The sequence below is a fragment of the Candidatus Hydrogenedentota bacterium genome (assembly GCA_035450225.1).
In the GTDB taxonomy this organism is placed as follows: domain Bacteria; phylum Hydrogenedentota; class Hydrogenedentia; order Hydrogenedentales; family SLHB01; genus DSVR01.
Genome location: DAOTMJ010000032.1, coordinates 1 through 57,500 on the forward strand (window position 1 = coordinate 1; position 57,500 = coordinate 57,500).

Consider the following 57,500-nt stretch of genomic DNA (forward strand, 5'->3'; position numbering starts at 1 on the left):
GCTATTTTCAAGGCGTCCCTCCGGGACTTCGTGTCGAACACCGTCTCATTCGACCGATCTGAAAATATAGAAACTCCAGGAAGAGGCTTCCAGTCTCTTGTTGAACGCGGCAGGGATGCCGCGTTTGCGTTGAACGCGGATTGCGGCGTGTGCAACTGTGTTGATTTCGCAAGACCGAACCCCTAGACTTTCCGGCGATGTTCACACCTTTCTTACGAATCTGCCTGGGAGCGTTTCTTGTTGATTTCGCGGTGATGATCTTCATCACGGCGATGCCGTTCTATGTTTATAGCCAACTGGGCGGGGGCGCGGCGATGTCGGGCGGGATCGGGGCGGCGCAGGCGGTATGTTATGCGCTGGCGTCCTTCGGGTCGGCGTGGCTGGTCTCGCGCGCGAAGAACGGCATGATCTTCGCCGTCGCGGGCGCGATCCTGTTCGGATTTTTTTCGTGCCTGTTTCCGATGTCGCGGAACCCGCACGTGTGCATGGCGACTGCGACGATCGCCATGGCCTCGATGGCGTTGGTGTGGCCCGCGCTGCACGCATGGGTCGGCGGCGAGCCGGACGTTCATCTGCGCGCGAAACGCATGGGGTGGTTCAACATCTCATGGAGCTGCGGCTTTGCGTTGAGTCCGCTGGCGGCGGGTCCGCTGTTCGATCACGATTACCGCCTGCCTTTCTTCGCGCTCACGGGGCTTTGCGCGGTCTGCGCCGTGCTTCTTCGAAGCCTTCCCCATGAAAAAGATCATTACCATCCTGCCAGCGAGGAACTGCTGGCGGCGCGGGCCGGGCATGATCGCGCGAGCGAGGCGCACTTGTACAGCGCGTGGTGCGCGACCTTCGCCGGCAGTGTTCTTGCAACGGTCACGCGCAACGTGTTTCCAAAACGGATTGACGAACTCGTGGCGTCAGGCGAACTGCGTTTTTTCTGGGAGGATGCTCCGGCCGCTATCCTTACAGCCGATGCCGCCACAAAATATTCCTGGCTTGCGTTCGCGCTCGGCGCGACGACCGTCCTCTCCTTTTTCATCCTTGGCCGGACGCGGCGCTGGCATCATAACGCGGCGTTTGTGCTGGGACTCGAGGCGCTGGTGGCGGCGGCGTTTTGGGCGTTGGGAACGACCCGCAGTCTCGCCGTCATGTCGCTTTGTTTTATTGTCACGGGCGCCTTTGCCGGCGTGACGTTTTTTCAGGGCGTTTATTACAGTATGGCCGACACCGGGCAAAAACACCGCCGGGCCGCCATCAATGAAGGCGCCGTCGGGCTGGGCGGTTTTGCCGGCAGCTTGGTTTTCGGCTACCTGGCCGGACGCCACGGTATGGCCATGCCCTTTCACTACACGCCCGTGTTCGTCGCCGCGATGATGGCGCTTCAGATGGCGCTTTTGCGTCACGGCCGGCGAAGGGAAGATTGAAAAGCCGCCATCGGGATTTCCTGGAAAATTCGATGCCCCTGCACGGATGCGATCTTTCCGGACTGGCAATGCCAAGGAGGGGTTGATACACTTGGGGACAAGGGCCGCCTGCCCATGGCCGCATGATCCTGTCGAACGGCGCATGGGACAGGTCGCGCCATGGTTGGATTGACTGCGAAACGATGCCGGCAAACGAGGAAACAGAACGGAACGACGCGAGCCGCGAAGACGATTTTCTTCTGGATCCTTCCCTGCTCGATGCACTGGTTCAAGAGGCCCAGGCCAAGGAGCCCGGCACCGGCGATGCCGCCGAAACGGGCTTGTCCTTGTCCAAGGACGATATCGAAGCGCTTCTGAACAACGAGGAACTCGGGCGTACCGGGGCAGAAAAATCCTTGGAGTCGGAAATGCCCCTTGCCCCGCGTTCATCTGCGGTTGGCGCGGAACGTGGCAATATAGACACTGTTATCCCGGACGCGCCGGAGGCTTCGGCGTCCGCCGACCCGGACAACGCGGTGTCGCAGGAGATGATAGACGCGCTGATTATGGCCGCCTCGCGCGATGAAAATGCACCGCCTCCGAAGATGGTCGAGCCGTTGCAGGAACCGGCAACACCCGCCAGACCCCGTAAAATGGAAAAGGAACCGGAAGCGGCGCGGGAGCGTCAAGGCCATGGCGCCGGAACGCAAGAAGCCGGACCGGAATCCCTGCCGGAGCAAGCGTCGATTACCCAGAGGCAGGGCAAATTGCATCGCGGCGTGAAACGTCCCCGTATGCCGCGCATGCCGCACATGCCGCGTATGCCGCGCATTTCGATCCGGGGAAATCTGATACGGGCCGTTGCGTCCTTAGTGGTAACGGTATTGGTTTCGGCCGCAACCTTTGCCTATTTGCAGGCTCACCGGGAGCGCACACCGGCGTTCGAGCCTATCGAACGGATTGCCGCGCTGATTCCCGAACCGGAAGCCTTGACTGAATCCCCAAAGGAAAGGACAAGCGCCGTTCCTCCGGGATCGCCGGGCGGGCTTGCGCCATCGCTTACGGGCACGCAGGCCGACAAGGCCTTCGAGTCGCTTCGCACGGCCTTTTTATCATTGGGATCCGATGCCGTGCCGTCGTCCATCGAGGCAATGCACGCGCGCATGACCGATTTCATTCTCGGCGCCCCCAATCACCCGAGGCTGGCCGAGATTTATCAATGGAAAGCCCAACTCTACGAGCGCGAGCAACGGATTGCCATGGCGCGTGAAATGTACAAAATCATCCTGGCGCGGTTTCAGGATATCCCCAATCCCGACGCCGTTTTTCTGGGCGCCGCCAAAGCCGCCGTCGCATTGAACCAGCCGGCGGACGCCATGCGTTTTGCACGGCGGCTGCTCGACGAGCACCCCGAATCGCCATTGGTTCCGGAGGCGGAATTGGTCCTTGCGGATGCCTACGCCGCCTTGAACCGCACCGGCGACGCCTGCATGATCTGGTCACGCATCGCACAGGCCGATCCCTCTTCGCAAGCCGGAAAACAGGCCGCCGAACGCCTGGGCCAATCGCTCGTCGAACAGGGCCGCTTCGCCGACGCCGTCCATCTGTTGGAGCCGCTCGTAAATGCGGCGGAAAGCGCCGAAGGCCATGAAAAACGGTATTGGCTGCTGGCGCGGGCGTACCGGGGCGTTGGGCGTCTGGAGGACGCGCGGCGCCGGCTGAACGACATTCTGGCGTTCTTCGGGCAATCGGACGTCGTTCCGGACGCCATGATCGAATTGAGCCAGACGTTGGACGAGTTGGGGCTGCGATCCGACGCCGTTCAGATCGCGTTGGACGCCGCGCAGCGGTACCCGCGGAACGCGGCCGTATTGCGCAACCAGGGAAATTTGCTGGCCGCCAACGGACAAAAGCGCGAAGCCGCGGAGGTGCTCCTGGCCGCGCGATCCGCCGGCATGAAGGATCCGAATCTTTTATTGGATGCGGCGCGCCATTTCCGCGCCGCGGAGGATTTGCCCAAGGCGGAAGAAACCTACGCGCGGCTGCTGCTGGAATTTCCCCGCGCGCCCATGGCCCTCGACGCGGAAATCGAGTTGGCCGAGGTTTTGTGCGCGCGCGGCCAAACGGCGAAGGGCATTCGTAGGCTCGAAACCCTGCTGTCCACGGTGTCCGAGGGTCCGAAACGGCTGCCCGTCTTGTTTTCCATGGCCAACATGTATCAAGGTCTTGGATTGAAGACGCGCACTGCGGAAATCTATCGCCGGATAGCGGGTCTCTCAAACGAGCCGGAAATTCTGGCGCGGGCGGCGGCGGCTTTGTTCGATGCGGGCGCCATTGACGAGGGTCTTGCGGTGGCAGACCGCGTGGATCGCGGCAAGATTTCCGAAAAGACCGCCTGCGAACTCCTCATGAAGCAGGCCTCGGCGATCGAACCCGCCAATCCCCAGCGGGCATTCGACTGCATCGAGAAAGCCTATACGGATTATCCCGGCCAGCGGACGCCGGCCATCGAGCGCAAACTGATGGCCGGATATGCCGCCCGCGACGATGCCATCCGCGCGGGCGCACTGTTGGCGGCCATCGAGGCGCAAGTCCGGGAGACGCCCGCCGATGCCCCCCATTTTCGTCATCTGGCGGTAATTTGGGCCGACCATCTTTACGACCAGAAAGACTATCGAGGGGCCGCGGATTGGTATGCGCGGGCGTCCGGAGAAGAAACCGCCAACGATCCGACGACGGCATGGGCGGCCTATCAACTGGGAAATTCGTTGCTGAAACTGGGCGATCTGGCCGGCGGGGCCGCGGCCTTCGACCGGGTGGCCGCATCGGGCGGGGAATGGGTTCGGGACGCGCAAATCAAGGCCGCTCACGCCCGCATCGCACTGCGTACACGCGGACAACCCGTTCCGCCGATGGCGTCGGCCCCCGGAGGACGTCGCTGATGGCGGACACATCCCTTGTCGAGCGGGTTCGCCGCCATTTGGCGCGGCAGGCGGCATGGTTCGAGGACGTTCTCAGGGAACTGGAACACATTCGATTGGATGACGACGACTTGGCGGACGCCATGCAGACGCTCGCCCGCCGAATGGAAGAACAGGCGCAATGGGAATCGGCGCAGGCACGGCTCATGGAGGAATGGCGCGGCGCGGCCGCTTCGGTTTCCGAGGCGGTTCGCGCGGATATTCGCGCACAATCGAATCATGTGCGGACGTTGGCGGAACGTGCGAGCGACGCGTACCGGCGCATGGCCGCGGAAGCCGAAACGAAAAAAGAGCGCGTCGGCCGGCAACTGGCCGAACTGGGCCGCGGGCGCGAATTTCTGCGGCGGCAGTATGTCGAGGATACCGGCGGATGGCTGGTGGATAGAAGAGCGTAGTACACCGAATAACAACACTGGAAATGATCTCGCGAAACAAAGAATCGGATCGCTTTGGCCATGGTTGATCCCGGCGAAGACGTGAAGGCGCTCAAAGAAGCCTTCGACATGTTCACGCGATCGACGCAGACGCTCGAGGACGCCTATCGGCGCCTCGAGGCGCGGGCGCGCGAACTCGGCCTCGAATTGGCTGCGAAGAACCAGGAACTCGCGCTGACCATTGATTACCTCAACTACATCCTCGAAAGCATGTCCGACGGCGTCATCGCAATTGACACCAAAGGCGTCATCACCACCTTCAACCGAGCCGCGAGCGACGTGTTGGGCTTCACGGCCGCCGAGGCCGTTGGACGCGCCTTCCATGAACTCCTAGGCCGCGAGTTTTCGGCGGCGCCCACGGCCCTGTCGGGCCGTTTGCGGGCCAAAAGCGGCCGGGGCGTGCCGGTCGCCGAACGCGACGAACCCATCGCCGACCGCAACCACACATGCATCGGATATGTGAAGGTGTTCCAAGATTTGACCGAGATTGAAGCACTGCGGGAACAGGTCCGGCAAAATGAGCGCCTGGCCGCCATCGGCGAAATGGCCGCGACGGTCGCCCATGAAATCCGAAACCCGCTTGGCGGGATACGAGGCTTCGCCGCGTTGCTCGCGCGCGACATTCCCGCCGACGATCCGCGATCGCGATTGGTTGAAAAAATTCTGGCGGGCGCGGCCAACCTCAATCGGGTTGTGGACGAATTGCTCGAATATACGCGGCCGGTCGAAATCCGGCTGCGGACCGTGGATTGCGCCGAACTGGTGTCCGCCGCGCTGGCCTACCTCAATCTCGACGGACGCCCCGTCACCCTCCACAACAATGTCGCGCCGGGACTGTGTGTTCGCGCGGATCCCGACAAGATGCGGCAGGTGTTGCTCAACGTGCTGATCAACGCCGTGCAGAGCATCGAAGGCGCCGGATCGGTATGGATAGATGCGGTCATGGAGGCGGATTGGGTGGCGCTGTGCATCCGCGATTCGGGCTGCGGCATTGATGCCGGGCATATCGGCAGGATATTTTCCCCCTTCTTCACGACAAAGGAAAAAGGCACGGGACTCGGCCTCGCCGTCGCGGCCAAGATCGTCGAGGGCCACCTCGGCGCGATTGAAGCCGAAAGTTCCCCCGGCAAGGGCACCCTCATGCGTATCCGGCTGCCGCGGGTGGCGTAACCGGAAATCCGGCCCTTATATCTCGTCGTAAAAAAAGTCGCCTGTCCGCGCGATTGATCGGTATAATCGCGGCACAAGACATTGGGTCCGGGCAGATGGACATCGTACAACAACCGGCATGGTTTAAAATCAGGAAGACGCTGCGCTATGCGCGCCTGTACGGTCCGGGACGGACCTATATCAAGGTGCGCAGCGAACTGCACATGAAGAGGCGTTTTGCGGTGTTGCCGGCCAAACGATCCGACTGGCTTCCGGGCCAATCCGTCGGGCTGATCGGGTGCGGACGGTACGGTTACTCGACCATCGCATACTACCTGCAACGCCGGTTCGGGGCCGTCATCGGCGCGTGCATGGACATTGACGCCCACCGGGCCGCGTCGCTTGCACAATTTTTCCGAATCCCGCATCACACGGACGACGCCGAAGAACTCATCGCGGACGGCCGGTTGAAAATGATTTATATCGCGTCGAACCACGCGACCCATGCCGAATATGCGATTCGCGCGCTCGATGCGGGCAAGCACGTCTATATCGAAAAACCGCATGTGGTAAGCGAAGATCAGTTGGCCCGGCTGTATAAGGCCATGAAACGTTCCGGGGGACGGGTTTTTCTCGGCTTCAACCGACCCGTGGGACGGCTCGGTCGGCGCGCTATCGAGTTTCTTGCGCGCGAACCGGGTTCGGGCGTCTACAACTGGTTTGTCGTGGGCATGCTGCTCGACGAGGATCATTGGTATCACGACGAAGGTGAAGGCGGGCGCGTTCTTGGCAATATCTGCCATTGGACGGATTACGTCCTGCATCTCGTGCCGCGCGACGCATTCCCGATAGCCATCCATCCGGTGCGTGACCGGAAGCCGGACGAGGATATCGCGATCTCGTATCGCTTCAACGAGGGATCCATCGCCGTGATTACCTATTCGGCAAAAGGCTATCCCTTCGAAGGCGTCCGCGAGCGTTTTTCGGCGCAAAAGGGCAATTGCATCCTTTCGTTGGATGACTTCGAGCGCCTGCGCGCGGACGTGCTTGACCGGAAGCATATCGTGCGCAATTTTTACCGGCACCACGGACACCGCGAGAATATCTGCGGAGCCTATGAAAGCGTGTTTCAGGGACGTCCCTACGATTTCGCCGCGCAATACACGCACATCGTGAACACGGCATGGCTGTTCCTCAAAACCAAGGAAGCGCTCGACCGCGATCGCCCATTGATCATCGGGGCGTGCCCGTTGCTGGACGGGGACTCATGAAAATCTGCATTCTCCAAACCATTCACGAACCCTACGACAAGCGCGTGTTCCACAAGGAAGCCAAAAGCCTTGTGGCGGCAGGCTATGAAGTCATATCCATCGTTCCAAGCGATCAGCCGCTGCCGGACTCCGCCGACGGCGTTCAATTCCGGCGCATCCCCGTATCGAAGAACTTCCTCGACCGGTTTGTCTCTTCGCTGCGTCTGGCATGGATGGGCCGGCGCGAACGCGCGGACGTGTACATGAGCGTCGAGCCGGAATCGTGGGTATCGGCGCTGCTCATCAAGTTGGCGACCGGACGGAAGATTGTTTTCGACGTCCACGAATACTTTCCCACACTTTTCGCGCGGCTGTTTCCCAAGGCGATGGAACGCGCGGTCGTATGGGCGACGCTGAAAGCCATGCGCGGCATGGCGCGCATGACCGACGCGCTGATTCTGACCAAGGAGTGCCTGCGCGCGGATTTCGCCGGGCTGCCCACGCCGGCCACGGTCGTCCTGAACACCAACCATCTCCAACCGCCCTGCGCGGAAATTCCCGAAGGCATCCGCTCGCGCTATGCGAATCGCACGGTTATCATCCACCAGGGCATATTCGGCGACGCGCGCGGATCGTACCAGTTGCTCGATGCGATGAAACTCGTGGCAGGAAAGATTCCGGACATCGTGTGCATTTGTCTTGGCGATTACCTGTACGGGGACGAGGCCGCCTACCGGGAAGCGCTGCGGGCCAGCGGCATGGATCGCCACATCGAACTGCTCCCGCCCGTTCCGTTTCAGCAGGTGCCGGCCTATATCGCCGCGTCGCGCATCGGCCTGATCCTGTTCCAGCCGGTCGGACTGCAACACACGCTGGGCATGCCGCACAAGATGTTCGATTATATGCGCGAGGGCGTGCCCGTCATCGCTCCCGATTACGCCGTCGAGATCCGGCATGTCGTCGAGGAAGCCCAATGCGGGCTGCTGATTGACGTCACCAATCCCGGGGCCATCGCGGAAGCCATCATCCGCCTGATCGAAAATCCCGAGGAAGCCCGGCGACTCGGCGCCAACGGACGGCGCAGCGTCGAAACGCGCTACAACTGGGAAACCGAGGAGAAAAAACTCCTCGCCGTCTTTGAAAACCTCCGCACGAAACCGTGAGGTGTTCCGCTGGAGGTCAATCGGCCGTTTTCGCGGAAGGCGGAGCAGGGCTATATTGAAACTATGGGAGACGTTCAATGGACACCTTCTTGCTGATGTTTATGATTGTGGCGACTGGCGTCTTGTTGATTCCATGCGCATGTGCAGCGGCGGCGTTGCCGGAAGAGATGGCGGCGATGCGCGACTGGACCGCGAATCTTCTCGGCGGCGATCCGAGCCGGGTGTTGTCGTTCCAGTACGGGGGGCGTCCCATCGGCGAAGTCGCGATTGCCTGGAAAACGGAAAGGACGAACGATGAGAGTGCGCCGGATCGCATCGAACGCGTTCTGACGATCTCCGCCCCGGTATCGGGGCTGGTCATTCGATGCTGCGTGACGGAATACAAGGATTTCCCGGCCGTCGAATGGGTCCTGTACCTCAAAAACGCCGGAGACGCCGACACGCCGATCATTTCGGACATTCTGCCGATAGACGCCGGCTTCGTTTCCCTGCGGGCGGAGGAGGTGCGCCTTCATCATGCGAAAGGCAGCGATTGCCGCATGGACGATTTCGCGCCGCTGCTTACCCCGCTCGGTCCGACGGGCGATCAACCGCAAGCACCGTGGATCGGCGAGGGCAATCCGTTTCGCATCGAATCGCAAGGCGGACGGTCTTCCTGCGGCGCGTTGCCGTTCTTCAATCTCGACATGGGCGCGCACGGCGTCATCGGGGCCATCGGTTGGACGGGCGACTGGGCGGCGTCGTTCCATCGAACCGATGCGGAGGTCCGCGTGCGCGCGGGCATGAAGCGGACGCATCTGAAACTCCTGCCCGGCGAGGAAATCCGCACGCCCCGCATTATGCTTCTGTTCTGGAACGGCGATCGGATGCGCGGCCACAACCTGCTGCGGCAATTCATCCTCACCCACCACTCGCCGACGGTCGGCGGCAAGCCGGCGCAGGCGCCGATATGCAATGCGACGTGGGGCGGCAATTTCATCAAGAAACACATCGAACACGGGCAGTGGTGGGTCGAAAACAAGTTGCCGATGGAGTACCTTTGGGTGGATGCGGGCTGGTTCGGCGACGACGAGGCGAAAGAGGGCGCGAATGTCTTCAACAGCGGTTGGGGACGTTTCGTGGGCGATTGGCATGCGAATCCCGGGTACTTTCCGGAAGGGTTGAAGCCGCTTGGACAGGCGTTGAACGACATGGGCCTCGGCTTTCTGCTGTGGCTTGAACCGGAACGTGTGTTCAAGGGCACGAAATGGCAGCGTGAACATCCCGAACTCATGCTGGGGCCGATCGGGGACAACAGTCTGCTCGACCTCGGCAATCCCGAGGCACGCAAGATGTTGACGGAGCATCTCGCCGCGCTTATCACCGAAGGCCGGATCGGCTGCTACCGGCAGGACTTCAACATGGACCCGCGCCCGTTCTGGGATGCGGCCGACGCGCCCGACCGCGTTGGCATGAGCGAGATCAAGCATATTACCGGTTTGTATGCGATGTGGGACGAATTGCGGCAACGCTTTCCGGACCTGCTCATTGACAACTGTTCGAGCGGCGGCCGCCGAATCGATCTGGAAATGATTTCGCGCAGCATGCCGCTCTGGCGCAGCGACGTGCAGTGCTGGCCGGGTTTCGGCATTACGGGCGTGCAAGCGCAAACGCAGGCGCTCGGCCTCTGGGTTCCGTTGAGCCTCGGTTGCTGCGATCGCGAAGACACCTACACATTCCGCAGCGCGCTCGGCCCCGGCATTGTCATGATTATGTACGATTTCGAACAGGACGTGCGGAAGCATTTCTCAACGGATTGGCTGCGCAAAATGCTCGGCGATCTGCAAACCGTCCGCAAGTACTTCTTGGGCGACTTCTATCCGCTGCTGTCCTTCTCGCTCGCGCAGGACACGTGGTCGGCGTGGCAATTCCACCGATCCGACCTTGAAGAGGGCATGGTGCTTGCCCTCAGAAGAAGCGAAAGCCCGTTCTCGGTCATGATGCCCACGCTTCATGGCCTGGATGAGAGCGCCGAATACGAGTTCCGGGATCTCGACACCGGGGAAACGGTCCGACATGCCGGCAAGGACCTCGCCGAAAACGGAATCGAACTGCGCGTCGCCCAGAAGCCGGGATCGCGGCTGCTGGTCTATCGGAAAATGTAAGTTGTGTGTCGGCGGGCAAAATGCGCCGGCGGTCTTGCCGTTGATTGGCCGCGGCCACGATTGACCCTTAGGACAGATTGCACGGACTTCTTTGACGATGTTCGTGGATTATCGGTATAGTCATGGCAGAGTGAAAAATGGAATGGCGCCTGCTGACGGCTTTGGGCTGGGGCGTTGATGTACAGGAAGGAGAGAAGGACTTCATGATCAAACTGGGCGTGAACACCGTGCTGTTCGGCAAGCACGATTTCCGTACGGCCATGCAACACATCAAATGGGCCGGATACGACGCGGCGGAGATCTCGGCGTTGAAGGGCATGTGCGAGCATCTGTGCCTGGACACGTGGAAGAAGGACGCGGCGGACATCAAGGCCATTTCACAGGACCTCGAATTGCCGATTACGGCGATGGAAGAGGGCGGATTGGATGAAAACCGGTTGATGCTGGCATACGAAGCGGGCGCCGAGATTGGCATTCCGGTCGTGAACGTCGGCCCGGGCGGATCCAAGGACAACCCGGAAGACTTGTCGAAAACCATTGATATCCTTGCCAAAATGGCGGAGAAGGCCGAACCGTTCGGCGTGAAACTGTGCGTGAAAGCGCACGTGGGCGCGGCTATCTGGAACACGCCGACGACGATCGTGGCGATGGCGAAAATCGCCTCGCCCGCCTTCGGCATAGACATGGATCCGAGCCACATCCATCGCGGCGGCGAAGTGCCGAAGGACGCGCTCCGGCAAGTCATCTCGCGCGTCAAACACGTCCATATCCGCGACTGCAAGGGACCGGGGCCGAGTCCGGGCGCGCCGGAAATGCAGGCCTGCGGACGCGGCGAGATTGATTTGATGGGGTATTGCAAGGTGCTCGTCGAATCGAAATTCGACGGGCCGGTCAACCTCGAAATCATCGGCGCGGGCGAATACGAACTGAGCCGCTGCGCCATTATCGCCGCGGAAAGTTACGGCTATTTGAACGCCTGCCTCAAGGCGTGTGGCGGAAGATAACAACAGGTTCAAGGAGCAAAGCTCAAGGCACGAGAATCGAAAGGCGGTCAGAGGCCCGAAAAAACGCTCCGGCAATCGCGGGATGCGGAACACGCGAATCCATAAACCTCGACACGCTATTTGAAACGGGTGGCCTTGCGCCTCGCGCCTATAGCCTAAAGCCTAATGAAGGAGAAATTGCATGGCCGCTAGACATCCAAACATTGTTATTTTCGCGATTGACAGCATCCGGCGGGATCACATGAGTTGCTACGGATACCCGCGCCTGACGACGCCGTATCTGGACCAACTGGCCGCGAAAGGCACGCTGGTCGAAAATGCGTTCAGCGCGTACATCCCGACGACGCCGGCGTATTCGAGCATCCTGACGGGTCGGGACGTGTTCTCGACGCGCATGGTTTCGCTCAGCCCAAAGGGTCCGCTTGACAAGAAACAGCCGACGTTGCCCGAAATCCTGCGCAAGGCGGGGTATATTTCGACCTGCGTCGGATTCGACGGCGGATTTTATCGGGGCTTCGATCAATACCTGACCTTCGAGGGCTGGCCGGCGTGGGAGGATCGTCCCGCGCGCAAGGCCGAGAACCTGAACGCCGTGGCTATCCCCGCGCTGGAAAAGATGCACAAGAGCGGCAAACCCTATCTGCTCTTCCTGCGCCACATGGATCCGCACGCGCCGTATCTGCCGCCCGCGCCGTACGATCAGATATTCTACTCGAAGGATCCCTGCGACAAGCGCGTCAACACGATGAAACCGGTCTTCGAGTTCAAGCCGTTCCGCGACTTCCATCGCTCGTGGATGCCGCCCGGCTGCACGGACAAGGACTATGTCATCGCGCAGTACGACGGCGAAATCGCCTATATGGACGCCTGTTGCCAGCGCATCATCACGCGGCTGGAAGAACTCGGCCGGATGGATGAAACGCTGATCGTCATCACGGGCGACCACGGCGAAACGCTTTACGATCACGATATCCACTTCGATCACCACGGCCTGTACGAGCCGACGCTGGTCGTTCCGCTGGTTTACTACTGGCCGGGCCGCGTCCCGCAGGGCGTCCGCAGCAAGACCTATTCGCTCCACGAAGACCTCATGCCGACCGTGCTCGAAGTCTGCGGCCTTCAGAAATTCGCCAAGGGCGTGAAATTCGACGGCGTTTCGACGGTCCCGTACTTCACAAAGACCGCGAATAGCCCGCGATCGGAGTTTTACATCACCGAATGCACGTGGATGCGCAAGCACGGCTGGCGCACGCCGCATTGGAAATTCTTTCAGGCGCTGGAACCCGACTTCCATCACAAACCGAAGATCGAATTGTACAACCTTATCGAGGATCCGGAAGAGAACGTCAATTTGGCCGAGAAAGAGAAAGACGTGGTCCGGTTCATGCGCAACCGCATGAACGCCTGGATCAAGAAACGCGAGAAGGAAACCGGCAAGCCGAACCCGATCCTCGAATACAAAATCGGAATGAACAAGTACATCGGATCGATCGCCGCCGCCAAAAAATTGCAGGCACGATGACCGCCCTGGCGATTTCGTGACGATTTGGCCGCATGGCGTGGCGCATGGCCGTTTTTTGCGCTTCCATCGGCCCATCCGCCGCCGTGCATGGATGCGGGCGCGCTCAAGCTCGAACCGTATCCGGATACGCCGGACAAGTCTCGTTTGCGGATTCCGTGTTTTCACTTGAATTGGGCCGGCGGGGGGGGTATTGTAGCCGTTCACGCGCGTGCCCGGAACGGGTGAAGCGTCGAAACCGATAGATGACATACTGTCGAGGACCGGTGATGGTTGGTTGTGTTTGGATGGCATGGGCATGTGCCAGCCTTTTGGGTGCGCCGGAGGCATCGGTGTCGGGCGCCGCGCATGAAAGCGTCTCGTTTCGCATGCACCGCGTGGGAACGTACCGGGGCGAGGCGTGCGGGGTGGGCGACTTCAACAACGACAGTAAACTGGATATCGTGGCATTGCCGTATCTCTATCTCGCGCCGGAATTCAAAGCACATCGGATTTGCGATATGCAGGGGGATGTGGACGAAAGCGGCAAAGGCTACCGCGACGATTTCATGAACCTCCCGCTCGACGTGGATGGCGATGGCCGGCTGGACGTGGCCCGCTGCACGTGGTTTGCCAAGAAGGCGGAATGGCTCCGGAATCCGGGACCGGACGGCGGGCCGTGGGAACGCGTTCTCATCGAGGAAAACGGCCATTACGAGTCCGGCGAACTCTGCGACGTGGACGGCGACGGGAAAACGCTCGAAATACTGCCCACTGTGGCCGCCACGATCTGGTATGAAGCATGCCTTTTGCCCGACGGCAAGCGCGGGACCGTCAAGCACGTGATTTCGGAGAAGGCGATGACGTGGGGCGCGGGCTGCGGCGACATCAACGGCGACGGCCGCCCGGACGTCCTGCGGCCCGATGCATGGTTCGAGGCGCCGGCCGACCCGCGCGCGGGCGATTGGAAGGAACATCCGCTCGACCTCGGTAGGCAGAAAGACGGCAAGCCGTGCGACACCGCGCAGATCCTTGTCTACGACGTGAACGCCGACGGTCTGGCCGACCTCATCTGCAGCGCGGCGCACGATTACGGCATCTTCTGGTACGAACAGGCGAAGAAAGACGGGGAAACCGCCTGGACGCAGCATCTCATTGACGATTCATGGTCGCAGGCCCACAGTCTCGCGCTGGCCGATTTCGACGGCGATGGCGACCTCGATTTGGTGACCGGAAAGCGCTTCATGGCGCATAACGGCGGCGATCCCGGCGCATTCGAGCCGCTGGGCGTTTACTGGTACGAATTGACGCGGCAACCCGCCCCGATTTGGAATAAGCACGTGGTTTCGTACGATCAAGGCATCGGTTCCGGCGTGAATATCCTGGCGCCGGATCTCGACGGCGACGGCGACGCGGACATCGTCGTGACCGGCAAATGGGGCGGCCCCGTTTGGTTTGAAAACAGGAGGGAATAACCTTCTAGTTCGTGCGCGTGCATGCACGAACGGAGAGACAGTCCCAACATATCGCATGAGGAGGAAAAGCACGTGAGCAGGAAAATGTCCCGTAGGAGTTTTTTGTCGGGCGCGGCGGCGGCCGTGGCGGCGCCGATGATTGTGCCGGCGTCGGTGCTGGGCCGCGGCGGCGCGACGGCGCCGTCGGAACGCATCACGGCGGCGGGCATCGGCATTCACGGCCGGGGCTTCGGCGACCTGAAGTGGATGATCAGCAACGAGGATGTGCAGGTTCTCGCCATCTGCGACATCTGGAAGCAGCAGCGTCTCGCCGTAAAGGAGTTTGTGGACAATTATTACGGCAACAAGGATTGCGCGATGTACCGCGACATCCGCGAGTTTCTTGTGGAACGCCCCGACATTGACGCGGTGTTGATTGCCACGGGCGACCATTGGCACGCCCAGGCCTCGATTCGCGCCATGCGCGCCGGCAAGGATGTTTTTACCGAGAAACCCTCGACCATGACGATCGCGGAAGGCCAGGCGGTCGTCGAAACCGCAAAACGGTACGGGCGCGTCTATCAGACCGGCACGCAGCGTCTCAGCGAAGCCAACCATGTATTCGCCATCGAAATGGCGCGCACGGGCCGTCTCGGCAAGGTGCATACCGCGTACGCCCACATCGCCCCGTGGGACGCCGCCAAAATGCACAACGACTGGAAGCCGGCCCAAGAACAGCCGTCTCCCGACGATGTGGACTGGGATATCTGGCTGGGACCGTGCCCGTGGCGGCCGTTCAACATGGAATACGTCAAGGGCGGCTGGCGCGGCTACTACGATTTTCACACGAGTTGCATCGGCGAGTGGGGCGCCCACACGTTCGCCCAGGCGCAGGCGGGGCTCAATGCCGGCGACACCTCGCCCATCAAGTACGAATACGTGGACAACGATTCGGGCGACGGCATGGTCTGCACCTTCGCGAACGGCCAGAAGATGGTCCTTTCGCGCGGCGACAAGTACTGGCATGGATCGTGCGGCGAACGCTTCGACGGCGAAGCCGGATGGGTGGCCGCCGCGGACGGCTATTCGATGGCCGAGGCATCCTCGCCCGAATTGTTGGCGGACTACAAGAAAGTGGTGGGCGAATATGTGGCGCGCACAGGGCGATCCCTCGACCACATGCGCAATTTCCTCGATTGCGTGAAATCCCGCGAACAACCGGTTGCCAATCCCTCCGTCATGCACCGATCGATGAGCACGGTGCATGCCGCGAACATTTGCATGTGGCTTGGCCGCGACCTTGAATACGATCCCGTGGCCGAGGCGTTCATCAACGATGACGAGGCCAACCGCCTGCGCGCACGCGCCCAGCGCGAACCGTGGGTTATCTAAATCCCCCATTGAAGGAAGGAGCACATTACGTCATGCGGAAGTCCATTGCGCTTGTTGTACTGGCGGGCCTGTCCATCCTGTCCGTCGCCTGTACGGCCCAAGAGGCCGATCCGATAACCGTTCTGAAATCCGATGCGTCGCTCGAACAGAAAGCGGAGGCATGTCGTGTGCTTTCGTACAAGGGCGGTCCGGATTGCGTGCCTATTCTCGCGCCCATGCTGACCGACGAGAAACTCTCGCACATCGCCCGGTATGCCCTTGAAGGGATGCCGTTTCCCGAAGCCGGCGCCGCGCTGCGGGATGCTTTGGGAAAAACCGCCGGCAAACTCCGGGTGGGCGTCATCAGTTCGTTGGGCATCCGTAAGGACGAACAGGCTGTGCCGGCGCTGATCGCGTTGCTCGCCGACACCGATGCTTCGGTGGCTCAGGCGGCGGCCGGGTCGCTCGCGGCTATTGCCACGCCCGAAGCCGTCAAGGGCATCGAGGAGGCGGTCGCGCAGGCCGGCCTTCCTCCCAATAACCTGCTGCCGTTTTGCGACGCCCTGTGCGGTTGCGCTGAAAAACTGGCGGCCAAGGGCGATCGCGACCGTGCCGCGGCCCTCTACGAACGGATGGCCAACGTTCAAAACGCCCCGGCGCCGGTTTACGCGGCGGCGCTTCGGGGTCTGGTGCTTGTCCGTGGCGCCGAACAGGGACTTCCGTTGCTGCTCGAGGCGTTGCGCGGCGAAGACGTAAAACGGTTCGAGGCGGCCTTGCGTGTTGCGCGGGAGATGGGCCGGGACGACGGCGTGACGCTTGCGCTGGCCGGTCTCTTGCCGGCTCTGCCTCCGGAGAGGAAATTGCCCTTCCTTGACCTGCTTGGCGAGCGCGGCGGCATGGCGGCAGGTCCGGCGGCGATGACCGAAGCCAAGGACGGCCCTGTCGAGGTACGAGCGGCCGCGATCCGCGCCTTGACGCGCATGGGTTACACGCCCGCACTTGCCTTGATGGAACAATTGGCTTCCGGCGAGGACGCCGAATTGGCCAAGGTGGCCCGCAACTCGCTAAGTTATTTTCCAGGCCAGGAAGCCGACGCCGCACTGCAGGCGATGGTTGACAACGCCGATCCCGCCATTCGCCGCGCGGCCATTGAATTGATTGGCGGCGGCGGACTCGACAATCCCGTTCCCCTCTTGGCAAAGGCGGCCAAGACCGATGCCGATGAAAGCGTCCGCGTGGCGGCCCTAAAGGCATTGAAGGATCGCGGCGGCATAGGAGAAATGGATTTTCTGCTGGCAATCCTGCTGGAAGGACGTTCCGCGCCGGAGATGCAGGCCGCCGAATCGGCGCTGGGGTCGCTCTGTGAAAGACAGAAACGCATGCCCGGCGCCGTCAGCGTGCAAAAGGCGATCTATGGCGTACTGCCCGACGGCCCCTTGGCGGACGTGACGGACAAGGTGAAAGCGCTCGTTGATTCGGGAATGCCTTCGATTGTCGCGTCAAACGACCTTGCGGGCGATCCCGCGCCGGGCCGCGTGAAGGCGCTCCGGGTCGAATACCTCGAAAACGAGATCCCTCTTTCCAAGACTGTTTCCGAGGGCGAAACGCTGAAATTGACGGTTGCGTCCGCGCCGGCTTCCATTGTGGATGCGTACTGTTCCGCGTTCGACAAGGCTCAGGGCATGGCAAAATTGGCTGCGTTGCGTCTGTTGGGGATAACGGGCAGCCCCAAAGCTCTCGCAATCGTGCGAGCCGCCGCCACAGCGGACGACGAGGCCATCAAGGAAACCGCATTGCGCACCTTGTGCGCGTGGCCGTCGGCCGATGCCCTCGACGCGGTGATGGAATTGGCCAAGACTTCTCCCGATGCGACGATAAAAGTGCTCGCGTTGCGCGGCGCCGTTCGTTTGCTGGGACAAAGCAATGCAACAGCCGCCGAATTGCATGCCCACTGCGAAGCGTTATTGAGTTACGCGGGGTCGGCCGACGAGAAAAAGACCGTGCTCGGCGGCTTGGCGGAAGTGTCCAGTCCCGATGCGCTGGCTTTGGTGCTCGCGCAACTCGGCGACGAATCGGTGAAAGCGGAGGCGACCCAGGCCGCCATCGCCATCGCCAAGAGCCTCGGCAGGTCCGCGCGGGACGACACGGCCTTTTTCAATGGCAAGGATCTGTCCGGCTGGCAGGGCAATGAAAAATACTGGCGCTGTGAGGATGGCGCCATCGTCGGCCACAGCAGCGAACCCATTCCGCGAAACGAATTCCTTTGGTCCAACATCGAAGTTCGCGACTTCTATCTGGCCCTCGACGTCAAACTTGAACCAAACACGGCCAACGCCGGCATCCAATTCCGTTCGAAGAGGATTGACGAATACGGCCAGGCGCTCGGTTATCAGGCCGACGTCGGCCAGGACGTGTGGGGCCGGCTCTATCATGAACACGGCCGCGGGAAACTGGATTGGACCGATCGCGCCGAGAAGGCTGTCAAGCCCGGCGACTGGAATCGCTACGAAATCCTCGCTGTCGGCCCCGTGATTTGGACGGCCATCAACGGCACGCCCGGCGTGGCGTTTCTGGATCCGGACGGCGAACGGTCGGGACTGATTGCGGTCCAGATTCACGGCGGCCCGCCGCAGACGGTCCATTACCGGATCAACAAACTGGTGCATGATCCGAAGATCCGAATGGAAGGCCTGTCCGCCGATCGGTTGATTGCCGCATTCGTCCCTATTCCGGGCGGGGCGGCCGCCGAAAAATAGCCCGTCCGGCGTACGGACGGGAACATCGCTCCGCATGGGCAAGGCGGCTGGACGGCCTGTCTTGCGGACGTGAGACAAACGCATTCCGGCCACTGGCCGCAAGGCAAAGGGATGGATCGTGCGTGGAATCTGTACATGGGTGTTGGCGGGTATTTCGTGTGTTGGCGCGGCGTGGCTGGCCGCGGGATGCCCGGGCGTCGTAACCGACGATACTCTTGTGCAAATGATCCCGTTTTCAGGGCGGTTCGGGTATGGACTTGAAGGCCCGTACGGATTCAGGGGATCGCTGACAAAGGACCGGCTTACGGACGCGAATTGGCGTCTAGAAGGTGAATTCGCCTTTCCCACGCCGGGGTATTGCGTAAAACGGCCGCGTGTCGCCGTGGCGGAATCGTTTCCGGAGCAGGTTACCGTGAAACTTATCGTCGTTCCGCCGCCGGAAGGAAGCGTCCTGCCTCAAGTCATTACGAACGTTTCCATCGAAACGGACATCCCCGCCTCCAACCAGGCCCGGTTTGTCATTCACGTGGTGACCGTGTCCCAGGGCGGTCTTGCCGCGATGACCCCGTAACCGGCGAGGATTTCCGCCGGTTTTCCAGACGCTTTGCGCATGGATCGGGTGATCGCGGACGCCTACGACCCTATGCGTCCGTTGTATTCGGCGCAGATTTCAGCGACCCTGCGGACGCGTTCAATGTCGCCGACGGGCGAGATCTCGTCGGATATGCCGAGCACCAGATTCGGCGCGAAGTACTCGATACACTTCCGTGTGTTTGAAATGAGGCTTTCGATGGGTTCCGAGGGCAGGAAATCCGTGCAGGGCACCCCGTCAATCATGATCCGATCGCCAAGCGCGTCGCGGATTTCCTCGAGCGTTACGTCGCCTTGCGGAACGGGTGTGATGGCTTCGTAACCGTCGAATCCGCAATCGAGCGCGTACGGCAGCAGTTGCTTGCAGTCGCCATCCCAGTGTGGATAGGTTTTCTTTCCCGCCTTGTGCAGGATTTCGTTGCGGCGAACGTATTCCGGCAGAACGAACCGCTCGAATATCGGTGGCGAACACAGTACCTGATGGACGTTGTCGCCGAAATTGACGATCTCGACGGGGCACGCCGCGATCATTTCGAGCATAGGCGTGTCGGCCTCGTTGATGACGGCGATGAAATGCTCCATTTCGCGGGGATACAAGTACAGCGCGGTCGTTCCGTTCTCGAATCCCATGTATTCGATCATGATGCGCATGATGTTGATGCGGGGAATGAAAATGGCCGGCGCGCCGCGTTCGCCGATAATGTCGCAGGCGCGCGTATACGCCTCCATGTCGAACCGCGCGCCGCGATGCTGGACGATCCATTCCATCACGCGCATGTCGTCCGGCGTCTCGACGGGATACTTGCGCGTGTGATGCGCGATGGAAGTCCGCTCGAATACCGACACCAGTTTGCCCACGGGCGTATGCTCGACCACCGTGGTCAGCGGCCCGTCACTGGTTTCCTCGCGCCGCCATTGTTCCGGCGGATCGTATCGCTGGGCCTCGTTGAACGCCCAGTACGGGCGCACCGAGCAGCCGAGGTCGTCGAAGACTTCGAGCAGCGACATGTCTCGGTACCGTTCCGGCAGCGTGCCCTCGTTGCGCCGCGTGTGGTACCAATGCTCGATCCGCGGCTGCCAAAGCACACGATCCACCGGCTCGCGCCGGAAGATGCGCAAGTTCAACTCGCGAAAGGTCATTCAACATCCTCCCTTCGTCCACGCGATACGCCGCGTCCCTTGCCGTATTGCACGCTGCATCATAGCGGGAACCCAGGGCCATGCGCCAGTAACGGCAAAGGCGTCACCCGGTTGCATCCCCGGCACGCCTTCGGGTCTACTTGATCCATCATGATCGGCATCTATGTGCACATACCGTTCTGCCGGACGCGATGTCCGTACTGCGATTTCCTCCGCTGGACGACGCCGAGCGCCGTGCCGTCCGCGTTTGTGGACGCGTTGTGCCGCGAGATCGCGGCATTCGACGGACCGAAGGCCGCGTGCAGTATCTTCTGCGGCGGCGGCACGCCGTCGCTGCTTGCGATTGACGATTTGCGCCGGATACTTGATGCGATCGGGAACCGTTTTGTGCTCGAAGCGCCGGAAATCACGCTCGAAGTCAACGCGGATGACGTGAACGCCGAACGGGCGCGCGCGTGGCGCGACGCGGGGATCAACCGCCTGAGCATCGGCGTGCAGAGTTTCGACGACGCCGTGCTCCGCTACCTTGGCCGCCGCCACGACGCCGTCCAAGCGCGCAAAGCCTGCGAAGCCGCGGCGGCCGTCTTCGACAACTGGAGCATGGACCTCATCTTCGGCGCACCGCCCTTCAAAGCGTGGACCGCCACGCTCGAAGAAGCGCTGCGCTTCGCGCCGACGCACGTCTCCGCTTACGGCCTCGCGTACGAACAAGGCACACCGTTCGAGGCACGCCGCGCCGATGCCGTGAACGACGAGACCTGGCTGGCGCTATACCGTGAAACCGAGACCATCCTTGCAGACTATGCGCATTACGAAATTTCAAATTATGCCCGCCCCGGCTGTGAATGCCGCCACAACCTCATTTACTGGCACAACGAAGAATACGCCGGATTCGGACCCGGCGCGTATTCGTTTCTCGACGGCGTCCGCTCGCGGAACACGGACGACCTCGATCCCTATCTCGCCGAGCCCGGCCGGCGAATCGAGAACCTGCGATTGACGAATCGCGAAATCCGTCTCGAAACCGTTATCCAATATCTCCGCCTTCGCGAAGGTCTTCCAAAACGAGTTTACGCGGATCGTTTCGGGAATACGGTCGAATCGGACTTCGGCGTTGCTCTGCATGCTCTCGCCGGGCATGGCCTGATCGAGGAAACAGCGACCGCTTGGCGTCCCACCTCGCGCGGCTTTGAACTCAACAACGAAATCGGCCTCGCGCTTGTGAGCGGACGGGGCGCATAGCGTTTTGGGCTCAGCCGGTTCTTGCGATCTTATCGACTCGGTTGAACTGGCGTGTCCGGACCGGTCTGATGACGTGAGACGCTCCCTATTTGTTCAAAGACCTCGATTGGCGACAACATCCCCTCCGGGGAAATGGAATATTCGCAGCGCCCTGCAAAGAACACATCCCTACTCAAGAAGCTGCCGATTCCCGACGCGGGTCTGAAGACCGCAAGAACCGGAAGAACCGCATTTTGAGTCACGCCAGCCCCTGGCGTATGCTTTGTTCAGCGAAGGCGAAATATACCGCGGCAGAGGAACGGACAATGGAGAATGGAAAAATCGCCGGAACCGGCGCGCCGGTCTTGACGTCGAAGCGGCAGATCCTCGACGCGCTACACCGCCATGCCGATACGATTGCCGGATTCGGCGTCGAACGCTTGGGGTTGTTCGGTTCGTTTGTCCGCAATGAACAAAACGCGGACAGCGACGTGGATTTCCTCGTCGTGGTCAAGTCTGGGCGGAAAACCTTCGACAACTTCTACCAACTGGCTGTCTTCCTCGAAGACCTCGTGGGCCGTCCCGTCGAGATCCTGACACTCGAATCGCTCAGCCCATACATCGGCCCGCATATTCTCAAGGAAGTCGAATATGTCGATCTCGCCGCTTGAGTTCCTGCGCCACATGCTCGACGAGGCCCAATACCTCATGCGGGAAACCGCCCGGATCTCGCACGACGATTTTTTAGGCCAATGAAACCATGAAACGCGCTTTCGCGCGAAGTATCGAGATTATCGGTGAAGCGGCAAAGGCTGTTCCTGAAGATCTGCGCGCACGATATCCGGAGATTGAATGGCGTGCCATCGCCGGTATGCGGAACCGGTTGATCCACGGATATTTCAGTGTTGACTATGAGATTGTCTGGGATGTCGCGCTAAACAAAGCGCCGCCATTGTGCAAGCAACTTGAACGCGTGCTGAAACACACAGGTTCCGACTGATTGGTATCGAGCGATTTTGTACAAAGCGGCCACTACACCCATCCAGTGATCTCCGCGAGGCGGAGCGCGTAGGTTTGGAAGTTTGGCCAGGAGATGTCCGGGGGGACGCCGTGGTCGCAGCCGGGGATGTACCCGCCGCTTTGGACGACGGGAAGAATGCGGTGCATCTCGGCGCGGAAAACGTTGCCGCCCGCGGCGATGGCGCGCTTGTCTATGCCGCCTTGGAATGCGAGGCGTTTGCCGTACCGAGCGCGCAAGGCAACGATGTCGTTGCCCGCCGCGACTTCCATCGGATCCACACAGTTGATCCCGAATTCGAGCCACACGGGAATCAGCAAGTCCACGCAGCCGTCGGAATCGATCGCGAACACCCGCGTGCCCGCCGCGCGGGCCTGATCGATCCATTGGCGGTAGCACGGCCCGCATAGGGCGCGCGTCTCGTCCGGGCCGATCATCGGGTGCGATTTGAACGCCATGTCCTCGGAGAAGTGGAGCATGTCGGGCACGACGCGTTCGAGGATCGGTTCGAGCGTCGCGCCGAAGAAATCGCCCCAGAACCGCGCCATCTCATGCACGAGGTCCGGGTCTTCGCGCAACATCATGCACAGGCCTTCCATGCCGCAGAACTCCCGCAACTGCCAGAACGGACCGTTGAACGACACGACCAACGGATAGTCCCGCTCGCGCAGTATCGCGCAACGCGCCTCGAAATCCGCGGGAAACCGCTCCGGATGCCGCGGGTCGAATCGCGGCTTCATCGCCTCCCAGTCGGCGCGGTTCTGAACGGGGAAGCGGTGCCATTTCCGCGTCACGAAGTCGCGCGGCGATCGGATATACGTGTAGTCGTACCGATCGGAGATTTCCGTGATCGCGCCCATCCAGTCCCGCACGATGTAGTGACCATCCTTGTGCTCGAGGACTTCTTCCTCGAAGGTTGGTATCATCTTGAACGAGACACCGAGATCGGTCCATGGCGTCTTCGGACGGAACTCGCCCGGCGGCAATCCTTTTTCCGCACGCCGCGCATCAATCAGATCATGGACCGCGTCCATGTAGTTGCGGCCTTCCGGCAGTCCTTGCGTATGCCACGCGGCCAACGTGGATTCGCGCGCGCCGCCCGGCGAAAAGGGAATCCGGTCGGGCGCGCCGAACAACAACGTTTCAAGAAACCGCTCTCGATGGGTCATAAATACCTCCGGCCAGGCTCAAAGCGTTATAATGCCTTACAGAAAAGGGAAACGCCAGTATGGAACGCACATTCGATCTAAACGTCGCGGCGATGACACCGCTGATCACGCCGCGTGCGTTGAAAGCCAAACTTCCAATGACGGAGGCGGCGAACAGGACGGTCGTCGAGGGCCGCCGGGCCATCCGAAACATTCTCGACGGCGCGGATCGCCGGCTGCTCGTGATCGTCGGTCCCTGCTCGATCCACGATCGCGACGGCGCGCTGGAATATGCCGAACGATTGGCGGTTCTGGCCGAAGAGGTCAAGAACGAGGTGTTAGTGGTCATGCGGACGTATTTTGAAAAACCCCGCACGACCATCGGTTGGAAAGGGCTGATCAACGACCCGAATCTCGACGGCACATACGATATGAAAACGGGCCTCTACCGGGCGCGCGAAATCCTGTTGCGCGTGAACGAAATGGGACTCCCCACCGCCAGCGAGGTGCTCGATCCGATTATCCCGCAATATATCGCCGACCTCGAAAGTTGGGCGGCCATCGGCGCCCGAACGACCGAATCGCAGACGCACCGCGAAATGGCCAGCGGACTCTCGATGCCCGTCGGGTTCAAGAACAGCACCGACGGCAACCTGCGCGTCGCGATCGATGCGTTGCAATCCGCCCGGCGCCCCCATCATTTCCTCGGCATCAACGAGGACGGCCAGACGTGCATTGTCGCCACGCGCGGCAATCCCTATTGCCACATCATCCTGCGCGGCGGACAGGACCGGCCCAATTACGATCCCGTCGGCATTATCATGGCCGAAGAACAACTGCGCGCGATCGGCGTCGAGCCGCGCATCATGGTGGATTGCAGCCACGACAACTCCGGCAAACGCCCTAAACTTCAGGGCCACGTCCTGCGGAGCGTCCTTTTGCAGCGCATAGACGGCAACACCTCCATCATTGGCGCCATGCTCGAGAGTTATCTCCGCGAAGGACGCCAATCCCCCGACAAGAACAACAAAGACCTCAAGTACGGCGTCAGCATCACCGACGGCTGCCTTGGATGGAAAGACACCGAACGCCTGTTGCGCTTCGCCGCCGAAGAATCGGCCTCCGGAGCATCGGGCGGCACGTTGAGAAGGTTATTTTAGCACCATAAACTCCTTTGAGAGTGCCGTGTTCTCGGAGTCGTGAAGGTCTCGGAATGTAACGCCGATTTCCAAATCGGCTTGCTGAAACACGACATGCCGATTTGGAAATCGGCGCTACCAAGCGGCCATTTTCAATTTCAACACAAGAGCTCGTTGCCTGATCCGACATGAAATGGCCCGGAAATGCCGATCTTCGTGGAAATTCTCATCCTTGTGTCTCAAGAACTCGGTACTCTCAAGAAACTCCGGCTTCTATAAAAAACAACCAGAAAGTTTTAGGCAATTTGAGCAACGCTTTCTTATGACTCTGTTTCGTTGCCATACGCGATCTCCGCTGGACTCCGTATGTCGGTTCATAGCCTTGGGCCAGGTTTACGCTGCGAGCGCGCGCCGTCTACCCGCATGTCACGGTAGAATCAACCATGGCGCCCCCCCGGAATGGCTATTCGAATTTGACGGAAACGATTTGCGAGACGCCGCGTTCCTGCATGGTGACGCCGTAGAGGATGTTGGCGCGGGTCATGGTCTGTTTGCTGTGGGTGATGATGATGAACTGGCTTTCGGCGGTGAATTCCTGGACCATGTCGAGGAAACGGCCGATGTTGGCATCGTCGAGGGGGGCGTCCACTTCGTCGAGGACGCAGAAGGGGCTTGGCTTGGCGCGGAAAATGCTGAACAAGAGGGCGATGGCGGTCATGGCCGCCTCGCCGCCGGAGAGCAGGGAGATGCTTTGCGGTTTCTTGCCGGGGGGCCGGGCTTCGATCTCGATGCCGCTTTCCAGGGGGTCGTTTTCGTCCACGAGGTAGATGCGGGCTTGGCCGCCGTTGAACAGGCGGCGGAAATAGTTGCGAAATGAGTCGGCGACATTGTTGAAGGTTTCAAGGAACATGTCGCGGATGGTCGTGTCAATCCGTTCGACGACGCCGAGCAGGGCTTCGCGGGCCTTCCTCAGATCTTCTTCCTGGGCGACGAGGAAGTTGTGGCGTTGCTCGAGCGCGGCGTATTCCTCGATGGCCATCAGGTTGACCTGGCCCATGCGTTCAAGTTTTTCGCGGGCATCGGCGATAAGTTTCTCGCGGGTTTCGTCGTCGTACTCGTCTTTGCCGACGGTTTCGGCGTTCAAGGAGGACAGCGCGACATGGTATTCGGCCAGGATGCGCTCCTCGAGGAATCCGGCCTGATCCTCGTCGTGGCGAAGGGCCATTTCGAGACGATGAACCTCGGACTGGGACGATCGCTCGCGATCGTGCATTTCACGCAGGGATTTAGCCAGCGCCTCGTTTTCGTTGCGCAGCGTCTCGTATTCGTTGCGCGCCTCGACGACCTTTTTGCGCGCTTCGTCGGCGTCTTCCGACAAGGCCCGGGCGCGTTGGAGATGGCGTTCGATTTCGGATTCGAGCGAAGCCTGGTTTTGTTTGAGTTGTTGCGTTTGTTCGAGTCGGCGTTCGGCATTGCGGACCGCTTCTTCGTACTCCTGCTGTTCGCGCCGACGGTTGCGGTCGGCCTCGTCGAGCCGCTGCGACAATTCCGCGAACCGCACGCGCAGATCGCCCATCTCGCCCGTGCGTTCCGCAAGGGCTTGCCGGGCGCGCGCGGCGACATCCTGCGCTTCCGCGAGGGCTTGTTGGATCGCGGCGTCGTCCTGGTCCATCGAATCGGCGCGCGCCAAAGCCTGGTTTCGCTGCTCTTCGAGGCGTCCGCGTTCGGATTCCAGCGCCGCGCGCTGTGCATCGAGTTGCTGGACGGATTGCTGAAGCCCATCGAGTTCCGCCGCGTGCCGCGCGATAATCACTCCGGCTTCGTTTAGTTCGTTGCGCAGGGCGATCTCGCGCGACTCGAATTCCTTGATTTTCCGGGCAAGGTCGTTGATTTCGACGGCCAGCGCCTGGGTCCGCTTGATCAGTTTTGCTAGGTTCGCGTCCGCGGTTTTCACATGGTCTTCCAGTTCGGCGATTTCGGCGCTGCGTCCCAGGAGGCCGCGGCCCTCGTTCTGGGTGCGGCCGCCGGTCACGGCGCCGGCCTGCGACACGACTTCGCCTTCGAGGGTGACGAGGCGCGGGTAGCGTTTGCCGGAACGCGCAATGCGAATCGCGTCGTCCATGGTTTCGACGATAACCGTGTTGTGCATGAGGTATTCGACGGCTTGGCGGATGTGGGCGTCGTACTGGACGAACCGGATGGCGGGTCCGATGACGCCGGGCATGCCGTTGATGGCCCCGGCATCGTCCTGCGGGTTAGGCCGGATGATGTCGAGCGGAAGGAACGTGACGCGGCCCGCCTGGTGTTTTTTCAGGAATTCGATGGCGTCTTTCGCGGCCACGGCCTCCTCGACGACGATGTTGTTGATATTGCCGCCGAGGGCCGCCTCGATGGCGCGCTCGAATTTCTTTTCGGTCGCCAGAAGGTCGCCCACGGGTCCGATGACGCCGTTGGCTTCAGGCATGTTTCGCTGCTTGGCCATCATGATGGCCCGCACGCCGACGGCGAAGCCCTCGTAACTGTCGCGGAGTTCGCGCAGTGAATGGAGCCGCGCTTCCTGACGGCCCTTGCTCTCGCGCAGGTTCTGCCATTCGTCGTTGAGTTTGCGCACATCCTGTGACATGGCCGCATGCCGTTCGGCGGCTTCGCGGCGTTCGTGGACCACAGCCGTGAGCGCGGCCTGTTTTTCGGATTCGAGACGGCGCGCGTCCTCGAGGCGTTCGACAACACCCTTCCGGTGGTCGTGATGGGCCTGATGCCGTTCAGCTATCGCCTCGAGTTGGCTGTCAATGCGGCGAATGCCGGCGGAAAGTGTTTCCAGTTCGGTTTGGGCCTTTGCACGCGTGTTCACCGCCTCCATCGCCCGCGCGCGTTCGGTTTCCTGGCGCGATTCGGCCTCGGAAACGCGTACCGCCGCCGCATCGTATTCGGCCTGTTTTTCGGCGATGGCCTTCTGGCAGGCTTCTAGCTCACCGGTGATCGTCTCGACGGATTTTTCCGAATGCCGGATTTTCGCCTGGATTTCGTCGGCTCTCCGGCGGAATTCGTCGCGCTCGTTCAGTGCCTGCTCGTGCTGTTCCTCGATGAATTTGATTTGTTGACGGAGCAGCGCAATCTGGCGTTCGATCTTTTCCATTTCGGCGTCGAGTTGCTGGACACTTTCCTGTCGCGCGGCCATCACGCGTTCGACTTCGATCATTCGGAGCGAGAGTTCCTCGTTGCGCGTGCCGGCGTCCGCGTTTTCCGCCATCACCCGCGCGTATGTTTCGGCGGCGGCGGCGTACTGTTCGCGCAGGCGCATCAATTCCTGCTGCAGGTGCGCGTATTTGATCCAGAACGCGCGTACTTCGAGCGCCTTGAGCAAGTCAGTCAATTCACGGTATCGGACCGCGGCGTTGACCTGCCGCTTGAGCGATCGCATCTGCCGTTCAACCTCGGCGATGATGTCGTTGAGCCGGAGCAGGTTCTGTTCGGCGGCGTCGAGTTTGCGCATGGCGACGCGCTTGCGGGACTTGTACTTGATGATGCCGGCGGCTTCCTCGAACAGGAACCGGCGATCCTCCGGCTTTGAACTGAGCACAAGGTCAATTTTGCCCTGTCCGATAAGGGAGTAGGCGTTTGTTCCAATACCGGTGTCCATAAACAATTCCTGGACATCGCGCAGGCGGCAGGGGCTCTTGTTGAGCAAGTATTCGCTTTCGCCGGTGCGGTAAAGGCGGCGCGTGACCTGTACTTCCGAGTAATCAATCGGCAGGCGGTTGTCGGTATTGTCGAAGGTAATCGAAACCTCGGCCATGCCGAGGGCGGTCCGGTTTTCGCTGCCGTTGAAGATAACGTCCTGCATTTGGACGCCGCGCAGGCTCTTGGCGCTCTGTTCGCCCAATGCCCAACGCAACGCGTCGAGGATGTTGCTCTTGCCGCAGCCGTTCGGTCCGACGATGCACGTGATACCCGGTTCGAGCCGGACGTGGGTCCGGTCGGCAAAGGATTTGAATCCGAACAGATCTATCTGCTTGAAATACATGCCCACATGTCCCACAAACCGGGCCTGGCGTCAGTCGTCGTCATCGTCGCCCGAATCAAGGTTGTCGTCCTGACGGGCAATTCGCTCAATGCCGCGCGCCCGGCCCGTCGCCTCGTCCACGTCCACCACGACCCCGCAAAGCCGTGCGGGCCCCTTGGCCACTTTGAACTCCGACGGCATGCCGGTCAGAAACTTGCCGATGGCCCGATCGCGCTCGATGCCGATCACCGAGTCCACCGGGCCCGTCATGCCCGCATCCGTAATATACGCCGTGCCGCCCGGCAAAATTCGCTCGTCCGCGGTTTGAACATGCGTGTGGGTGCCGAGCACCGCGCTGCAATGGCCGTCGAGATGCCAGCCCAGCGCCACTTTTTCCGACGTGGCCTCGGCATGAAAATCCACAATGATGACCGGTGTGTGCTCGCGCAATCGGTCCAATGCCTCACGGGCAGCCGTAAAGGGACACGCAAACGCGTCCATGAACACACGGCCAATCACACTGGCCACCGCCACCGGAACGCCGCCCACATCCAGCAGAAACGACCCCTGACCCGGCACGCCCGGCGGGTAGTTCAGCGGACGCGCCACATTGGCATACCGGTTCAGGACCCCGGCCAGTTCCTTCTTGCGCCACGTATGGTTTCCGAGCGTCATGCCCTGCACGCCCGACCGGATCAAATCGTCCATGACCGGCCCTGTCGCGCCCAAGCCGCCTGCGGCGTTTTCGGCGTTGCCCAGCACAAGGTCCAACCCCAATTCGTTGCGCAGACCCGGCAAGAGACGGCCCACACATTGCCGTCCCCGGCGTCCGACGATATCTCCGATGAACAAAATCTTCATGCATGCCTTTTGGGACGTAAAAATCCGTTTGTCAACGATACCGGTTATTTTGCTGTTTCCACCGCGCGGGTTTCTCGGACCACCGTCACCTTGATTTGGCCGGGATAAACCATTTCCGCTTCCACCTTGCGGGCGACATCGCGCGCCAATTGCATCGCCTCGGCATCGCCGACCTTGTCGGGATACACCACCACACGCACTTCGCGGCCCGCCTGAATCGCATAGGATTTCTCGACGCCTGCAAAACCGTCCGCGATTGCCTCGAGTTGTTCCAGTCGCTTGATATAGGTTTCGACCGTCTCGCGCCGCGCGCCGGGACGCGCCGCGGACAGGGCATCGGCGGCCTGCACCAACACGGCAATGATGTCTTCCTGCGGCATTTCGCCGTGATGGGCGCCGATCGCATTTACAATCATTGCATTTTCGCCGTGCCGTTTTGCAATGTCGTGGCCGATGACGGCGTGCGACCCCTCAACCTCGTGGTTGATGGCCTTACCGATATCGTGAATCAGGCCGGCCCGCTTGGCCATCTGGACATTGACGCCCAGTTCCGCGGCCATGATGCCGGCCAGATGGCAAACTTCCTTCGAGTGCTTCAAGACGTTCTGCCCGTAGGACGTGCGGTAGTGGAGACGCCCGATAAGCTTGACGATTTCCGGATGCAAACCGTGGACGTCCACCTCGAGACAGGTCTGTTCACCCATTTCCTTGATGGATTTTTGGATTTCGTCGGTGACTTTTACGACCATTTCCTCGATGCGCGCGGGATGGATCCGCCCGTCTTGAATCAGGCGTTCGAGCGTAATGCGCGCCACTTCGCGCCGCACCGGGTCGAATCCGGAGAGGACCACCGCTTCGGGTGTGTCGTCAATGATGACATTGATGCCCGTGGCGCTTTCCAGCGCGCGGATATTGCGTCCCTCGCGCCCGATAATCCGGCCTTTCATTTCCTCGCTGGGCAGCGGAATGACCGAAACGGTCGTTTCGGCGACGTGATCCGCGGAACAGCGCTGAATCGCCTCCCCGATGATCCATCGCGCCTTTTTCTCGGAATTTTCGATCAATTCGTCCTCGACGCGCTTCAGGCGCATTGCGGCATCGCGCTTGACTTCGGTTTCGAGTTGCGCATAGATCGCCTTGCGCGCCTGATCAGCCGTCATCCCGGAAATTTCTTCCAGTTTCTTCGTCTGCTCGGCGATGATGGACTCGATTCGGGCGCCTTCCCTGCCGAGGGCCTTTTCCCGTTCGGCCAGTTCACGCTCCTTGTTGTTGAGTTCGCCTGCCTTGCGGTCCAGGGCGTCAACGCGCTTGTCCACCGTTTCTTCTTTGGCGAGGATGCGTTTTTCGAGGGCGACGAGTTCCTTGCGCATTTCGCGCGCCTCGCGCTCGGCTTGTTCGCGCAGTTCAACGGCCTGCGCCTTGATGCTGGTTTTGGCTTCTTTGGTGATGGCGGCGGCTTCACGCTCGGCATTGGACACCAATTGAGCGGCTTCCCGGCGCGCTTTCCCCACGAGGCCGTTTCCAACCACGCGCGCGCCGATTATCGCCGAAAGTACACCGAGGACAACGCCGCCGACCGCGGCCCCTGTCAGCAGGATCCACAGCGACATGCTCTAAACCTCCATTCATTCAACAGACTGCAAACAACCCTGCCGCGTGAATGGTGGCTCCCGGAAAAACGGTGTCGAATTATCCCTCGCAGGCCGGCACAACCTCTTGAGCGATAAGCCTTTGTATGCTGCGGACTATCGCGACCGCGATGTATAGCGAAACGCCTGAACGGCGATGGCAAGCCATCGAAACCGACTCCTTGAGCCACCCACGCAATCATGGGCACATTGGTTGACAACAAACGCATTATAAGGAGATGGGCGCCCGAAGTCAATGAAATTGTTGACAGGGATTGGGAAGGTGTGCGGGGGGATAAAACAACGCGGATCAGGCGCGCGCGCCGGGTTCTATTTGTTGGAGACCTCCGACTTCAGGCACAATGGTCCTGTTGGCCGTAAAAAAAGGAAATTGGCGCCGGGATGAGCGTTCTTCTGATATCGCCGCAACCCAATCTGGACATATTGGGTTTGAAGGGACTGCATCTCCTCTTGCTGGATCGGGGATATGACTCGACGCTGCTCTATCTGCCGCGTTTGATGGAAGAAGACGATTGGCAGGCCCGGCTGGCGGGGTTTGTAAAGGAACGGGATCCGCGTTTTATCGGCATTAGCCTGATGGCGTACGATTTCGATGCCGCCCGGGCGATTACGGACGCGATCAAAAAGAGCCATCCGGCGATGCCGATCGTTTGGGGCGGCATTCATCCGACGACTTCGCCCGAGGCTTGCGTCGAATACGCGGATTATGCCTGCGTCGGCGAGGCGGAGCAGACGATGCTCGACATGGCCCAAGCGGCCAGGGAGGGCCGATCGTTCGACGACATCAACAACCTGTGCTTCAAGCGCGGGGGCGTGTTCAACCGCAATCCGTTGTATCCGCTTGTCGAGGATCTCGACACGCTGCCTATAGGACGCCAAATCCCCCAAAACGCCTATGTGCTGGCCCGTGGACGCATCGCGCCGCTGGACAAAGATCATCTGAGACGTTACCGGCGCTATCGCGGCGCCTTGTACAAACTGCTTACCTCGCGGGGGTGTCCCCACAATTGCACCTATTGCTGCAATCATTTCCTGCGGCAACTGTACGGGCGCTGGCCGGTGCGCCATCGCAGCGTCGAACACGTCATGGCGGAACTGGAGGCGGCCGTCGTCGAGGGACCACCGGTCGAGTACATTGACATCAGCGACGACTGTTTTCTGGCCAACGACGCCGATCGGCTGGCGTTGTTTTGCGAACAATATAAAAAACGGATCGGCAAGCCGTTTATCGTCAAAGGCACGGCCCGCTATTTCACCCGGGAAAAAATGGATCTGCTCGCGGACGCGGGGCTTGGATGGGTCAACATGGGCCTGCAGAGTGGCAGTCAACGGATTTGCCATGAGATTTACGATCATCGCATTACTTCAGAGGAGTTTCTGGAGGCAGCGCGCCTGATCGGCCGTTATCCGGTTGCCGCCTATTACGATCTGCTGGTAGACAATCCCTACGAGGCGCTGGACGACTACCTGCAAACCACCGACGTGCTCACACGCATCCCCAAACCCTATTTTACGCCGATCTTTTCGCTGATCCTGTTCGAGGGAACGAATCTCCGGGAGAGGGCGTTGCGCGAGATTCCGGATCAGGTCGAGGACCCTCGAGGCCGGGATTATCTGGTCCGCACGCGAAATCCGGCCCTTGCGCTGCTTGAGATGGCCTCCCTGCTGCCGGGCGGCATGATGCGCCGAATGGCACGGGCCTATGGCGCCAACCCGGCTTCGCGGCGGATTCGTATCATGATGATGGCCGCATCGGTGGTGTGCCGGATTGTCCTTGCGCCCATCGCCAACCTGCGCGTGATCCACCGTTCGCAACACGGATCCGTATGGGGAACCCTTCGTGTGCTTCCGATCTTTTTTGATCACGCGATCTGGCATTATCTTTATTATTTCAGTCCGTTCAAGCGCCGCACCCGGCTGGATGTTCAAGGCATGCGAAGCGAACGCGGGGCCGCCAAGAGGACAGGATGACCGAAACCGGACCCACAACTGACGCCAAAATTCGAATTGACCCGGCCACGATAACCCTTGTACTGCTTTTGCTCCTGGGCGCCGGGATGCGCCTTTTCTATCTCGGTGAAGTAGTGTCTGCTCCCGACTTCACCTTTCCGTTGAACGATCCCGCCTTCAAGGATTACTGGGCACGGGCCATGCTCAGCGGCGACTGGACGCCGCCGGAGGGGCACAGCGGCGCGTTCATTCCCGGCTATCCTTACCCGAATCCGCCGGGCTACTCCGTTTTTCTGGCGGCCGTTTATTGGGCGACGAACGGCAGTTATCTCGCCGTCCGCGTGGTGCAGATGGCGCTGGGGCTGGGTTCGGCGCTCTTGCTGTATTTCCTTGGCCGGGCGTTATGGAACCGTTGGGCGGGGGTAGTTGCGGCCGGCCTGATGACGACGTATTGGGCTTTCATTTACTACGAAGGCGAGATCAACCAGCCTCCGCTTTATATCTTCCTCTATTTGCTGGCCTTTTTGTTGTGTTTCCGCTGGAACCGCGATCCACGGTTCCGCAACGCCCTGCCCGTTGGCATCGTGCTTGGATGCGCTTCGCTCGTGCGCCCGGAGACCATGGCGACGTTGCCCCTTTTCGCGTTGTGGGGGGCATGGACGGCATGGCGTCGCGGCATGGTGCGTTCCGGACTTGTTTGGTGCGCTGTCGTTCTGGGCGGGGCCGGGGCCGTCATTTCACCTGTAACGATTCGGAATTATCTTGTGTCGGGCGCCTTCGTGCCTATTTCCTACACGGGCGAGTTGAACCTGTATATGGGCAACAGCCCCGGTTACGACGGCTATTCGCCGGCAACCCCCGACATTCGCCGGATGGTTCCCACGGGCACGTGGGGTCCGCTGGATTTGCGCGCCGCCGCCGAAAGCCTGGGTAAGGATCTGGGAACGGATATCGCAACCTACGCGCAATGGAAAGCCCATTTCGCGTCCAAAACGTGGGCAAATATCAAAAGCGATCCCACGATTCCATTCCGGATGGCCTTCAAGCGGGCATTGCTCACGCTGGGACCTCGCGAAGTGGATGAAAACAAGGTCATTGCCTGCGAAAAACAACGGTCGCACCTCCTTCGCCATTTGCCCGGCTTCCCGTGGCCGCTCGGATTGTTTGTGCTGGGCATGGCCTTGTACGGAACACGGGCATGGAGGCCGGGCGGAAAGGGCGACCGACCCGAACCAACCGCCGCTTCACGCGAGACGGCGGCGCTGATCCTCGTCTGGCAATTGGCCTATTTCGGCGTGTTTTTACCGTTGATCGCGGGTTCCCGTTACCGTATTCCCCTGATTCCGATCATGTTCCTGTTCGGTGGATATGGCGTGTATGCCGTGGCCAATCTCTTTGCCGTAAAACGATACCGGGCGGCGGGAGCGATCATCGCCGCCACACTGGGGCTCATGCTGCTGCTGCGTATTCCGATCATTGACGTCAAACCGGACCTTTCGCGCTGGCACGACGAACGGCGGTTCGCCTACACGAAGACGGGGCGCATCGAAGACGGCATACGGGATTTCAACGAATGGATTGCACGACATCCGGACGATGCCTTCGCCCATTACAATCTGGGCGTGATGCTCTCGGATCGCGGGCGGACCGAGGACGCGCTGGCCCATTTTCGGCGGGCGCTCGAACTGAATCCCCAGTACGATACGGTCCATTACAATCTCGGCCTTGTCCTGGCGCGGCTCGGGCATACGGACGACGCACTGGCCGAGTATGAAACCGCGCTGCGGCTGATGCCGGAAACCGCGGACATCCGGTTCAATTACGGGCATGCGCTGGCGGAAAAAGGGCGCCACGACGAGGCCCTTGCGGCATACCGGCGCGCAATAGAAATGGATCCGAAGCATGTCAACGCATGGAACAGTCTCGGACATGAACTCGCGCAACAAGGCCACGTGGACGAGGCGCTCGAATGTTTCGGCGAGGCCGCGGCCATCGAACCGGACAATGCGCGGGCGCATTTCAATCTGGGCTATTACCTCGCGGCGCGAAACCGGACGGACGAGGCCATCGCGCATTTCCGGACGGCGTTGTCCGGCAATCCAGACGACGCCGACACGCATTTCAACCTGGGTCTGGCGCTGGCGAAGGCCGGCAACGCCGAAGCCGCCGCGGAACACTTCGGGGAAACGCTGCGCCTTGCGCCGGATTATCGCGCGGCCTATCCCAATCTGGCCGTTGCGCTGGCGCGGCTTGGGAAGACCGACGAAGCGCTCGCGGCCTGCGCCCGAACAGAGGAAACGCTCTCACCGGACGATGTTCACGCCCGGTTCAATCTTGCGACAGCCTACGCCCTGCTCGGACGGACCGAAGAAGCATCGGAGCAGTTTCGCGAAGTCCTGGGGCGCGAACCCAAACACGCCGACGCGCTCAACGGCCTTGGCCACGAATGGGTCGTCCAAGGAAAGCGCGAAGAAGGGATCGCCTGCTTCCGCCGCGCGCTCGAAATAGAGCCGGACCATCCCGGCGCGCTGTTCAATTTGGGGTTCGAATCGGCGCGGGAGGGAAAACTGGACGACGGCGCGGCCTGTTTCGACCGCCTGCTTCGCCTGCAGCCGGACAACGCCGATGTGCATTTCAATTTTGCGCTGATTCTTGAAAAACAGGGCAAGGACGACGACGCGCTGCGGCATTTGACGGAAGCCGTCCGTCTTGATCCCCGGCACGCGAACGCGCAATGCGCGCTCGGTTTCGCGATGCAGCGCCGGCAAAAACCGGACGAGGCCGCCCGGTGTTTCGCGGAGGCATTGCGTTTGGATCCCGCAAACGAACGCGCGCATTTCGGTCTCGGCCTGGCGTTGCAGATGCAGGGAAGGCAGGCCGAAGCCATCGAGGCCTTTTCCGAAGCGTTGCGCCTCAAGCCGGATTACGAAAACGTCCATTACAATCTCGGCATTGCGTTGCTGGAAGAAAAGCGATACGACGAGGCGGCCGCGCATTTCGAGGCGGCGTTGCGCGCGCAGCCGGACGACGCCAACACGCGCCTCAATTACGGCATCGCGCTGGCCGCGCTGAATCGCGTGGACGAGGCCGTCGCGCAATATGAGGAGGCCTTGCGCCTAAGACCGGATTACCCCGACGCCCTGAACAATCTCGGTTATGAGCGGTTTCGCAAAGGGGATGCCGACGCGGCGCTGGCGCTGTTTGATCGCGTGCTGGCGTCCGAACCGGACAACGTGACGGCGCTGTTCAACAAGGGATACCTGCTGGTCAAGCAGGATCGGGTGGACGAGGGCATCGCGCTGTTCCGCGAGGTGTTGCGGTTGAATCCGAACGACGCGAACGCGCGCTTCAACCTGGCGCTGGCTCTGGGCGGGCAAGGCCATAAGGACGAGGCCATCGCGGAGTATCGCAGGACGGTCGAGGACGATCCGAAACTGGCCGCCGCCCATCACAATCTCGCGGACCTGCTTGCGGAACGCGGGGAGGCGGACGAAGCCATCGCGCATTACGAGGCGGCCATGGCGGCGGACGCGGCGAATCCGAACACCCCGAAGAATCTCGCGTTTCTGTTGCGCAAGAAAGGCGACATCAACCGCGCGGCGGATTGTTTCGGCAAGGCGCTGGCCTTGAATCCCGACGACAAGGACGCGCATGCGGGCATGGCGGACGCACTGGCGGCGCGCAACGACCTAGACGGCGCGCGCAAGCATTACGAGGAATGGTTACGGCTCGATCCGCAAAACGGGAACGCCTTTCGGAGTTTCGGATTCCTGCTGGCCCGCCAGAAAAAGTACGACGAAGCCATTGGGCGGTTTTCCGCCGCATTGGACCTGAATCCGGACGACGCCGAATCGCATTGCGGGATCGCGGACGCCTTGGCCGCGCGCGGCAGAACCCAAGAAGCCCAGGAGCATTATGAAACGGCCCTTCGTCTCAAGCCCGATTACGCCTTGGCGCACAACAACTACGCCGATCTACTTTTACGGTTCGGCAAACGGGCCGAGGCGCGCGCGGAATATGAACGCGCGCTGGCGCTCGATCCCACGAATCCCAACACGCAGGCCAATCTGGGCACATTGTTGGCCAAGGACGGCCAAAATGACGCGGCCCAACCCTATCTCGAAGAGGCCGTCCGCCTCGAACCCAAACATACGGGAGCGCATTTCCTGCTGGCCGGCATCCTGTTGAAAAAAGGCATGGCGGAAGAGGCCATAACCCATTACCAACGGGTTCTGCTTGTTCAACCGGATTGGAAAGAGGCGCGCGAGGGATTGGATGCGGCGATTCGCATGCGCGACAAGAAGCAATGAACCGTAGGAACAAGCCGCTTGCCGCGCATTTCCGTCACATGCTTGTTTCGTGGTAAATTGGCGTATTATCGTTGCGCAAGAAGACCAGAAAAAAAGAAGGAGTCTACATCATGCCGGATTGTGCGAATCACTCAAAGAACCTCGACCGCTGCACCTGCACCTACATGTCTTGCGGCAACCGCGGGATATGCTGCGATTGCCTGCACAGCCATCTGGCCAAGCGCCAGTTGCCTGCTTGCTGTTTCCCGCCGGAAGTCGAAAAAACCTACGACCGGTCGTTCGAGGCGTTCATCCGCGCCTGGAGTTGACCATCGCGCAAGGGTCTAAACAATTCGGCGGGGAGGGTTGAAAATGCTCGAAGGCATGGACATCGTTGTGCTTTCCTGCAACGACTGGAGCACCGCCCGCAGCACCCCGCAGCATTTGGCCCAACTCATGGCGGAAAACAACCGGGTTTTGTTCGTGAACCTTCCGCATTTCTCCCTGCATTTCATGCGGGGAAGGCGCTTTGCGTGTATAAGATGATCTTGGGCTAACAGGAAAGGTGAAACATTGCGAAAGGTTGCTTTCATCACGGGGGCCACGCGCGGGATAGGCAAGGCGTGCGCGTTGCGCCTGGCGCGCGAAGGATGGGACATTGTCGTGGCGGCGCGATCCGTGGAGGAAGATCCGCGCCTGCCGGGCACCATCCACACGGCGGCGAACGAAATCCGCGCATACGGCACGGATGTGCTGGCCGTGCCATGCAATGTGCGCGACACCGAACAGATCCAACGGGCCGCGGGCGCGACGCTCGACCGGTTCGGGCGCGTGGACGCGGTCATCAACAACGCCGGCGCCCTCTGGTGGCGGACGATGGATCAAACGCCCATGAGCCGCTACGATCTCGTCATGGGCGTCAACGCGCGCGGGACCTATGCCGTGACGGAAGCGTTCCTGCCCGCCATGAAGAAGCAGCGCGGCGGGCACGTCATCGCCATGTCGCCGCCGATAGATTTGGGCATGGTCCCCGGCCAGATCGCCTATATGCTCAGCAAGTTCGGCATGACCCTGATCGCGCTGGGTGTCGCGGAGGAAATGCGCGAATACAACATCCGCGGGACGGCGCTCTGGCCGAAAACCATCATCGAATCCTACGCCACGATCAACTTCGGCATGGGCGGGCGGGAGCTCTGGCGCAAGGCGGATATCGTAGCCGATGCCGTCTGGGAAATACTCCAACATCCGGAACTATCGAACGGGCGCGCGCTGATTGACGAGGATTTCCTTCGCGAAGTGGGCTACACCGATTTCGAACGATACGCCTGTGTGGAGGGAAAGGATCCGCTCCCGCTGTCCGCCGATGTCATGGCCGCCGCCCGCGCAATCATGGCCGCGCGGGAACAATCCGCGCCGTGACGCGAAGTGAAGGATCGTTGACGCGCTCAGCCTATTTTCGCTTGTATTGTTCGATGCGATCCTGGAGTTTGTCTTCCGGGTTTCCGGGATACTGCGCGATGTCCCATGGAAAACAGCGGAGCACTTGCGGGGCCAACGCCACCGGCATGGTCAAGGTGGCGGCTTGAAGGCTGTCGGGACTGAACGCTATCGCGCCGGGCGACGCGCCCTCGCCCTTCTGGTGCAACGCGGCATTTTGAAGCGTCAGGATTTCGCGGCCGGTATCCCGTTCCCATAATTTGAACGTTCCGTCGGCGCTGGCCGTGGCGATGCGCTGTCCGTTGGGCGTAAAGGCGACCGACGCGACTTCGCTGGCGTGGCCGCTGAGCGTGAGCAACTCGTTGCCGGATTCGGCCTCCCACACCTTGGCGAGCTTGTCCGCGCCGGCTGTCGCGAAGACGCGTCCATCGGGCGCATACGCGATGTAGGCGACATGCCCCTTGTGCGCCTTGATTGCGCGAATCGGCCGTCCGTCCGCGGCGCTCCAAAAGTGCAGATGCCCCTCGTAGCTATCGCCCGCAAGCACATCGCTGCTGCCGATGAGCGATTGACCATCCGGCGAAAACGCGAGCGTCACGCCGAAGGCCGCTTCGGTCTTCACGCGGAAACGCTCTTTCATAGCCGCATCGTACACGGTCACATCGCCTTGGCTCGTGCCCGCGCAAAAGAGGGAGCCGTCATCACTGAACGCAAAACCGAGGGCCTCGGGCACGGACAGGCGTTCCTCGCCCGTAGCCATGTCCCAGACTTGCAACACGTTTCCGGCGCGCACGGCCAGCCGCGCGCCCAGAGGATCGAATCGCAACTGCATGACCTTCTGCCCCTTCGCCTCAAGCGCATGCAGCGCCTTGCCCGACGCCGTGTCCCAAACTCGGATCAGGTCGAAATGACGGCCGTCGGCTGTCTCGCCCGCGGCCGTCGCGAGGCGCGCGCCGTCCGGCGATACGGCCAACTGGTAAATTTTCGCCGCGTGACCGGCAAAGTGCATGATTTCGCGGCCGGTTTGGGCGTCCCACAGGATGGCCTCGTTTCCGACCGCGCCGGCGAGTTGGCCCTTGGCCGCGCAGTAGGCGGCCGCCGTCATGTCGTAGAGTCTGCGATCGGCGCCGATGTCCCAAATTTTCGTCGTACCGTCGTAACTGGTGGTGGCAAGGCGTTCACCGGAATCGGCAATCGAGAGATCCATAATCGCGCCGTTGTGTCCGCGCAGCGTCTCGAGTTCCCTGCCATTCGCGGCGTCCCACGTTTTGGCGGTGCGATCGGAACTCGCCGTAACCACACAGCCGCCGTCCGTGGTAAAGGCAAGCGCCCCGATGAAATCGAGGTGTGCGTTCACGGCAAAACGCTCCTTCCCGGACGGCGTCTCCCACACTTTGAGTTCACCCGTCTGGTTGCCCGCCGCAAGCAGTCCCCCGTCGGGACTGAACGCCACCGCGCGCGGGCTGCCCACCGTTGTTTTGAGCGCATGAATCTGCGCCCATTTCGCGGCATCCCAGACCAGCAGGCCGCCGTTGGTGCCGATGGCCACCCATGCGCCGTTCGGGCTGAACGTCATGGATTTCACCATCAGCGGCGCGGGGAGTTGGGCGGTTTGAATCGTTTCACCCTTGGCGGTGTCCCATATTTCAATCTGCCCGGCCATGCCTTCGTCGGTCATGTCGGCGGACGATACGAGCAACTGGGCGCCCGACGGGGTGAAGGCCAGCAGCGCGAGACTTGCGCGGACCGGCTTGACCGTGAAGGCCTCCTTCTTGGCGGTCAAATCCCACACGCGCACGAGGCCGTCCTGATTGAGCGCGGCGCCCCATCGGCCGTCGGTGCTGATTGCCACGGCCCGGCGCGGATTTTCGCCGTCCGAACGGGGATCGTCGAAAGAAAAAAGTTCCTCGCCCGTCGCGGCATCCCAAACGGCCACGCGTCCCTCGATGCCGGCAATCAACCGGCGCGGCTCGACGGCGCTCACAGCTATGTCCATCTGGTAGCCGCCCTTGTCGGCCAGAACTTTGACCGTTTGGCCGGTATCCAGCCGCGAAAGCACGAGATGGCCGTCCACCGAACAGGTGGCGATGGCGTCGTTCGACGTAAAACGCACGAATTGCCCGCCTTGCGCGAGCGTCATGCGATCCGCGTTGCAGAGGTATTCAAGACGGCCCCATTCCCAGTTGCGATGCACATCCGGACAGTTGGCCAGAAGCGCCCGCGCCTGGTCCATACGCCTTTCCTGAATGCAGCGTTCCGAGAGCGATATGTTGGCAAAGTACAATTCGCGCTCGGCCGCTTCGCGCGCAATCTGTTCCTTGCCGCGGGCCTCTTCCGCCGCCTTTTTTTCTGTTTCGGCGCGCTGCCAGTTGATCTCGGCGCGTTGCCGCTCCAATTCGGCGCGATCCCTTTCGCGCACCACGCGAATGTACGAAAAAACGCCCAGCGCCACCAGCGCCACAAGGCCCGCCGCCGCGGTGGACAAAAAGGTCTTGTGCTTCTTGACGAAACGCATGAGATGTTCCGAAAAACGGTAGGTATGCGCCCGCACCAGTCCGCCCGAAAGATAATTTTCGATTTCGTCGGCGAGTTCTTTCGCGGTCTGATAGCGGTCTTCGGGGTTCCGCTGCATGGCCCGCTCGCAAATCGCGGCCAGTTCGGGCGGCACGTCCTTCTGAATTTGGCGAATGGGCACGGGCGGGGTATTCACGACTTTTTTGAGGAATTCGTTGGCCGACAGGCCCAGATACGGGAGACGGCCGCTCAATATCGTGTACAACACCGCGCCCAGCGAATAAATGTCCGATCGCTGATCGATTTTATCCACGCGCCCCTGGGCCTGTTCCGGCGCCATGAAATACGGCGATCCCATCGCCTGTCCATAGACCGTTTTGGTCAGCGAGGCGGTGTCGCCGGATTGAAGGGCGGTCGAGGCCATGGCGATGTCTTTCGCGTGGATGTCCTCTTTGCCGAGGACTTTCGCAATGCCCCAGTCAATCACGACCGTCTCGCCGAATTCGCCGACCATCACGTTGAGCGGCTTGATATCGCGGTGAATCACGTTTCGGCTGTGGGCGTAGGCAATGGCCTGGCAGAGATCGAGAAAGCGCGTGAGCAGGTTCAGGCGATCCGACAGGGTGCGCGTCTCGTTGAGCACGTCCTGCAACGTGCGGCCCCGGACGTATTTCATCGTGTAATACAACGAGCCGTCGTCGCGGTAGCCCAATTCGTACACGGGCACAATCGCCGGGTGTTCGAGTTGGCTCGTGATGCGCGCTTCCTGCATGAACCGCGCCACCACGGGAACGGTCAGCATGTCCACCGTGCGCGTGCCGGGCCGCGTGCCAACCCCTTCAAGGTGTTCGGGCAACAATTCCTTCAGGATGATGTCGCGGTTCAGGTGCAGGTCATGCACGAGGAACAACTTGCCCATACCGCCCGCCGCGAAGGTGCGAATGGACTTGTAGCGGCCGGGATGTTCCTTGACGGCGGGAACGTCCGTGGCTGTTGCGCGCGACGCGGGACCCACCGTCAACGGCATCGGTTGAAGCGTGCCGCCGGCCAGCGGATCGTCGTCCGTGTCTTTTGCAATCGGCACCGTGTCGCGCTGGAATTGTTCCGACAGATCGATGGTGCTGGACGATCCTGTCGTGTCCGACGCCGGGGCGTGTGTCGAACCGATGTTGCAGGCGTCGTCCATCGGGATTGTCCCGCCGAACACGCGCGCAACGGCGGCCGGGCCGCCCAGACTCTTGATCGCCGCGCGAACATCGCCGCCCTGTTGCGCGATGATGGCTTCCATTTCCTTGCCGATTTGGTGCAAGTCGTCGCCGGAAAGGGCGCCCACATCCACGAGCAGACGGCCGAGATCGCGGTCGGGATTGCGGTACCACCGCCCGCCCGCGCTCGACAGAAGATTTTCCCCCGCCAAGTTTCGCTTTTCCAGCAAAAGCCCCAACAGGATATTGCGGTGCATGTCCATGAGTCCGGTTCTCCTCCACGGGTCCTGCCCAACCGGTCCGCCTGCAAACGATAAACCACCACGCCCCATTTTTACAGGATCCCGCCGCGATGTCAATCAAAGACGCACGGTTTAGTTATTGCTGTTTGGATGTATCTTGCGAGTACCGAATTATCGGGGCTTGTTTCAGTCTTAAATCACCCAAGGAAAGGCCTTTTCCGATAGAAGGGGTTATGGAATTGTATTGAAGCGCCAATCATGGGGCGCCAACAGGGCGTAAACAAGGGCGATTGTGTGGGACAGGCTGTCCAGCCTGTCCGTCCACGGACATGACGTGGCTTCGGAAAAGACAGACTGGACAGTCTGTCCTACGTTTAGCGCCCAAAGGACTCCCCGCGCGCGGTCGGAACAGGTGAATCCATGAAAGAACTCTGTACTCTCAAAGATGTATATGTGCGCAAGAAATGGAGATGGGTAGTTGTTTTGGAGATAATCGGACCTGAAAAAACGATTGGCGTGGGATCCATGGAACGACTGCTGCTTTTTTTGGGAATCGAAACAACTGCCGAAAACCGCGGACTAATCCGCTGCGGATGGGTTCTGGCGGCGGCGGCGGTTCTGCTGCGTCTGGCGTTCTGGGCCTATACGGGCCGCTTGTGGGAAGATGCGCTGATAACCGTTCTCCACTCGGAGAACGCGGTGGCCGGTTTCGGCCTCACCCACCACCATGTTGACGAACCGCCAATCCACGGATTCACCAGTCCGCTGAGCGTGCTGGTTCCCCTGATGGGCGATCTCGTGCACATGGGCTGGGGAATCCATTTCATCCGGCTTGTGTCGGCTTTCGCGGGCGGCTTGGCGGTGCTGTACGCGCTTGGCATCGCAATTCACCCGCGCATCACACTGCCCGCGCCGATGGCGATCCTGGTCATGGGCTACCTCGCCTTCGAGCACCACCAGATCCTTTACGGCATGGCCGGCATGGAAACGCAGATAACGACCTGCATCCTGCTGGCGTCGTTCTACTTCCTGATTGCGGAACGCCCCGCGGCGCTTGGCCTCAGCCTTGGCCTGTGCATGCTAGCCCGGCCGGATTTCGCGTTCTGGACCGTCATCGCGGGCGTTTACGGGCTTTTTCGCCTGAAAAAGCGGATGATCGCCGTCGTGGCGATTGCGGTAGGACTCTACCTGCCGTGGATTGTTTTCACGACGTGGTATTACGGATCGCCCATCCCGAACACGGTCCTGGCCAAGAACCTCGGCTATTACCTGTGGACACGCGATCCGAACCTGGACTGGTCCCTGGCATGGCATCACCTTCGGCTCCGCGTCACCGGCAATTACGGATATGAAACCGTATTCCAGCCCCTCGGACCCTGTTTCGGCGGACACGGCACGCATTTTCGCCCGCTGTTCGGCGATCGCGGCCTGATCTGCGGCGCCATGACCATGCTGGCCTGCGTTGGCGCGGCGGCGGCGCTATGGCGGCGCCAGTGGGCTTTTGCGCCGTTCATCGGATTCGCCGCGTGTTATGCGTGTTACTACATTTTTCTGGTGGCTGTTCCGTTTGGATGGTACTTGGTCCCCTTCTTGGCGTCCGTCGTTTGGCTGAGCGCGCGCGGCCTTCAGGCGGTTGCGGGACTGGCGCCCGGACCCCGCGCCCGGTTCGCGTTTTTGACCATCGCGGCGGCGCTTTACCTTGCCCCGTTTGTTGTCTACACGCCAAAAACATTTCTGGCCGAAAAACAAATTCAGGAACAGATCGAAAACAACGTGCGCAAGCCGATCGGCCTGTATTTGAACCGCGTGATGCAGCCCAACGAAACCGTCGCGTGCGAATGCCTCGGCTACGTTTCCTATTACTCTAGGCGGACGGTATACGACTGGCCGGGACTGGCCAGCCGCAAGGTGGTCGCTTTCAGCCGCGCCCACCCCGAAATCCGTTCCCTGATGGGCATGATTGCGACGCTGAAGCCGGATTATCTCGTGTTGCGACACCACGAATACGTGGGATCGCGGGATAATTGTTGTCCGTGGCTTGCGACCAAATACAAAATTGTCGCCGCTTTCGAAGCCCCTCGCGAAAAGATCCGCGATATCTTTTTGATCGATCAAAACATAGATCTTGGCTTCTATGTTTTGAAACGCACAGGGTGACGAACTTTTCAATGGCAAGAAAACCGCGCCCCTGTTCGCCGGACAAGATCCGATTGGGCGTGGCGACGCCTTGGAGGAATTATTGAGATCGTCCCTGTGTTTAGAGGACATGTTTTGGCGCAGCGTCCAGTACGAAGGAAGGAAAACGATGAAAAAAGCAAAGACCATGTTTGCAAGTATATTCGGGGCGATGTTGCTGGTTGTGACGCTGGCGGGATGCCCCTGTAATCCGCCGGAAACGGCGCCTTATGTCGAAGTCGAGCGATACATGGGCAAATGGTACGAAATCGCGAAATATCCCGTGCTGTTCGAACGCGGGCTCGTCGGCGTCACCGCCGAGTATTCGTTGCGCGACGATGGAACCGTGCGGGTAGTGAACAAAGGTTTCCGCGGCGATTTCAATGGCCGCGAAACGAGCATCGAAGGCAAGGCCGTTATCGCGGACCGAACAACGAACGCCAAACTCACCGTGTGGTTCGGCCCGATTCCGCTGGGTTTTCTTGAACCGAATTACTGGATTGTCGGACTGGGCGGCGATTACGACTATGCCGTTGTCTCGGACGGTTGCCGGGGAACCTTGTGGATTTTGAGCAGAACCCCCCGGATGGATCCCGCCAAATACAACATGATTGTATCTTGGCTGGAGGATAGCGGATTCGACACCAGCCGGCTGGAATTGATGCCGCAGCCGGAATGACCCGCCTCAGGTTCCATCAAAAAAACGCCGGTCCAACACGTAAAGCAACGTGGATGCCGCGCTGCAAAGCACAGCGCCCCATGCCATATCCACCCCCACGACCTTCAGCGGCCAACCCCGCAAAATGGCCATGTTGGTAAAATCGAATATTCCATACACGACGGCTCCAAACGCGGCGCCAACCATCATCGCGCCTGAAAAGTGATGAAAAGAGGCCAGCCGGGGAAGCACGAACCCAACAAGCCCGGCGGAAAGTAGCGCCCAGACAACCAAAGCGGCAGCCACGTTGATTTTGACGAGTCCATTCTCGAAACGGAGAAACGGCTGGAGATGCGCGCGAAAGAACGGGCCCAGCACGAAACTCAGCACAAGACCGTCGAGGATGGTCAAAAAAACGAATCCGGCCATCCATAGCGTCGCATATTTCATGGAATGGCCACCTGGATTTCGTTTCGGCGCATAAACGGCGGTGTCCACGGGGGATTGTATTGCGCCACGATCGGTTCCGATACTGGACGTATCCCGTCCCGTTCAAGCGCGGAAAGCAGCAACGCCATTTTCGCTTTGGATCTTTTCTCCGTGGCATAGCCGGAAAAACGCAATACGGCATACCGCATGGGCGGTGTCTCGCGCAATCGCACCGCCGGATTATTGGGACGGGGCAACGATTCCAGCGAATATTCTCTCGGCATAATGAAAGCGACCGTGAATGCGTTTCCCTTTTCCGCCTTTTCCTGCAACACGGGGGCCGTCATGGCGATCGGTTGGGATTTTTCCTGCAGGACCGGAGCGGTCATGGCCACCTCTTTCCGGGTGGTGTTGTTGCCGAAAATATAATCGGCAATCTGCCGGAAACCCGCGTAAAGCGTTTCGCGATATCCGCCCGGAATGGTGACCTCCGCGCGAATTTGTGGACCATAGTCCCGGATTTCATACAACGGCCCGGTTTTTATGATCGTGAACGCCGGTTCTTCGATGCCCTTATTGGACGCGTGGCCTACCGCAATCCACGCGCCCATCAATACAACGATCAGCGCAACAACAGCCAGGATAATCACGCGTTTCATTTCGTCTTTTCGAGTTCGCGCTCGATCGCGCGAACGACTTCCGGCGCGTCCGGCTTGGTGGTGGGGGCAAACCGGGCGACTACTTTGCCGTCGCGCCCGACCAGAAACTTTGTAAAGTTCCATTTGATGGCCCCGCCAAAGGGGCCGTTCTTTTCTTTCGAGGTCAAGTCCTTATAGAGAGGACTGATCGCCTTTCCACGGACGGAAACCTTTGAAAACATGTAAACGTTACATGGTATTTCAGCGAGCAAAACGATTTGATTTCCGCGTTGGTTCCGGGTTCCTGGCGCAGGAAGTCGTTTGAGGGAAAGCCAAGTATGGCAAACCCTTTGTCCTTGTATTTCTCGTGGAGGGATTCGAGCGCCGCATACTGGGGGGTGAAGCCGCATTTGGACGCCACGTTCACGATCAGCACAACCTTGCCCAGATACCTCGACAGGTCTACATCGTTGTTGTCAATGTCCTTTACCGTGTGGGAAAGGGGACTCGCGCCCGTTTCGCCCGAAGAGGCGCATCCACACAGGGTCAACAATCCCAGAATTCCGGCTGTCCGCGACGACCACGACATAGGCGCCTCCTTTCGGCAAGGGTTCATTTTCCGGTCTTTCACCGATCAAGGCCGGATCCGCGTCTTTTATTGAGATTCAACACCCGCCCGCGTCCCGTTATTTCAGATTTGCGGCGCTGTTTCCGGCACGGGATAGAGCGCATCGAGTTTGGCCATGACGTCGTCCGGAATATGCAGTTCCGCCGCGCGCAGATTTTGATCGAGTTGCGCCACGTTTGAGGCGCCCAGGATTACGCTGCTGACATGCCGGTTGCGCAGGCACCATGCCAAGGCCAGTTCCGCCGCGCTCGCTCCCAGTGCCCGGGCCAATGCCGCCAGTTCCTGGCCTTTGCGCATATTCTCGTCCGTCCAATACATCTTCCGGATGACGGCGTTCTGGCGATCGTCGGCGGCGCGCGATCCGGCGGGCGGCGGTTCTCCGGGGCGGTATTTGCCGGTCAACATGCCGTGCGCCAGAGGCGAGAAGACGACATTTCCGATTCCCTCCGCGGCCGTCGTCGGGAAAAGCAGCGATTCGGGATAGCGATACAACAGGCTGTAACGCGGCTGGCTGGCGGCGATGGGCCGCGCGCCGAGATTCCGGGCAACGGCGTTGGCGCGCACGATGAGCGGGGCCGGCCATTCGCTCACGCCCCAATAAAGGATCTTGCCGGCGCGCGCCAAATCCTCCATGGCGCGGACCGTCTCCTCGAGCGGCGTGTCCGGATCGGGGCGATGGCACAGGTATACGTCCACATAATCAAAACCGAGACGGCGCAGGCTCGCATCGCACTGTTCGCGGATATGCTTGGCGGAAAGGCCCTTGTCGTTCGGCCCCGTTCCCATCGGCGCCCAAACCTTGGTGAGCACGACCACATCGGATCGGGGAACTTCCGCCAGATAACGCCCCAGCGCCTTTTCGGCTTCCCCCTTGTTGTAGGCGTTCGCGGTGTCGAAATAGTTGATGCCGCGTTCGTAGGCGCGCAGCACCAATGCGCGCGAAGTCGCTTCGTCGCAGGTGTACCCAACGGTAAGATAGGTGCCGAAACCGAGTGCGCTGACCCGTACGCCCCATGGCCCCAACGAACGGTATTCCATAAGCCAGGCCCTTGTTACATTCGACGGTTGGCATGAATGCCCGAAACGCCCGACGCCAGCGCCTTGTTGCGGAGTTGCGTCAGCGTGTCAAACAATCCCTGCGACGAAACGCGATCCCGGCGGCGCTGTCCCGTGATGCAGACCAGCACGTCGATCAGCGAGGCGCATTGCCCAAAGGGACCCGCCGCAACGGCGTCGCGATAGGTTTTTTCCTGGCCAAGATTCGCGTACAGGGTTCCCACGTTTTCCCGCCACGCCTTCACGACTCCCTCGCAATACGCGTCGGCCTGCGCCGGATGCAAGAGGCAGATGAAATAGCCGCCGCCCATATGCCCCACAAGGCACGACTCTTCCGGCGCTTGGCGGGCCAGCGCCTTGAGAATGCGCGCCAGATGGCGGATGGCGTCAACGCGCGATTGTTTGCCGCATTGATAGGCAAACTCCCGAAGCCGCATGAGTTCCACGGATGCCGTGGTAAATTCCTCCTGGCAACTGATCCGGCGCTGCAATTCGCGTTTGATTGTGCCCGCCGCGGGGAGTGACGTCATTTCGTCCAGCGACTTGATGTCTGCGTTTGCGCGAAGCAACATTTCGACCCGTTGGGCCAAGTTTTGCATGTCGAACGGCTTGCCGATGTAATCGTCCGCGCCCTGTGCAAGCCCGTGCCGGATTTCTTCTTCGCCGGACATGGCGGAGAGGATGAGAATCGGCAGCGCATACAGTTCCGGATCGCTTCGCAGTTGCCGGCAGATCTGAAATCCCGAAGCGCCGCCCGGCATCATCACGTCCAAAATCATCAAGTCGATTGGATGGGCACGAGCCAGCGCCAGCGCATCTTCCCCCTTGGACGCAACGGTGCATTCGTGCCCTTGCGCCTGCAGATTGGCCCCGATGAACTGTGCCGTCCGGATATCGTCGTCCACAATGAGTATTCGAGCCACGCCGCACTACTCCCTTGACGCGGTCCCGGCGCCATGCCTCCGGTGGCGCGGCGGGATTCCGCGTTTGCTTTACCGGCGAAGAATACCAGAGCAGCGCCCCGATTCCAAGCCTTCGGCAACAAGACTCTTCACCGTTTCGACCAGTTCCCCGCGCGGGATTGTCCGCTGTGCGGTTTTCCCGGCTTGGCGGTAGGTTTCGTGATCGGCAATATCCGCGCGTTGCTGCTTGCCTGCCATGAGGTCTTTTACGGAAACCTTGCCTTGGGCGAGTTCGTCTTCGCCGAGGATGACGGCCACGGGGATTCCGAAACGGTCGGCGTGTGAGAGCTGGGCCTTGAGGGATCGTTTTGTTCCGAAATAGACCTCCGCGCAAATGCCGTTTCCGCGAAGTTCCGCGGCCACGCGCATCGCCTCCGCAACCGGCACGTTGCCCAGCGTCATCACCAGCGCCTGGACAATCGTCTTGTGCGGAGACGTCACGCCCAAATGCCGCAGCGCGGCCATGAGCCGGTCCAGTCCGACGGACATGCCCGTGCAGGGGATCGGCTCGTCGAGAAAACGCGCGACGAGCTGGTTGTAGCGTCCGCCGCCCATGACGGATCCGAATTCCGGCGCGTTGGGCAGGATCGTCTCGAACACGGGGCCGGTGTAATAGTCGAGGCCGCGCGCGAGACTCGGCGCAAAGACGGCGTGTTTTTCGTCCACGCCGAGCGCGTCCAGGCTCGACGCGAGTTCGTCCATTTCGGCCATGGCCGTGTCGGTCTGTTCGCCGGGCGGCAGCGCGGCGCGCATGGCTTCGACGATGCCATGGCGCGTATCCGCCTTGATTGCAAGAAACGCCAACAGACCGTCAATCGTTTCCTTGTCCAATTTGACGCCGGGGATCGGATCGCCGGATTCGTCAATGCGTCCTTCGCCGAGTTCGAGCCGGACGTTTTCGATGCCGACCTTCGCCAGTTTGTCAATCACGCGCAGGACGTGTTTGTGGCGTGCGGGACAGCGGACGTTGTGTCCGTACAAAAGCGCGTCAACGACCTTGCGGTTGTTGACAAGGACCACAAAATCCCCGACGCCGACGGCCCGCATGACTTCCGCCATGATCGCGATAATCTCGGCGTCCACCGCGACGGATTCCGATCCAGCCGCGTCAATGTCGAACTGCGTGAATTGCCGGAACCGCCCCGGGCCGGGTTTGTCCGCGCGCCAGACGGAACCGCAGGCATACCGCCGGAACGGCGTCTTGAGTTTGTCCGGGTATTGGGCCAGCAGGCGCGCAAACGGCACCGTCATGTCGAATCGCAGGGCAATCGGCTCGCCTTCGGGGCTTTCCAGCCGGAACAGTTCCTTGTTGGTTTCCTCGCCCCCCGCGCCCAGCAGGGTTTCCAGGTGTTCCAAGGCGGGCGTTTCTATGGGCAAGAAGCCAAATTTTTCGAAGACTTCCTCGATGGCGCGCACCACTTTCTTGCGCGGGATCATGTCTTCCGGCAGGAGATCCTGGCAGCCCTTGACGGTGCGCGGCTCGACTTTCGGGGCTTTTCGTTCAACGTCTCCCATGTATTCTCCTTGTATTTGACGATACGTTCCGCATCGGGTCGTGCCACGATACGATGCCCAAAGACGCAAAGGTCAAAAAGGACTTTGGCGGCCGATCCGAGGGTATCGGCGCTTTGGGCCCTTATGTTCTTTTGCCTTTCGTATGAAGTTTCATGCGCATATCCGGGCGCGCGCTTCAGAACGGCTTGTCGGCCCGTTCGCCGAACATGGCGGGATCAGGCAGTTTCTTTTCGTAGATTTCCACGCCGTTCTGCTTGCGCAGTTCGGCCATCATCTTGCCGATGAGAATCGCCGGCGCCAGTTGCGGTTTTGCCTCTTCCAGGGACATTGGCTCTTCCGGGCGGTGATCAAGCACTTTCAATACCATGTAGACGGCGGGCATCTGTTGAAGCGACTGTTTGCCGGCGGCATCCGTCTTGCCGATGACCTGGTAGTCGGGCAGAAAGACCGGCCCGACAATTTCGCCGGCCTCACGTCCCGACACTTCAAGCCAGAATGTGGCAAATCGCGTCAGATTCGGGTTGTTTTCAATTTCGGATTCGAGAATGGACGCAGGATCCTTGGCCTTGAACTCCTCGACGATCGCATCGAACGATTCGCCCGCATCAATCCGTTTTCGGACGGCGGCCGCATCCTTTCCGGCGCCGGGTTGTTCGGCCGGGAACCGAATGGCCAGAAATTTGACCCATTCGAGTTTCTTGAACTCGCCCTTGCGCAGGCGGTATTCCTGTTCATATTCGGCGTCCGTGACCGTCAGCGCCCCGGATTTGAGGGCTTCAACGGCCTTGTATCCCACGGCGGCATCGCCCAGTAGTTTTTCGTGCAACTCGTCAATTTCGTTGTCCATCTGCTCTTTCGCCATATCCAGTTGTTCCTTGGACATGCCGAACAGGGCGGGATCCTGCGCCATGTACATGGCCGCGTAATTATCCTCCTCATGTTTCTGGAAATACTGCTGCATGGCGGCCGATCGGGGCAACAGGGTTTGCCCTCGGCTTTTGTACAGTTCCTCGACCTCCTGGCCCAGCGGAATCTTGATTTGTTCATCAATATAGTTGGAGAGAATGCGGAGCATGTCGCCGCGATTCTTGATGATGCGATCCTCGTCGGGCATGTCGCGGATGACTTTGGCCAGTTCGCCGCGGGTGATGTAACGGTTCTTGAACTTCGCGACGCGGATCTGGTCCTTGTCGGCGATGAAACCGCAACCGGAAAAGGCGACGATCATGACAAGGATCCCCGCGAGAGACCCGTGAAAACGTGCTTTCATGGCAGAATCCTTTCGCGCGCGATCAGGCGCTCATGGCAAGGTGCGTGCGGGCATATTCGACGGCATTGCGGAAGACTTGCAATCCAGCGCCTTCCTCCGGCAGGACCTCGCGCGTCCATCGCGGATGATGGGTCCGTTCGACATAGGCTTCCGGGTGCGGCATCAGGCCGAAGATGCGGCCCGACGGATCGCAAATCCCGGCGATATCGTCTATCGCGCCATTCGGATTTGCCGGAAACACCCCGCGGGCCGGCGCGCCGTCCGCCGTGCAATATCGCAACGCGACCATGCCGTTCGCCCTGAGCCGTTCGAGGACGGCGTCATCGCGCGGAATAAATTTGCCTTCACCGTGCCGGACGGGTAGTTCAAGGCGATCGATGCCGCGCAGCCAGACGCATTTCGTCGCGGCATCCGTTGCGAGACAGACCCAGCGGTTCTCGAAACGTCCCGAATCGTTGTTGGTCAGCGTGGTTTCCTGGACGAACTCGCCGTCGAACAACGGTAAAATGCCCATCTTCACCATGACCTGAAATCCGTTGCAGATACCAATCGCCAATTTGCCGTCCGCGATGAACCGCTTGATCGGCGCGCCGAGTTTGTAACGCAGGCGGTTCGCCAAGATCTTGCCGGACGCCACGTCGTCGCCGAAGGAAAATCCGCCGGGTATCGCCAAGATATGCCGGCTGTCCAGCATGTCGGGCCGCGCGATCAAATCATTCAGATGGACCCGTTGCGTTTTCGCGCCCGCCCGCGCGAGCGCGTTTTCGGTTTCCGCGTCGCAGTTGATGCCAAAACCCGTCAGAACAAGCGCTTGTACGGTCACGTTCACCACCTCAAGGGCCGTTGCCACGCCTCTTTCAACTCGCCGATCGTGGCACAGATACCGTTTTCAATCTCGAATCGATCATCATCCCTGACCACGCCCACCCGCGTCACGGGACAATTGTCCAGCGCCGATTCGAACGCCGGCGCGTCGGATGGTTTCACGGTCACAACAAACCGGCTTTGCGATTCGCTGAACAACGCGACGGTCATATTGGGCGCCCCAATCGGGGCAAGGTCGAGCGACAGGCCATGGCCGCCTGCAAAGGCCGATTCCGCCAGGGCCACGCCCAATCCGCCGTCGCTGCAGTCGTGGCACGAGGCCACCAACCCTTGTCCGATGGCCCGCGACAACGCCGTGTACAGCCGCTTGGCTTTCATCGGGACAACCTTTGGCACAGTCGTTCCCAGCCGCCCCTTCAAGGCAAGATACTCGCTGCCGCCCATCTCGTCGTGCGTCTCGCCAAGCACATAGACCACGTCGCCGGGACGTTTGACGTCCATCGAAACGGTTTTCGTGGCATCCGGGAGAATCGCCGCCGCCGTGAACAGCACCGTCGGCGGTATCGAAATCTTCGTGTCCCCGATCTTGTAGTCGTTTTTCATGCTGTCCTTGCCGCTGATCAACGGGATGCCGTACGTCACGCACACATCATACAACGCCTCGCAGCATCGGACCAGTTGCGCGAGTTTGAACGCGCCGTCCGGCGTCTTTTCGCTTTGAACCGGATCGGGCCAGCAGAAGTTGTCGAGCCCCGCGATAAGACCGGGTTGCGCTCCGACGGCGATCAGGTTTCGCACGGCCTCGTCAATGGCGCAGGCCATCATCCAATACGTGTCGAGATCGCTGTATTTCGGCGCGATGCCGCACGCGACGGCCAGCCCGCGCTTCGATCCGGGAATGGGCCGAATCACGCCCGCGTCGCCCGGCCCATCGTGCGCGGCGCCCTGGAACTGCTTGAGCACGCTCTGCGCAAGGACTTCATGATCGTACATGCGCACGAAGGTTTCCTTGCTGCATACGTTGAGCGATCCGAGCACGGCCTTCAGCGCCGACGTCAAATCCGAATCCTCGACGATAATCTCCGGATCCCGCGCGGGCGGCGTCCATTGCGCCTTGAGATGCATTTTCGGCACGCCCTCGTGCAGGAACGCCATGTCGAGCGAGGCAATCCGTTTGCCGTCGTAATAACATTCGAGCAAACCGGAATCGGTGAACGCCCCGAGATCCGTCGCCTCCACCGCGCGGCGTTTCGCCAAGTCCATGAAGGCGTCGAGTTTGTCCGGCGGCACGGCCAGCGTCATGCGCTCCTGCGCCTCGGACAAAAAGATTTCCCACGGAGCAAGACCCGCATATTTCAGCGGGGCGCGTTCGAGGTGGACTTCGCAACCGCCCGGCCCGCGCGCCATTTCGCCGACACTCGACGACAAGCCGCCCGCGCCGTCGTCGGTGATGCACGTGAACAGGCCCAAATCGCGCGCTTCGAGGAGAAAATCGGCCATTTTCTTTTGCGTAATCGCGTCGCCTATCTGCACCGCCGTGGCCGGCGATCCCTCATGCAGTTCCTCGGAGGAGAACGTCGCGCCGTGGATGCCGTCCTTGCCGATGCGTCCGCCCGTCATCACGATGCGATCGCCGGGACGCGCGCCTTTTTCATGACTGGGTTTGCCGGCGACGACGGCCGGGATCATCCCGCCCGTTCCGCAGAACACCAGCGGCTTGCCGAGAAACCGTTCATGAAACACAATGGCGCCGTTAATGTCGGGGATGCCGCTCTGGTTGCCGCCGTCCTTCACGCCTTGATGCACGCCCCGGAGCACGCGCCGCGGGTGGAACAGGCGCGGCGGAATCGGCCCATCGTAAAACGGCGACGCAAAGCAAAACACGTCGGTGTTGAAAATGCACTTGCACCCCATGCCCGCGCCGAGCACGTCGCGGTTGACGCCGACGATGCCGGTTATCGCCCCGCCGTACGGATCGAGCGCCGACGGACTGTTGTGCGTCTCGGCCTTGAGCGCGAAATTCCATGTATCGTCGAATCGAATGATGCCGGCGTTGTCGTGGAATACGCTGACGAGCCAGTTTATCGTCTTGCCGACCTCGTCGGTCGTGGCTTTGACATAGGTCTTGAACAGGCTGTCAATCCGGCGCGTTTCGCCCTGTTCGTCCGTGTAATCTATCACTGCATTGAAGATTTTATGCTTGCAGTGCTCGGACCACGTCTGGGCCAGAATTTCCAGTTCGATGTCCGTCGGGTCGGCGGGCAACCCCGCCGCCTCGCGCTTTGCGCGCACGATCGGATCGCGGTAATGCGCCTGGATCGCCTTCATTTCGTGCAATTCGAGCGCCAGCATCCGATCGCGGCTCAATGCCGCCAGATCGGCGTCCGATACGTCAAGACTTACCGTATGGACTTCCGGATCGCTGCGTTCGGTAACAATGGGCAGGCCGAGCAACGGCTCGCCGCCGGCCGTTTTCATCTCTTCCGCGGATTTCACGACCCAGCGCTGAATCAGTTCGTTGGCGAGCGCGTCACGGGCGATTCGCTCGCAGACCGCGCGATCCGCCACGCCCCGAATCGCGTATTGCGTGGATTTGTAGACCGCCTCGCCCGGTTTCAACGGGCGTCCGATCGTGTCCGCGATGCCCTCGGCGGAACTCTTGCCGACGTTGTCCGTCACGCCCGGCAAAAAACCGACTTCAATCACAAAATGGAAGTCGCGGGCGAGCGAGGCATTGACCACGGACTCTTGAATGATTGGATCGGTGAACAATTCCTTTCGAACCAGTTCAAGTTCGTCGCCGGACAACCGGGCGTCAATCGTATAAACGTCAATGACGCGCACGTCTTCCACACGAATCCCCAAGTCCTCCGCAAGCCGCCCTTTCACGCCCGTGCCCGTCGGATCAGGCAAACCGGCCTTCATCGCCACTTCGATCTTATTCGGCATACTGAACGGTTCCCCGATAGTTCACTTCGTTGACGCCCTCGATGGTCGATCCGATCAACACGGCCTGTTCCCCTGTTTGTCCAATCGCGTCCAGGGTCTTTTCCGCCTCGTCCCTGGCGACAACAAGAAGGAATCCCATGCCCATGTTGAACGTGCGCAGCATTTCAAGGTCGGCGATGCGGCCCGTATTCTTTAGAAAAGCGAAGACAGGTGGCGCTTCCCACGCGCCCAGATCTATTTCCGCGCCCAGTCCCGCGGGAAGTGTGCGCGGTAAATTATCCGTGATGCCGCCGCCCGTGATATGCGCCATGCCTTTTACCTTGACAATGCGCATGATGAGTTGAACCAGTTTTGCGTAACTGCGATGCGGTTCCATGAGGACTTCGGCGACCGTTTGGCCTGTTCCCGGCATCGGATCGTCGCAACCCAATCCCGCCACCTCGAAGCAAACCTTCCGCGCCAGACTATAACCGTTGGTATGCAGCCCGGAGGACGGAAGGCCGATAATGACATCCCCGGGAACAATGGATGAACCATCCACGATATTCTTCCGATCCACCACGCCGACAATCGTGCCCGCCAAGTCGTATTCGCCCGGGGTATACATGTCCGGCATCTCCGCCGTTTCACCGCCGATGAGCGAGCAGCCCGCGTAACGGCAACCCGTGGCCAACCCACGAACCACCTCCACCACGACGCCGGGATCCAGTTTCCCGAAAGCCAGATAATCGAGAAAAAAAAGTGGACGCGCGCCCTGCACCAGAATGTCGTTCACGCAATGAGAGACCAGATCGATCCCCACCGTGTCGTGGCGGCCCGTCATGAAAGCCAGTTTCAATTTCGTGCCGACGCCGTCCACGCTCGACACCAGCACGGGTTCCTCCATGCCGGCCATGTCGAACTGATACATGGCGCCGAAACTGCCGATATCCTGAAGCACGTGATCGTCGAAGGTCTTCTTGACCACGCTCTTGATGTCGTGCATGGCCTTGGTGGCCGCATCAATATCCACGCCGGCATCGCGATAACTCAAACCGGGTTGTCCATCCGTCATGAAAAATACCCTCACGCCTTGATAATTCGGATTTCCGCGGAGCATACCGCCGGAATGACTCCCAATGCAAGACACCGCCCGATTTAGACCCGGGCAAACCCTTCCCCTTGTTCTACGGTTGTTTCTTGACAAAGCAAGCCGTGTGCATTTTCATTGGCGCCGCGTTAGAGGGGACCGCAAAACAGGTGAATAGAGGATTCGCTTGGGAGGTGTTGAGGCTATAAAGATCGAGGCCGTTTATGCCAAGGATATTCACGGCGTGTCATCGGGGGATACAAGAAAAGGCTGGTGGGCGGTGGGTGACTCGAACACCCGACACCCTGCGTGTAAGGCAGG

At 60.6% G+C, this 57,500-nt stretch carries 38 protein-coding genes and 2 pseudogenes; 24 read left to right on the top strand and 16 right to left on the bottom strand.

Annotation, left to right across the window (positions count from 1 at the left end):
* Positions 1-197 precede the first annotated feature (197 nt).
* The 13 genes from P5540_14915 (at position 198) to P5540_14975 (ending at position 19,169) form a co-directional block, all read left to right on the top strand.
* Positions 198-1,415 (top strand): MFS transporter, encoded by a 1,218-nt coding sequence (locus tag P5540_14915; GenBank protein HRT66107.1) that lies wholly within the window; start codon positions 198-200, stop codon positions 1,413-1,415.
* Positions 1,416-1,597: 182 nt separating this feature from the next.
* Complete coding sequence (locus P5540_14920; GenBank protein HRT66108.1) at positions 1,598-4,336, top strand: tetratricopeptide repeat protein; 2,739 nt, start codon at positions 1,598-1,600, stop codon at positions 4,334-4,336.
* Positions 4,336-4,770, top strand: coding sequence for a hypothetical protein (locus P5540_14925; GenBank protein ID HRT66109.1), 435 nt, complete (start codon positions 4,336-4,338; stop codon positions 4,768-4,770). The genes P5540_14920 and P5540_14925 overlap by 1 nt, the downstream gene beginning before the upstream one ends.
* A 60-nt stretch (positions 4,771-4,830) precedes the next feature.
* A complete protein-coding gene (locus P5540_14930) occupies positions 4,831-5,979 on the top strand; it encodes an ATP-binding protein (GenBank protein ID HRT66110.1) in 1,149 nt (382 codons plus the stop codon).
* A 95-nt stretch (positions 5,980-6,074) separates the two neighbouring features.
* The gene (locus P5540_14935; protein ID HRT66111.1) at positions 6,075-7,229 is read left to right on the top strand and encodes a Gfo/Idh/MocA family oxidoreductase; all 1,155 of its coding nucleotides are present in this window, start codon (positions 6,075-6,077) and stop codon (positions 7,227-7,229) included.
* The gene (locus P5540_14940; protein ID HRT66112.1) at positions 7,226-8,371 is read left to right on the top strand and encodes a glycosyltransferase family 4 protein; all 1,146 of its coding nucleotides are present in this window, start codon (positions 7,226-7,228) and stop codon (positions 8,369-8,371) included. The genes P5540_14935 and P5540_14940 overlap by 4 nt, the downstream gene beginning before the upstream one ends.
* Before the next feature lie 77 nt (positions 8,372-8,448).
* Entirely contained in the window at positions 8,449-10,515 is a 2,067-nt protein-coding gene (locus P5540_14945) for an alpha-galactosidase (GenBank protein HRT66113.1), read from the top strand.
* Positions 10,516-10,652: 137 nt separating this feature from the next.
* Positions 10,653-11,519 carry a sugar phosphate isomerase/epimerase gene (locus P5540_14950; protein HRT66114.1) on the top strand — a complete coding sequence of 289 codons (867 nt, stop codon included), beginning with the start codon at positions 10,653-10,655 and terminating at the stop codon, positions 11,517-11,519.
* 181 nt (positions 11,520-11,700) lie between these two features.
* Positions 11,701-13,041 carry a sulfatase gene (locus P5540_14955; protein ID HRT66115.1) on the top strand — a complete coding sequence of 447 codons (1,341 nt, stop codon included), beginning with the start codon at positions 11,701-11,703 and terminating at the stop codon, positions 13,039-13,041.
* A 284-nt stretch (positions 13,042-13,325) separates the two neighbouring features.
* Positions 13,326-14,492 (top strand): VCBS repeat-containing protein, encoded by a 1,167-nt coding sequence (locus P5540_14960; protein ID HRT66116.1) that lies wholly within the window; start codon positions 13,326-13,328, stop codon positions 14,490-14,492.
* Between the two features lie 72 nt (positions 14,493-14,564).
* Positions 14,565-15,863, top strand: coding sequence for a Gfo/Idh/MocA family oxidoreductase (locus tag P5540_14965; GenBank protein ID HRT66117.1), 1,299 nt, complete (start codon positions 14,565-14,567; stop codon positions 15,861-15,863).
* A 32-nt stretch (positions 15,864-15,895) separates the two neighbouring features.
* Positions 15,896-18,598, top strand: a complete 2,703-nt coding sequence (locus tag P5540_14970; GenBank protein ID HRT66118.1) for a HEAT repeat domain-containing protein — start codon at positions 15,896-15,898, stop codon at positions 18,596-18,598.
* 118 nt (positions 18,599-18,716) lie between these two features.
* Positions 18,717-19,169, top strand: coding sequence for a hypothetical protein (locus P5540_14975; GenBank protein ID HRT66119.1), 453 nt, complete (start codon positions 18,717-18,719; stop codon positions 19,167-19,169).
* A gap of 62 nt (positions 19,170-19,231) precedes the next feature.
* On the opposite strand, the gene P5540_14980 is transcribed toward P5540_14975, so the two are convergent.
* On the bottom strand, positions 19,232-20,329 hold the full coding sequence (locus P5540_14980) for a uroporphyrinogen decarboxylase family protein (protein HRT66120.1): 1,098 nt from the start codon (positions 20,327-20,329) through the stop codon (positions 19,232-19,234).
* Positions 20,330-20,479: 150 nt separating this feature from the next.
* Here P5540_14980 and hemW point away from each other — a divergent pair, with 150 nt between their 5' ends.
* The 3 genes and pseudogenes from hemW (at position 20,480) to P5540_14995 (ending at position 22,550) form a co-directional block, all read left to right on the top strand.
* Positions 20,480-21,571 (top strand): radical SAM family heme chaperone HemW, encoded by a 1,092-nt coding sequence (gene hemW / locus P5540_14985; GenBank protein ID HRT66121.1) that lies wholly within the window; start codon positions 20,480-20,482, stop codon positions 21,569-21,571.
* Positions 21,572-21,876: 305 nt separating this feature from the next.
* Complete coding sequence (locus P5540_14990) at positions 21,877-22,221, top strand: nucleotidyltransferase family protein (protein ID HRT66122.1); 345 nt, start codon at positions 21,877-21,879, stop codon at positions 22,219-22,221.
* Positions 22,202-22,550: pseudogene (locus P5540_14995) on the top strand (DUF86 domain-containing protein). Before P5540_14990 ends, P5540_14995 begins: the two are co-directional and overlap by 20 nt.
* Before the next feature lie 32 nt (positions 22,551-22,582).
* Here the strand turns inward: P5540_14995 and P5540_15000 are convergent.
* Positions 22,583-23,737: a uroporphyrinogen decarboxylase family protein gene (locus tag P5540_15000; GenBank protein ID HRT66123.1), complete on the bottom strand. Its 1,155-nt coding sequence runs from the start codon at positions 23,735-23,737 to the stop codon at positions 22,583-22,585.
* A gap of 59 nt (positions 23,738-23,796) precedes the next feature.
* Here P5540_15000 and P5540_15005 point away from each other — a divergent pair, with 59 nt between their 5' ends.
* Positions 23,797-24,876, top strand: a complete 1,080-nt coding sequence (locus tag P5540_15005) for a 3-deoxy-7-phosphoheptulonate synthase (GenBank protein ID HRT66124.1) — start codon at positions 23,797-23,799, stop codon at positions 24,874-24,876.
* A gap of 442 nt (positions 24,877-25,318) precedes the next feature.
* Here P5540_15005 and smc read toward each other — a convergent pair whose 3' ends face one another.
* The 3 genes from smc to rny are packed head-to-tail and all read right to left on the bottom strand — an operon-like array spanning position 25,319 to position 31,329.
* On the bottom strand, positions 25,319-28,879 hold the full coding sequence (gene smc / locus P5540_15010) for a chromosome segregation protein SMC (GenBank protein HRT66125.1): 3,561 nt from the start codon (positions 28,877-28,879) through the stop codon (positions 25,319-25,321).
* Positions 28,880-28,909: 30 nt separating this feature from the next.
* Positions 28,910-29,719: a TIGR00282 family metallophosphoesterase gene (locus P5540_15015; GenBank protein HRT66126.1), complete on the bottom strand. Its 810-nt coding sequence runs from the start codon at positions 29,717-29,719 to the stop codon at positions 28,910-28,912.
* A 44-nt stretch (positions 29,720-29,763) separates the two neighbouring features.
* Complete coding sequence (rny, locus tag P5540_15020; GenBank protein ID HRT66127.1) at positions 29,764-31,329, bottom strand: ribonuclease Y; 1,566 nt, start codon at positions 31,327-31,329, stop codon at positions 29,764-29,766.
* 420 nt (positions 31,330-31,749) lie between these two features.
* Here rny and P5540_15025 point away from each other — a divergent pair, with 420 nt between their 5' ends.
* The 5 genes from P5540_15025 to P5540_15045 all read left to right on the top strand — a co-directional run bounded on the left by P5540_15025 (position 31,750) and on the right by P5540_15045 (position 39,026).
* Positions 31,750-33,339, top strand: coding sequence for a cobalamin-dependent protein (locus P5540_15025; protein ID HRT66128.1), 1,590 nt, complete (start codon positions 31,750-31,752; stop codon positions 33,337-33,339).
* Positions 33,336-37,628 (top strand): tetratricopeptide repeat protein, encoded by a 4,293-nt coding sequence (locus P5540_15030; GenBank protein ID HRT66129.1) that lies wholly within the window; start codon positions 33,336-33,338, stop codon positions 37,626-37,628. The genes P5540_15025 and P5540_15030 overlap by 4 nt, the downstream gene beginning before the upstream one ends.
* 110 nt (positions 37,629-37,738) lie before the next feature.
* On the top strand, positions 37,739-37,936 hold the full coding sequence (locus tag P5540_15035; protein ID HRT66130.1) for a DUF6485 family protein: 198 nt from the start codon (positions 37,739-37,741) through the stop codon (positions 37,934-37,936).
* A 43-nt stretch (positions 37,937-37,979) separates the two neighbouring features.
* Entirely contained in the window at positions 37,980-38,153 is a 174-nt protein-coding gene (locus P5540_15040) for a hypothetical protein (protein HRT66131.1), read from the top strand.
* A gap of 27 nt (positions 38,154-38,180) precedes the next feature.
* The gene (locus P5540_15045) at positions 38,181-39,026 is read left to right on the top strand and encodes an SDR family oxidoreductase (GenBank protein HRT66132.1); all 846 of its coding nucleotides are present in this window, start codon (positions 38,181-38,183) and stop codon (positions 39,024-39,026) included.
* 31 nt (positions 39,027-39,057) lie between these two features.
* Here the strand turns inward: P5540_15045 and P5540_15050 are convergent, their stop codons facing one another.
* Positions 39,058-43,026, bottom strand: coding sequence for a protein kinase (locus P5540_15050; GenBank protein ID HRT66133.1), 3,969 nt, complete (start codon positions 43,024-43,026; stop codon positions 39,058-39,060).
* A 504-nt stretch (positions 43,027-43,530) separates the two neighbouring features.
* Between P5540_15050 and P5540_15055 the strand changes: the two genes are divergently transcribed.
* Both P5540_15055 and P5540_15060 read left to right on the top strand, forming a co-directional pair.
* Entirely contained in the window at positions 43,531-45,162 is a 1,632-nt protein-coding gene (locus P5540_15055) for a hypothetical protein (protein ID HRT66134.1), read from the top strand.
* A gap of 148 nt (positions 45,163-45,310) precedes the next feature.
* The gene (locus P5540_15060; protein HRT66135.1) at positions 45,311-45,859 is read left to right on the top strand and encodes a lipocalin family protein; all 549 of its coding nucleotides are present in this window, start codon (positions 45,311-45,313) and stop codon (positions 45,857-45,859) included.
* 6 nt (positions 45,860-45,865) lie between these two features.
* Here the strand turns inward: P5540_15060 and P5540_15065 are convergent, their stop codons facing one another.
* From P5540_15065 to purM, 10 genes and pseudogenes are all read right to left on the bottom strand, one after another.
* Positions 45,866-46,288, bottom strand: coding sequence for a DUF2177 family protein (locus P5540_15065; GenBank protein ID HRT66136.1), 423 nt, complete (start codon positions 46,286-46,288; stop codon positions 45,866-45,868).
* Positions 46,285-46,926: a heme-binding protein gene (locus P5540_15070; protein ID HRT66137.1), complete on the bottom strand. Its 642-nt coding sequence runs from the start codon at positions 46,924-46,926 to the stop codon at positions 46,285-46,287. The genes P5540_15065 and P5540_15070 overlap by 4 nt, the downstream gene beginning before the upstream one ends.
* Positions 46,923-47,494 (bottom strand): annotated as a pseudogene (locus tag P5540_15075) (glutathione peroxidase). Before P5540_15075 ends, P5540_15070 begins: the two are co-directional and overlap by 4 nt.
* 102 nt (positions 47,495-47,596) lie before the next feature.
* Positions 47,597-48,571: an aldo/keto reductase family protein gene (locus tag P5540_15080; protein HRT66138.1), complete on the bottom strand. Its 975-nt coding sequence runs from the start codon at positions 48,569-48,571 to the stop codon at positions 47,597-47,599.
* A 14-nt stretch (positions 48,572-48,585) separates the two neighbouring features.
* Positions 48,586-49,512, bottom strand: a complete 927-nt coding sequence (locus tag P5540_15085; GenBank protein ID HRT66139.1) for a response regulator — start codon at positions 49,510-49,512, stop codon at positions 48,586-48,588.
* A gap of 69 nt (positions 49,513-49,581) precedes the next feature.
* Positions 49,582-51,066 carry a histidine--tRNA ligase gene (gene hisS, locus P5540_15090; GenBank protein HRT66140.1) on the bottom strand — a complete coding sequence of 495 codons (1,485 nt, stop codon included), beginning with the start codon at positions 51,064-51,066 and terminating at the stop codon, positions 49,582-49,584.
* Between the two features lie 175 nt (positions 51,067-51,241).
* On the bottom strand, positions 51,242-52,336 hold the full coding sequence (locus P5540_15095) for a peptidylprolyl isomerase (protein ID HRT66141.1): 1,095 nt from the start codon (positions 52,334-52,336) through the stop codon (positions 51,242-51,244).
* A gap of 22 nt (positions 52,337-52,358) precedes the next feature.
* Positions 52,359-53,186, bottom strand: coding sequence for a phosphoribosylformylglycinamidine synthase subunit PurQ (locus P5540_15100; protein HRT66142.1), 828 nt, complete (start codon positions 53,184-53,186; stop codon positions 52,359-52,361).
* Positions 53,162-56,110, bottom strand: coding sequence for an AIR synthase-related protein (locus tag P5540_15105; GenBank protein ID HRT66143.1), 2,949 nt, complete (start codon positions 56,108-56,110; stop codon positions 53,162-53,164). The genes P5540_15100 and P5540_15105 overlap by 25 nt, the downstream gene beginning before the upstream one ends.
* Positions 56,100-57,164 carry a phosphoribosylformylglycinamidine cyclo-ligase gene (gene purM, locus P5540_15110; protein ID HRT66144.1) on the bottom strand — a complete coding sequence of 355 codons (1,065 nt, stop codon included), beginning with the start codon at positions 57,162-57,164 and terminating at the stop codon, positions 56,100-56,102. The genes P5540_15105 and purM overlap by 11 nt, the downstream gene beginning before the upstream one ends.
* Positions 57,165-57,500: the final 336 nt, after the last annotated feature.

Coding starts and splice junctions, on each gene's coding strand:
- hisS (HRT66140.1), bottom strand. CDS start 51,066: ATGGGAGACGTTGAACGAAAAGCCCCGAAAGTCGAGCCGCGCACCGTC.
- P5540_15030 (HRT66129.1), top strand. CDS start 33,336: ATGACCGAAACCGGACCCACAACTGACGCCAAAATTCGAATTGACCCG.
- purM (HRT66144.1), bottom strand. CDS start 57,164: ATGACGGATGGACAACCCGGTTTGAGTTATCGCGATGCCGGCGTGGAT.
- P5540_14960 (HRT66116.1), top strand. CDS start 13,326: ATGGCATGGGCATGTGCCAGCCTTTTGGGTGCGCCGGAGGCATCGGTG.
- P5540_15105 (HRT66143.1), bottom strand. CDS start 56,110: ATGCCGAATAAGATCGAAGTGGCGATGAAGGCCGGTTTGCCTGATCCG.
- smc (HRT66125.1), bottom strand. CDS start 28,879: ATGTATTTCAAGCAGATAGATCTGTTCGGATTCAAATCCTTTGCCGAC.
- P5540_14950 (HRT66114.1), top strand. CDS start 10,653: ATGGAATGGCGCCTGCTGACGGCTTTGGGCTGGGGCGTTGATGTACAG.
- P5540_15065 (HRT66136.1), bottom strand. CDS start 46,288: ATGAAATATGCGACGCTATGGATGGCCGGATTCGTTTTTTTGACCATC.
- P5540_14945 (HRT66113.1), top strand. CDS start 8,449: ATGGACACCTTCTTGCTGATGTTTATGATTGTGGCGACTGGCGTCTTG.
- P5540_15025 (HRT66128.1), top strand. CDS start 31,750: ATGAGCGTTCTTCTGATATCGCCGCAACCCAATCTGGACATATTGGGT.
- P5540_14930 (HRT66110.1), top strand. CDS start 4,831: ATGGTTGATCCCGGCGAAGACGTGAAGGCGCTCAAAGAAGCCTTCGAC.
- P5540_15060 (HRT66135.1), top strand. CDS start 45,311: ATGAAAAAAGCAAAGACCATGTTTGCAAGTATATTCGGGGCGATGTTG.
- rny (HRT66127.1), bottom strand. CDS start 31,329: ATGTCGCTGTGGATCCTGCTGACAGGGGCCGCGGTCGGCGGCGTTGTC.
- P5540_14925 (HRT66109.1), top strand. CDS start 4,336: ATGGCGGACACATCCCTTGTCGAGCGGGTTCGCCGCCATTTGGCGCGG.
- hemW (HRT66121.1), top strand. CDS start 20,480: ATGATCGGCATCTATGTGCACATACCGTTCTGCCGGACGCGATGTCCG.
- P5540_14990 (HRT66122.1), top strand. CDS start 21,877: ATGGAGAATGGAAAAATCGCCGGAACCGGCGCGCCGGTCTTGACGTCG.
- P5540_14935 (HRT66111.1), top strand. CDS start 6,075: ATGGACATCGTACAACAACCGGCATGGTTTAAAATCAGGAAGACGCTG.
- P5540_14940 (HRT66112.1), top strand. CDS start 7,226: ATGAAAATCTGCATTCTCCAAACCATTCACGAACCCTACGACAAGCGC.
- P5540_15005 (HRT66124.1), top strand. CDS start 23,797: ATGGAACGCACATTCGATCTAAACGTCGCGGCGATGACACCGCTGATC.
- P5540_15050 (HRT66133.1), bottom strand. CDS start 43,026: ATGGACATGCACCGCAATATCCTGTTGGGGCTTTTGCTGGAAAAGCGA.
- P5540_15035 (HRT66130.1), top strand. CDS start 37,739: ATGCCGGATTGTGCGAATCACTCAAAGAACCTCGACCGCTGCACCTGC.
- P5540_14920 (HRT66108.1), top strand. CDS start 1,598: ATGCCGGCAAACGAGGAAACAGAACGGAACGACGCGAGCCGCGAAGAC.
- P5540_15000 (HRT66123.1), bottom strand. CDS start 23,737: ATGACCCATCGAGAGCGGTTTCTTGAAACGTTGTTGTTCGGCGCGCCC.
- P5540_15070 (HRT66137.1), bottom strand. CDS start 46,926: ATGAAACGCGTGATTATCCTGGCTGTTGTTGCGCTGATCGTTGTATTG.
- P5540_14955 (HRT66115.1), top strand. CDS start 11,701: ATGGCCGCTAGACATCCAAACATTGTTATTTTCGCGATTGACAGCATC.
- P5540_15055 (HRT66134.1), top strand. CDS start 43,531: ATGGAACGACTGCTGCTTTTTTTGGGAATCGAAACAACTGCCGAAAAC.
- P5540_15080 (HRT66138.1), bottom strand. CDS start 48,571: ATGGAATACCGTTCGTTGGGGCCATGGGGCGTACGGGTCAGCGCACTC.
- P5540_14915 (HRT66107.1), top strand. CDS start 198: ATGTTCACACCTTTCTTACGAATCTGCCTGGGAGCGTTTCTTGTTGAT.
- P5540_14970 (HRT66118.1), top strand. CDS start 15,896: ATGCGGAAGTCCATTGCGCTTGTTGTACTGGCGGGCCTGTCCATCCTG.
- P5540_15015 (HRT66126.1), bottom strand. CDS start 29,719: ATGAAGATTTTGTTCATCGGAGATATCGTCGGACGCCGGGGACGGCAA.
- P5540_14980 (HRT66120.1), bottom strand. CDS start 20,329: ATGACCTTTCGCGAGTTGAACTTGCGCATCTTCCGGCGCGAGCCGGTG.
- P5540_15095 (HRT66141.1), bottom strand. CDS start 52,336: ATGAAAGCACGTTTTCACGGGTCTCTCGCGGGGATCCTTGTCATGATC.
- P5540_15040 (HRT66131.1), top strand. CDS start 37,980: ATGCTCGAAGGCATGGACATCGTTGTGCTTTCCTGCAACGACTGGAGC.